This window comes from Pseudomonas sp. EggHat1 (assembly GCF_014892995.1).
In the GTDB taxonomy this organism is placed as follows: domain Bacteria; phylum Pseudomonadota; class Gammaproteobacteria; order Pseudomonadales; family Pseudomonadaceae; genus Aquipseudomonas; species Aquipseudomonas chaetocerotis.
The window spans coordinates 1-56,320 of sequence record NZ_JACKQK010000012.1 but is presented as its reverse complement, the minus strand read 5'-3'; the positions used below and the strand labels follow the sequence as shown (position 1 = coordinate 56,320).

Here is a 56,320-nt window from a genome sequence, read left to right as displayed (position 1 = left end):
TCCTGCACTACGATGTGGGTCTTGACCCGCTGCATCTGCGGGAATGCTTCGATGGCCGCGCGCACTTCGCTCAGGCGCGCCATGTTTGGCGCTTCGACCAGCACCAGCATGTCGGTCTCGCCGCTGATACCGCTGCAATGGCGGATTTCCGGGTATTCACGCATGCGCTCGACGTAATCCTGGCAACGGGCGTTCTGGTAGAACAGCTCGAGGAAGGCCTTGACCCCACCTTCGCCCGGCACCGCGACCTGGGCGTGATAGCCGCGAATCACCCCGCTCTCTTCCAGGTGACGAATCCGCTCACTGACTGCCGAACGTGACAGGTTGACCTCACGGGCGATCTGGCTGACGGAGGTACGCGCATCACTGCGCAGCAGGGCGAGGATCTGACGATCGAACTTGTCCACGGGGCTTCTCGGGGCGGCAATCAGGTTGACGTGGGAAACCGCCATTTCGTCGGCAAAAGGCGACACCCTGCAATCAGGCGGCGCTCTACCATGGCGGTATCTGCAAAGGCGTGAGCATACCCCATGAGTCGATTGAACAAGGAATTGGGCCTGCTGCAGGGCATCGCCCTGCTCAGCACCTCGCTGCTCGGCACCGGCATCTTCGTGGTGCCGGCCCTGGCGGCCACGGCGGCGGGCGAAGCGTCGTTATGGGCCTGGATGCTGCTGATCGTCCTGGTACTGCCAGTGGCGTTCACCTTCGCCCAGCTGGGCAAGCGCTTCCCTCATGCCGGCGGCGCGCCGCACCTGATCGGCCGCGCCTTCGGTCTGCGCATGGAAGGGGTCAGCGCCCTGCTGTTTCTCGCCGTGCTGCCGGTCGGTCTGCCGGCGGCTCTGCATATCGCCAGCGGCTTCTGGCTGGCGTTGTTCGATCTCGATCGCAGTGGCCTGTTGCTCATCGAACTGGCCACGCTGGGCGCCATTCTCCTGCTTGGCCAGCGTCCACCGAAAGCATCGGGCATGCTGCAGGGATTGATCGCCGCGGCCATCGTCACCAGCGTGGCGCTGATCTGGTGGGTCGGTGACCTGCCGCGCGCCAGCCAACCACTGCTGCCGGCGATGGAGGGCCAATGGCACCTGCTGCCGACGGCGCTGGGGGTGATGTTCTGGTGCTTCGTCGGTATCGAGGCCTTCACCCATCTGGGCGAGGAGTTCAAACACCCGGAGCGCGACTTTCCGCTGGCGCTGCTGCTCGGCGTGCTGCTGGCGGGCCTGGTGTACTGGGCCTGCTCGGTGGCGGTGCTGAGCTTTACCACCTACGGCGACGTGCACAGCGACACCACCGCCCTGCCCCGTCTGTTCGAACAACTGCTGGGCGAGCAGGCGCGCGTGCTGGTGGCGGTACTCGGTTACCTGGCCTGCTTCGCCTCGATGAACGTGTACATCCAGGGCTTCGCCCGGCTGATCTGGAGCCTGGCCGATGAAGGCCGCCTGCCGGCCAGACTGGCCGTTCGCAACCGCCAGGGCGTACCCGGCAGAGCCTTGCTGCTGGTGGTGATCTGTTGCGCGCTGTGCGCCATGCTCTCGGCCACCTTGAACCTGTCGGTAGACGATTTGATCCGCTATGCCAACGGCAACTTCGTGTTGATCTACCTGTTCAGCATGGCCGCCGGCTGGGTGCTGCTCAGTGGTATCTGGCGCCTGCTGGCCGGACTCAGCGGGCTGCTGTGTGCAGCGGTATTGATGATGCTCGGCAGCGATGCGCTGTATGCCGTTGGGCTGCTCGCCGCGCTGCTGCTGTTCAGTCACCTGCGTGGGAGGCACAAGGCGCTGGCGTAGGGCGGAGCACACCCCTGTGATCCACCGCGAGCCTGATGCTGGACAAAAGGGCGTCATCCACCCAACAGGTGACCGTGAGGCGCATGGGGTTCTATCCTTACCCTGATTTCGCCGAAAGGAAGCCTCATGCGCCGCGTACTCAACGACCTGAAAATCATGATCCTGGCCAACCTGTGGATCGTCCCGGTGGTGGCCGGCCTGGTCTGGGCGCTGTTCCAGTTCGTCGCACCGCCACCGCCGATGAGTGCCAGCATGGCCACCGGCGCCCAAGGCGGTGCCTACCAGCAGTTCGCCGAACGCCTGAAGGAAGAACTGGCCAAGGAAGGATTCGAGCTGAATCTGGTGCCGACCTCTGGCTCGCGCGACAACCTGCAGCGTCTGCTGGCCAAGGACCCGGAAGTGGATATCGCCCTGGTGCAGAGCGGCCTGGAGCGTCAACTGGCCCCCGAAGAACAGCGTCAGCTGGAAAGCCTGGGTGCGATCTATCAGGAGCCCCTGTGGCTGTTCTATCGACGTGACGTGGCGCTGGATCGCATTGCCGATCTGCTGCCACTGCGCCTCGGCCTGGGCGGCGAAGGCAGCGGCACCCGCGCAGCCAGCGATGCCATCCTCGGCGCCAATGCCATCGAGCCCGAACACTATCCCGAAAGCTGGCAGAGCATCGGGGGTGGCAAGGCCGCCCGCGCGCTGATGGCCGGTGAACTGGATGCAGCATTCTTCGTTGGCCCGGCAGAAAACGCCCTGGTGCAACAACTGGCGGCCAACCCGGACATCGCCCTGGCGCACTTTCGTCGCGCTGCCGCCTACGCAGCGCGCTTGCCGTTCTTCAATCAGGTGAAGGTCGGTGAAGGTCTGCTGGATCTGGCCAGCAATGCACCTGATCGCGACATCGTCACCCTTTCTCCGGTTGCCACCCTGGTGGTCAACGACAACTTCAACCCCGGCCTGGTGCCACTGTTTCTCGAGGCCAGTCGCGAAGTGATGCGCGACGGTACCCTGCTCGACGCCGCCGGCACCTTTCCCAGCGCCGAGCCCCGCACCTTCGAACTGCACAAGGATGCCGGACACTACTACGACAAGGGCCTGCCAATCCTGCAGCGCTACCTGCCGTTCCGTATCGCCTCGCTGGCCGACCGCTACATCATTCTGCTGATCCCCCTGATCGTGGTGATGATCCCGCTGTTCAAGGCCGTCGGACCGATCTACCAGTGGCGCATCCGTGCGCGTATCTACCGCTGGTACAAGCACCTGCGCGAAGTCGACCGCAAGCTGCACGCCGGCTCCCTGCCCGACGAGCTGGGCAGCGAGATCGAACGCCTGGAGCAGATGGAAGACGAGCTGGCAGCCGTGGAAGTGCCACTGTCGTACTCCAACGAGTTGTACGAACTGCACATGCATGTGCGCTACGTGATCGAGCGGCTGCGCGTGTTGCAGCAGCGACGGCATCCGTAGGGTGGATCACGCTTCATCGATCCACCACAGCGGTGGATGTAAGCAGCGACATCCACCCTACGTACTCCAACGAGTTATACGAGCTGCACATGCACGTGCGCTACGTGATCGAGCGGCTGCGCGTGTTGCAGCAGCGACGGCATCCGTAGGGTGGATCACGCTTCATCGATCCACCGCAGCGGTGGATGTAAACAGCGACATCCACCCTACGCGTTCCAACGAGTTATACGAGCTGCACATGCACGTACGCTACGTGATTGAGCGGCTGCGCGTGTTGCAGCAGCGGCGGCAGCCGTAGGGTGGATCACGCTTCATCGATCCACCACAGCGGTGGATGTAAACAGCGACATCCACCCTACGCGCTGTGGGAGTGGCGTTAGCCGCGACGTGCTGCATGACTTTCAACACCGCTCACGGATACATCCGCACCAGAATCCATCACCCGCTTCGGGTAAACTGCGCCCCTGTTTCATTTGCCCACGAGACCGCCATGCCGATCCGCCACTGCATCGTCCATCTGATCGACAAGAAGCCCGACGGCAGCCCCGCCGTGCTGCACGCTCGCGACAGCGAGCTGGCCACGTCGCAAGCCATGGAGAACCTGCTGGCCGACCTCAACGAGAGCTACAACGCCAAGCAGGGCAAGGCCTGGGGTCTGTTCCACGAAGAATCCGGCGCCTACCCGTTCAGCGGCTGGCTCAAGGCCTATCTCGATGGCGAGCAGGATTTCACCGCCTTCAGCCGTCAGGCCGTCGAACACCTGCAGAAGCTGATGGAGGAATCCAACCTCTCCACCGGCGGCCACGTGCTCTTGGCCCATTACCAGCAGGGCATGACCGACTACCTGGCCATCGCCCTGCTGCACCACAGTGAGGGCGTGGCGGTGACCGACGCGCTGGACGTGACCCCGGCCAAGCACCTGGACCTCGGCCAACTGCACCTGGCCGCACGCATCAACATCAGCGAGTGGCAGAACAACAAGCAATCCAAGCAGTACATCTCCTTCATCAAGGGCAAGAACGGCAAGAAGGTCTCGGACTACTTCCGCGACTTCATCGGCTGCCAGGAGGGCGTCGACGGCCCGGGCGAAACGCGCACCCTGCTCAAGGCCTTCAGCGACTTCGTCGAAAGCGAAGACCTGCCCGAAGAGCAGGCCCGCGAAAAGACCAAGACCCTGGTCGGCTACGCCACCAGCCAGGCCAAGCTCGGCGAGCCGATCACCCTCGACGAGCTCTCCGGCCTGATCGACGAAGAGCGCCCCAAGGCCTTTTATGAACACATCCGCAACAAGGATTACGGCATGGCGCCGGAATTTCCGGCGGACAAACGCACCCTGAGCCAGTTCCAGCGCTTTACCGGCCGTGCCGAGGGGCTGTCGATCAGTTTCGAGGCGCACCTGCTGGGCTCGAAGGTCGAGTATGACGAAGGCCGCGACATGCTGATCATTCGCCAGTTGCCGACCCAGTTGAAAGACCAGCTCAAGCGCCGCCAGGATTGATGCATTTGTAGGGTGGGCCGGGCGGCGATCCGCTCAAGTTTTGTAGGGTGGGCTTCAGCCCACCAAGGAACTCGTCCATGTGGGCGCCCGGCCTACCTTACAAGGCCAAGATCGTTTGGGTGGGCTGAAGCGGATCGCCGCCCGGCCCACCCTACGCCCACGCTACGAGCCACGGGTTGATATGGCAGCATGGCCCGGCGCGGTTTACGCTGACAGGACCGCGCCATCACACAAGGATGCGAAACCATGAAGACGATTCTGCTGATGCTCGCCGCTCTGGCCCTGTGGCAGAACTGGGACAGGGTCGAGCGCTGGATCGACCCGCCCCAGGCGCGTAACGCCAGCGGCGAGGTGGTGCTCTACGCCACGCAGTGGTGTGGCTACTGCGCCAAGACGCGCGAGCTGTTCGCCGAGGACGGCATCGCCTATCGCGAAGTGAATATCGAGACCGATGCCGCCGGTCGCGCTCAGTATCAGGCGCTCGGTGGCCGCGGCGTGCCGGTGATCGACCTGCGCGGGCAGGTCATCCACGGCTACGACGTACGAGCCATTCGCGCCGCCTACTGACAGGCGGCGCGAGAGGCCTCAGCGCGCCTCGATACGAAAGCCCAAGCGCGGGAAGTGCACATGCACGACGCCGGCGCGCTCATCTTCGCGACGCAGGATCAGCTCGTCGCGCCCGGCATGCAGCAACTCGCCCTGCACCGGGTCGACACCATAGTCCACGGCAGCGATGCTCACCGCCTGGCCAGCTTTGAAGCCATTGGGCTCGACAAAATCCTCTTCCGGCAGCGCTGCCGGAGTCGCCTCACGCGCCACCGTGATTGCCTGCTCACTGCTCATCTCGCTCAACGAGCCATGGCCGAAGCCGAGCACACGACCAAGCCAGGCAGCGACTTCCGGGTAGTCGTCGACCAGCGGCGAGGTAACCGGCGTGCCGCGCAGAAACCACAGGCAATGAGCCACGGAAAAATCGGCGAGCGACGGTTCACCGAAGAGGAAATCGCCCTGCTCGCGTTGCAACTGGCGCTGCAATGCGCCCATCAGTGCAGGCCAATTGTGCTTGGCCTGCTCCAGTGGCAGCCGAGTCGCCGTTCCCCCGGAAAACAGCGCGCCACGGTCGGCGGCGAAGGCCTTGGCGAACTCAGGCGGCACCTTGGCGAAGCGTAGCGCCATCGACTCCGGCTGGAAAACCAGCGCCACGGAATGCTGGAACAACACCGAGTCGGCCCACTGCGCCAGCAGGCTGACATTGAACTCCTGACCTTCGGGCAGCAGCGCCGGGGTGGCCTTCTCGGCTTCCAGGCGGCGAGCGATCAGCGCGGTATCGCAGTAGACATCGGCGCCAACCTGCAGCACCGGCGTCTTGCGGTAGCCGCCGGTCAGCGCGGTGAGATCGGGCTTGGGCATCAGTGGCGGGATCATCACCGAACGCCAGGACAGTTGCTTGAAGCCCAGCATCAGGCGGGCCTTCTCGGCGAACGGCGAGGTCGGGTAGTGATGAAGGATCAACTCATGCATGGCGCGCTCCGCGTCGGATCAAAAGTCCTCAGCTTACCCGCGCGCCACATGCGCGCAACCGTCTCAGGCTGATGAACCGCCATCAACGGCCAGAATGAGCGCCTCTTTGGCGCTTTTGCTCAGGCGCTTGATCGCACGCTCACGGCGCAACGCATCGCCCTTGCCGGCACAGGCTTCGACGTAGGCCAGGGCCAGCGCCGGGCTGGTATGGAAGAACCGGGCGCCCTTGCCACTCTGGTGCTGGGCGAAACGCCTTTGCGGGTCATCGCTGATGCCGCAATACAGCGCGCCATTGGCGGCGCGCACCAGATACACGAACCAGGCTTTTTCGACTGCTGCATTCATCCGCGCGCAGGAAACCACTCACGCGCCGAGCGCCACAGGCACATGCCGACGAAGTAGGCCGAAGCCAACCACCACAGCCCAAGCAGCCAGAACTGATTGACCGGGTACTGCAGGATCAGTAGCGCGCTGGAGAGCATCCAGACGAAAGTCACGAGGATGTTCAGCGGCATGAACTGGCGTACGCGGAACGGGTGCAGGAACTTCATCTTGGTCAGGGTCAGGCCGGCCAACAGGACGATCACGCCCAGGGTGATCCAGGGATGGACATCAAGGATGAAGAAATACAGCACCACTACGTTCCACGCTGCCGGGAAGCCGACGAAATAGTTGTCCTTGCTCTTCATGTTCAGGTTGCAGAAGCAGAACAGCGAGGACAGTAGAATCAGGCCCACAGCGAACAACGGCGTGTAATCCGGCAGCGGGATGAAGCGGTAGAGAAAGATCGCGGGAATGAATACGTAGGTGAGGTAGTCGATCACCAGGTCGAGGGTCGAACCGTCGAAATGCGGCAGCACGCCCTTGACGTCATAACGGCGCGCCAGCGAGCCGTCCAGACCATCGACCAGCAGCGCCAGGCCGAGCCACAACAGGCATTGCTTGGGTTGACCGTCGAGCACGGCCAGCAATGCCAGCAGGGCAAGGATCACGCCGCTGGCGGTAACAGCATGGACCCCCCAGGCTTTGGCCTGTTTTACGGCAACGATCAGTTCGGTCACGGCAGGTCTCGATTGGCAGTTGAGGTGCGGCACCCGGTGTGCGCACTCTTTATTGAAGGCTAAGACCGGCTAGCCTACCACTGCGTTCCTTCGCCCGCCTCAGCGCGTGCCGCGAAACTGGGCCAGCCCGCGTGCCGCCTGTCGACGAATGGCAGCCTGAACCGGTGGCGCCCACCCCAGCAGAAGCCCTTTGCCACCTAGCGCCTGACGTGCCCAGCGCCATAGATCGAAGTGATCGCGATGCTCGACGATCAGTCCGTCGCGAAACACGAAGCGCGCCTGAATATGGTTGACCACCTGACGACCGGTGGCGCTGAAACGGTAGCTGGCGACCCAGCGCGCGCTGCCGGCATGGTCGTCGGCGTGTACCGCGTCGAAGGTCAGCGAGAAGCCTTCGGCGCGACTGCACAGCATGCGCCACATATCGCCCGCCTCCGCACCGCGCAGGTCGACGAAGACCGGGTCGGAGAAGCGCACGTCCTCGGCGTAACAGCCAGCCATGGTCTCGGCATCGAGCTTTTGGAAGGCGCTGTAGAAACGCTGGATCAATTCGGCGTTGGCGTGGCTCATGGTTCGCTCCTGCGTGCGTTGTGGTTCGGGTTCACCCGCCAATGATGCGATGACATCGGTGCGCACAGCGCACCCTGCTGCGCGATGGTGAATGCAGCCTAGTCTGGGCGCAGAAGAAGGGTGTGGCGATTGGCTATAAAGACAACTTTGTGTCAATAATCGCCAACTCCATTCCAGGTCACCGTTATGCTGCGCATCGCCTTGTACGTCTGCCCGCAAACCATCTGCTCCAGCCTGAGCATGGCGCAGGACGCCTTCAGCCTGGCCAATCGTCTGGCAGGAGCACCCCGTTTTCAGCTGCAGCGTTTCAGTCTCGATGGCCAACCCGTGCACCTGGAATTCGCGCAGATTCTGGTCGATGGCGGCCTTGAGTTGGCCGAGCAAGCCGACCTGCTGATCGTTCCCGCCACCGGCAGCGTCATCACCCGCACGCTGGAGAGCAACGCCAAACTGCTGCCCTGGCTGGCCCAACGTGACCAGCAACAGGTGGCAAGTCTCTGCAGCAGCGCCTTCCTGCTGGCGGCTGCCGGCCTGCTCGATGGGCGCCAGGCGACCACCCACTGGGCTCTGGCTGATGCCTTCGCCCGGCACTTTCCCCAGGTGAACCTGCGCAGCGATCTGCTGTTGACCGAGGACGGTCCGCTGTTCTGCTCTGGCGGTGCCCAGGCCGGGCTCGACCTGTGCCTGCACCTGATAGCCCTGCATGCCGGCGAATGGCTGGCGCAACAGGTCGCCAGCGCCATGGTGATCGAGCGTCAGCGCGGTACGCAGACGCGTTTCGCCCCGCTGCTACCCAGCAGCGAAGACACATCCCTTGCCCCGCTGCTGACCTGGCTGCGCAAGCATCACGCCGAAGTGATCGATCTCAACCGTCTTGCGCAGCAGGCACACTGTTCGCCACGTACCTTGTTGCGGCGCTTCAAACAGGCCACCGGGCTGACTCCAGGCGATTACCTGCAGCGCCTGCGTATCAGTCTGGCGCAGCAGGCGCTGACCGATTCGGCGCAGTCGCTGGAGCAGGTCGCCAGCCAGGTGGGTTTTGCCGACCGCGCGACCTTCGCCAAGCGCTTCAAGCAGTTGTGCGGGGAAACGCCGGGCGCCTTCCGCAAGCGCATGCAGGGCCACGGAGCCGCGCCGCCGGGCCCGTAGGGTACGCCGTGCACACCAATCTGGGGCGCTGGGCATTCGAGAGGGCTTCGGGTCCGCGGTGCGCATGGCGCCCCCTAACTCAAGGCGCATCCCGTGGCCCATGAAAAAGGGAGCCCGAAGGCTCCCTGATCGATGGCGCGATGCAGGCTCAGTGCAGGATCTGGCTGAGGAACAGCTTGGTGCGTTCGTTCTGCGGGTTGGTGAAGAAGGCGTTCGGTTCGGCCTCCTCCACGATCTCGCCCTTGTCCATGAAGATCACGCGGTTGGCCACGGTGCGGGCAAAACCCATCTCGTGGGTCACGCAGAGCATGGTCATGCCGTCTTCGGCCAGGCCGATCATGGTGTCCAGAACCTCTTTCACCATCTCCGGGTCGAGGGCCGAGGTCGGCTCGTCGAACAGCATGATCTTCGGCTTCATGCACAGCGCGCGGGCAATCGCCACACGCTGTTGCTGACCGCCGGAGAGTTGCCCCGGAAACTTGTTGGCCTGCTCGGGAATACGCACGCGCTCGAGAAAGTGCATGGCAATTTCCTCGGCCTGACGCTTGGGCATCTTGCGTACCCACATCGGCGCCAGGGTGCAGTTCTGCAGCACGGTGAGATGCGGGAACAGGTTGAAGTGCTGGAATACCATGCCCACTTCGCGGCGAATCGCTTCGATGTGCTTGAGGTCGCTGGTCAGCTCGGTGCCATCGACCAGGATGCGCCCCTGCTGGTGTTCTTCCAGACGGTTGATGCAACGAATGGTGGTGGACTTGCCCGAACCGGACGGGCCGCACAGGACGATGCGCTCGCCCGGCTGCACGCTGAGATTGATGTCCTTGAGTACGTGGAACTGGCCGTACCACTTGTTCACACCCTGCAGCAGGATCATCGGCTCGGCGCTGGGTTGTTTGATTGCTTCACTCATAAATTCACTCCTCTCGAGGGGCTGATCCAGGGTTTAGCGAGCTAGAGCCAGGCAAGGCGAAAACAGGTGAGGAAGCGCAGCGTACGGTTGTACGTGAGCATTCCGAGAATGTTTTCAACGCCGCCTGGCCGACGCGCAGCAAATACTGATCAGCTCCTAACGCTTGTGGCCGGTATCCAGTTTTCGCTCCAGATGCAGCGAATAGCGGGACATGCCGAAACAGAAAATCCAGAAGACCAACGCGGCGAACACATAGCCTTCGGTGGCCATACCCAGCCATGCCGGGTCGGTGGTCGCCTGCTTGATACTGTTGAGCAGATCGAACAGGCCGATGATGATCACCAGACTGGTGTCCTTGAACAGGGCGATGAAAACGTTGACGATGCCCGGAATCACCAGCTTCAGCGCTTGCGGCAGGATCACCAGGCCCATCATCCGCCAGTAGCCCAGGCCCATGGCCGCGGCCGCCTCGTACTGACCTTTGGGAATGGCCTGCAGACCACCGCGCACCACCTCGGCGATGTAGGCGGACTGGAACAGGATCACCCCGATCAGCGCACGCATCAGCTTGTCGAAATGCATGCCTTCGGGCAGGAACAGCGGCAGCATCACCGAGGACATGAACAGCACGGTGATCAACGGCACACCGCGCCAGAACTCGATGAAGGTGACGCAGATGACCTTGATCGCCGGCAGGTTGGAACGTCGTCCCAGTGCCAGCAGAATACCCAGCGGCAAGGCGCCGGTGATGCCGACGGAGGCGATCACCAGAGTCAGCATCAGGCCGCCCCACTGGCTGGTGGATACCACGCTCAGGCCGAATACGCCGCCATGCAGCAGGCACCAGGCGATCACCGGATAGATCACCAGGAAGCCCAGGCCGTAGAACGCCTTGCGCGGCATCTGCGGCACGAACAGCGGCGCCGCACCGACGATGGCCAGCCACAGCGTGGCGTCCACGCGCCAGCGCAGTTCGCTGGGGTAGAAGCCGTACATGAACTGACCGAAACGCTGCTGGATGAACACCCAGCACGCGCCTTCCTTCGTGCAGTCGGCGCGGGTGCTGCCCACCCAATTGGCATCGATGATCGCCCACTGCAGCAGCGGTGGCACCACCAGCCAGATCAGATAAAGCGCGAAGAGGGTCAACAGGCTGTTGAACCAGTTGGAAAACAGGTTGGCCTTGAGCCAGCCCACCGCACCGACGCTCATGCGTGGCGGCGGCAGGTCCGGTTTGAATGTATGAGTCTGCATGGCTGCTCCTTACCGCTCAGTCAGCGCGATGCGCTTGTTGTACCAGTTCATCAGCAGGGAAATGCTGATACTGATGGCCAGATACACGCTCATGGTGATGGCGATCACCTCGATGGCCTGGCCGGTCTGGTTGAGCACGGTGCCGGCGAACAGTGAAACCATGTCCGGGTAGCCGATACCGGCGGCCAGGGACGAGTTCTTCGCCAGGTTGAGGTACTGACTGGTCAGTGGCGGAATGATCACGCGCAGTGCCTGCGGGATGATCACCAGGCGCAGGGTGACGCCCGGGCGCAACCCAAGCGAGCGTGCCGCTTCGGTCTGACCATGACTGACCGCCATGATCCCGGAGCGAACGTTCTCGGCGATGAAGGCTGCGGTGTAGATGGTCAGCGCCAAGGTCAGCGCCATCAGCTCGGGGATCATCACCCAGCCGCCACGGAAGTTGAAACCGGTCAACTCCGGCACGCTCCACACCAGCGGGTTGCCACCAATCAGCACGGTAAGACCGGGAATCACCACGATCAGCGCCAGCGAGGTCCACAGCAGCGGGAAGATCTGGCCAGTGGCCTCGCGGCGCTTCTTGGCCCAGCGTCCCAGGGCGATGATGCCGACGATAGTTGCCAGCAGGACCACCGCGAACAGCCCGAAACTCTCCGAAGGGCCAGGCGCCGGCATGTACAGACCGCGACTGTTGAGGAAGAAGATCTCACCAACACCCAGGCTCTGCCGAGGGCCAGGCAGGGCGAGAAATACCGCGAAATACCAGAAGAGGATCTGCAGCAGCGGCGGAATGTTGCGGAAAATCTCGATGTAAACGGTGGCCAGCTTGCTGATCAGCCAGTTGGGCGATAGCCGCGCCACACCCAGCAGAAAGCCGAGGATTGAGGCCAGCACGATACCGATGAAGGACACCAGCAGGGTATTGAGCAAGCCGACCAGGAACACACGACTGTAGCTGTCGCTTTCCGTGTAGTCGATCAGGTGCTGGGCAATACCGAAGCCGGCGCTGTTATTGAGAAATGCGAAGCCGGAAATGATCCCGCGCTTCTCCAGGTTGGCCTGGGTGTTCTGGAAGAGAAACCAGCCGAGCGCCACAACGGCGATAACGGCAATGATCTGGAAAGCCCAAGCACGCACCTGCGGATCGTTCAGAAGCGATCCTCGCGGGCGCGGGGCATTAGCAGTCGTGTGCATGACAACCCTCATGGAAGCACCGGCCGCACGCAAGCCGGCCGGAGTTCACGTAAATCGGAAACGACAGCGGCAGGCCGTAGGCCTGCCGCTGTGGACGGTCAACGCACCGGCGGTGCGTACTGCAGACCACCCTTGTTCCACAGGGCGTTGAGGCCACGCTCGATCTTCAGCTCGCTGCCGGCACCGACGTTACGGTCGAAGGTCTCACCGTAGTTACCGACTTGCTTGACGATCTGTACTGCCCAGTCCTTCGGCAGCTTGAGGTCTTTGCCGAACTCACCTTCAGTACCCAGCAGACGGGCTACGTCCGGGTTCTTGGTGTCTTTGGCAGTCGCTTCGACGTTGGCCGAGGTCACACCCAGTTCTTCGGCGTTGACCATGGCGAACAGGGTCCAGCGCACGATGTCGAACCACTCTTCGTCACCCTGGCGCACGACCGGGCCCAGAGGCTCCTTGGAGATGACTTCCGGCAGCACGACATAGTCGTCCGGGTTGGCCAGTTTGATGCGCTGTGCATACAGCTGCGACTGGTCGGAGGTCAGCACGTCGCAACGACCAGCTTCGACCGACTTGGCGCTCTCGTCGGAGGTATCGTAGGTGATGGGGGTGTACTTCATGCCGTTGGCACGGAAGTAGTCGGAGAGGTTCAGCTCAGTGGTGGTACCGGCCTGGATGCAGACGGTAGCTCCGTCCAGTTCCTTGGCGCTGGAAACGCCCAACTTCTTGTTCACCAGAAAGCCCTGGCCGTCATAGTAGTTGGTGCCAGTGAAGTTCAGACCCAGTGCGGCGTCGCGCGAGCTGGTCCAGGTGGTGTTACGCGACAGGATGTCGACTTCGCCGGACTGCAGCGCGGTGAAGCGCTCCTTGGCGGTCAGCGGGCTGTACTTGACCTTGGTCGCGTCGCCGAAAACCGCAGCTGCAACAGCACGGCAGACGTCAACGTCGAGACCCAGGTAGTTGCCTTTTTCATCGGCATAGGAGAAGCCAGGCAGACCGTCACTGATACCGCACTGCACGAAGCCTTTCTTCTGCACTGCATCCAGGGTGGCGCCTGCCTGAGCAAAGCCACTGACACCGAGCACAGCTGCGGTGGTCAGCACAGCCAGGGTGGATTTCACCATCTTCATCAAAAACCTCCAGTTGCTCTTGTTGTGTTGGAGTCTCCGTCCGCCTTCCCCACCCTTTTGAGGCACGCGATCCGCTGGCAGCAACGGTATCGACGAGAAGTTCGAACGTCAGGCAGGAGTCTAGTCGGCTTTACCCTCTGCTGGCCAACTGCCCCCACCCAGCCCATTGATTGAACGGGCCAGAGACGGATCGTCATCCATCTGGGCGATCAACCGCCCCGACGGTCTATTAGGAACCCCACACAGCAGATTCCTGCCTGTTGAGCGGTGCGCAGTGGCACAGTGTTACCGTTAGCGCACCGCGTCGTCAGTTCGAGTGAGACTTAGCAAGCCCCGTACCAGCACATGGCAAATGGCCGGATATGAGAGGGTCAAGGGCAAAAGATTCACCCGTGCGACAACTTCTTCACAGATTAGCCAAGCCTTGAACAGGGCGCCGCCCCAAATTAAGGCGCCCGCACCACACTGGAGCTACCAATGACCGCACCCATGATTTTGCAGCCCCCACAATCCGCCGATTCCAGCGTGATCTGGCTGCATGGGCTGGGGGCTGACCGCTACGATTTCCTGCCGGTCGCCGAGATGCTGCAGGAACGCCTGCCCAGCACACGTTTCATCCTGCCGCAGGCGCCAACCCGCCCGGTCACCATCAACGGCGGCTGGAGCATGCCGAGCTGGTACGACATCCTCGCCATGAGTCCGGCACGTGCCATCGACCAGGCGCAACTGGAGGAGTCCGCCGACCAGGTGATCGCCCTGATCGAAGCCGAGCGCGAAAGCGCCATCGCCCCTGAACGCATCGTCCTGGCGGGCTTCTCCCAGGGCGGTGCTGTGGTGCTGCACACTGCCTTTGTGCGCTACCCAGAGGTCCTCGGCGGGGTACTGGCACTCTCGACCTACGCCCCGACCTTCAGCGACGACATGCCGCTGGCGGATACAAAAAGACAACTGCCGGTGCTTTGTTTGCATGGCAGATTCGACGATGTGGTGACACCCGATATGGGGCGTGCCGCGTATGACCGCCTGCACGCCTGTGGGGTGCCGGTGCAATGGCGCGACTATCCGATGGCGCACGAGGTGCTGCCGGAAGAGATTCGCGATATCGCCCAATGGTTGGGCCAACTGCTGGCCGACTGACCGACCCGAGAGATGCACGATAAATGAGCACAGCGCCCCTCATTCGCACACTGCAGGATATCGAACGGATCGAGCGCACCGCGCTGAGTGATCGCGATCTGCCCAGCAGCACCTTCGAGCTGATTCGCCGCACGGCGCAGGCCAGTCCCGATGCAGCGGCGCTGTCGTTCATTGCCCAGGGTACGGGTGAGGAAACCCCGCTGCGCCTGAACTATGCCGAACTGCTCGGCAAGATCACCCAGACCGCCAACGCCTTCCACCGCCTGGGCCTGCGTCCTGGCAAGGCGGTATCCTTCCTGCTGCCCAACGTGCCGCAGACCCACTACACCATCTGGGGTGGCGAGGCGGCCGGCATCGTCAATGCGATCAACCCGCTGCTCGATCCCGAGCACATCGCCGAGCTGATCCACGCGTCGGACTCCGAGCTGCTGGTGACCCTGGCGCCCTTCCCCGGCACCGAGCTGTGGGACAAGGTCGATGCCCTGCGCGATCAGTTGCCAGAGCTGAAAGCGATTCTCTGCGTGGACATGGCCAACCTGTTGCCCGAGCCACAACGCAGCGCGATCAAGGCCCAGCGCGGCCCGCTGCCTGAGGGCGTGCTGGATTTCGATGAAACCATCGCCGCGTGCCCCGCCGACCACCTGGAAAGCGGCCGTGTGATCGCCGCCGACGACATCGCCAGCTACTTCCACACCGGCGGCACCACCGGCACACCGAAACTGGCGCCGCACAGCCACGGCAACGAAGTGGCGATGGCCTACAGCATGAACCTGGTGACCCGCTTCGGCGTCGGCGACGTGACGCTCTGCGGCCTGCCGCTGTTCCACGTCAACGGCGTGATCGTCACCGGGCTTACGGCCTTCATCGGCGGCGCGGAAGTGCTGCTGGCCACACCGCAGGGTTATCGCAATACCACGCTGATCAGCAACTTCTGGAAAGTGATCGCGCGCCACAAGGTCAGCTTCTTCAGTGGCGTACCGACCATCTACGCCGGCTTGCTGCAGATTCCCAGCGAGGGTCATGACCTGTCCTCGCTGAAATACGCCCTGTGCGGCGCCGCGCCGATGCCGGTGGAACTGATCCGCCAGTTCGAGGCCAAGACCGGCCTGACTCTGCTCGAAGGCTACGGCCTGACCGAGGGCACTTGCGGCAGCTGCGCCAACCCGCCAGCGGGCGAACGCCGCCCCGGCTCCATCGGCCTGCCCATGCCGTACTGCGAAGTGCGCATCAAGGTACTCGACGAGCAGGGACGCTATCTCCGGGAGGCCGAGCAGGATGAGATCGGCAACCTGTGCATCCGTGGCGCTACGGTGTTCAAGGGCTATCTGCAGGCGAGCAAGAACGCCGGCATCTGGGTCGATGGCGACTGGTTCAACACCGGCGATCTGGGTCGCGTCGATGCCGACGGCTATATCTGGCTGACCGGGCGCAGCAAGGATCTGATCATCCGTGGCGGTCACAACATCGACCCGCAGATGATCGAGGACGCCCTGCACAAGCATCCCGCCGTCGCCATGGCCGCTGCTGTGGGCAAGCCAGACGAAAAGGCCGGCGAATTGCCGGTGGTCTACGTGCAGCTCAAGCCGGGCGCGCAGGTCAGCGAAATCGAGCTGCTGGAACATGCCGCCACCCATATTCCCGAACGCGCTGCGGTGCCCAAGGACGCCTGGATCATCGATGCCATTCCGCTCACCGCGGTGGGCAAGACCTTCAAACCAGCGCTGCGCTTCGATGCCATCGCCCGTGTTTACCAGGCTGCTGTCGATGAGTTGCACCCGGCTGTTCGGGTCGAAGTGCTGAACGATGACAAGGCCGGTCAATTGGCCCACATCCACCTGCCGAATCAGGATCAGGCATTGGCTGCCACCATTGGCGAGCGGCTGTCCGGCTACGCGGTAGGCCATCGCATCCACTTCGCTGCGTGATCCAGAGCGCGCAAGGACGCGCACCAGTTAACAGCTTTGCATTTTCGTGCAACCGCTGGTCGGCAGAGCTTCAGGCAAGCATTGCCACGCCTGAAGCCCGGGAATAATGTCGAACGCTATTCGTAGACACGACAGGGAGCGTTGGTGGTGCCTCGGGCTTTTCGCCCGGTCAGGCCCGACGAGATTGTAATGAAACCGGCGCACTGGCAGGCAGACCTGCAACAAGTTCAACAGCTGCGACTATTTCATAATGTCGCCACCAGCAGCCTGGACCAGTTGCTGCGGGAATTTCGCGCCTGCGAGCTGGAAGCCGGCGAAGTGCTGCTCTCCCCCTTCAATCGCAACCAGCACCTCTATCTGCTGATCGAGGGCCAGTTGCGCGTCTACCTGGGATCACTGGACAACCAGGCCGTCAGCACCCTCGAAGTCGGCGACTGCGCCGGTGAAATCAGCTTCATCGACAACGAACATCCCTCCGCCTACGTGGTGGCCGAGCGCCCCTCCATCGTCCTGCGCCTGCATCGCGAGTCCCTGGTGGCGCTGTTCCAGCAATCCCCGCAGATGATGCAGAACCTGCTGGAGCTGCTCTGCGATCGTGTACGCCAAGGCAACCGGCAGATTCTCGACAGTGAGCAGAACGCCAACGTCGACACCCTCACCGGTTGCTTCAACCGGCGCTGGCTGGAGCACGTGTTCGAGCGCGAGAGCACCCGCTGCGCCTTCAACGATGAACCCATGTCGCTGCTGATGCTCGATGTCGACCACTTCAAGGCCTATAACGACCAGCACGGCCACCTGGCCGGCGACTACGCCCTGTGCCTGGTGGCGCATACCCTGAGCAGCCAGCTGAGGGCCAAGGACAGCCTGATACGTTTCGGTGGCGAGGAGTTCGTCATTCTCCTGCCGGAGATCGCCGATGAGGCTGCACGCGGTATCGGTGAGCGCCTGCGTATCAGCCTGGAGCAGATCGCCTCCTTCTACTCGCCGGTCGGCGTGCTGCCCGGCGTCACCATTTCCATCGGCCTCGCGCAGATGCGCCATCAGGACAGCCTGCAAAGCCTTATTGCACGTGCCGATACGGCGCTGTACCAAGCCAAGCAACAGGGGCGTAACTGCCTCTGCGGCTGAGCCTTGATCGCCTTGGTGCGCTAGGCTTTGTGGGAGGGGCTTTAGCCGCGACCGAATCGCCGCTGAAGCGCCTCCCACAGAGCTGCCGCGCACCGCCGCCCCTTCCCTTGCTACAGTGCCGAGCATAACGACAAGCCTGGATGGCCACCCTTTATGCGCAAACTGCTGATCGCCCTGCTTCTGCTCGTTCCCCTCTCCGCCCTCGCCGTACTGGGCCTGCCCCGAGTCATCGACGCGCAGATGAACAGCGTCGCCAGCCCGCCACCCTATCCAGCCAGCGCCAGCGCGCAGAAGCTGCACCAGGGGCTGTTCGTCGCCGACCTGCACGACGACGCCCTGCTCTGGGAGCGCGATCTGCTCAAACGCTACGACTACGGTCACTCCGACCTGCCGCGCATGCTCGAAGGTCGCCTCGGCCTGCAGGTGTTCTCCACCGTGACCAAGACGCCACGCGGGCTGAACATGGAGAGCAACGCCGCCGACAGCGACAACATCACCCTGCTGGCCATGGCCCAGCGCTGGCCCCGGGAAACCTGGAACAGCCTGCTGCAGCGCGCGCTGTACCAGGCGCAGAAGCTGCAGGATGCGGCGCACGCCAGCGAAGGTCGCCTGGTGCTGATTCGCAGCCGCGCAGACCTGGCCCGTTTCATCGAGGCCTGGGACAAAGACCCGCAACGAGTGGCAGGCCTGCTCGCCACCGAAGGCCTGCAGCCTATCGAGAACCAACTGGAGAACGTCGATACGCTCTTTGATGCAGGCTTTCGTATCGCCGGCCTGACCCACTTCTTCGATAACGAAGTGGGCGGTTCAGCCCACGGCCTGGCAAAGGGCGGCCTGACCCCGCTGGGGCGCCAGGTGATCGCGCGCCTGGAAGAAAAATCCATGCTGGTAGACCTGGCCCACGCCTCGCGCCCGCTGATCGACGATGTGCTGGCCATGGCCACGCGCCCGGTGCTGGTCTCGCACACCGGCGTCGAGGGCACCTGCCCCGGCACGCGCAATCTCAGCGACAAGCACCTGCAGGCCATCGCCGCCACGGGCGGGGTGATCGGTATCGGCTACTGGAGCACCGCCGTTTGCGACACCTCGGTCGCCGCCATCGTCAAAGCCATCCGCTATACGGCGGACAAGGTCGGCGTCGAGCACGTCGCCCTGGGCTCGGACTTCAACGGCACCGTGCATACGCCGTTCGACGTCACCGGCCTGGCGCAAATTACCGAGGGACTGCAAACCGCCGGCTTCGACAATGACGCCATTGCCGCGATCATGGGCGGCAATGTACAGCGCCTGCTGCTGGCCAGCCTGCCGGAGAAATGAGGCCCTGAGCGCACGGTCCTCTTGACAGACGCGAGCGAAGCACTTCGCCACGCCCGCGTCTTGCATTACACTGGCGGGCGTTCACTCCTTAACCAGTCGATGAGAAGCCCGTGCTCAAAGCACTCAAGAAAATGTTCGGCAAAGCCGAAGACGAGCAGCCACAACCAGCGCCGTCACCCGTAACAGCGCCCGCCCAGAGCGGTGACGCAGAGCACAAGCGTCCCCGCAAGAACAAGCCCGCCCGCACCACCAGCGAGACCGCAGGCGATAGCCCGGCGCAGCAACAGCCCCGCCCGCCAAAGGCTGACAAGCCGCGCCGCGAGCGCCCAGCCAAACCGGTGGATACCTGGAAGCTGGAAGACTTCGTGGTCGAGCCTGCCGAAGGCAAGACGCGCTTCCATGACTTCAAGCTCGCCCCCGAGCTGATGCACGCCATTCATGACCTGGGTTTCCCCTACTGCACGCCGATCCAGGCTGGCGTACTGGGCTACACCCTCAAGGGCCAGGACGCCATTGGCCGCGCCCAGACCGGCACCGGCAAGACCGCAGCCTTCCTGATCTCGATCATCACTCAGTTGCTGCAAACCCCACCGCCGAAAGAGCGCTACATGGGCGAGCCACGCGCGCTGATCATCGCGCCGACCCGCGAACTGGTGGTGCAGATTGCCAAGGACGCTGCCGAGCTGACCAAGTACACCGGCCTGAATGTCATGCAGTTCGTCGGCGGCATGGACTTCGACAAGCAGCTCAAGCAGCTGGAATCGCGCTTCTGCGACATCCTCGTGGCCACACCGGGCCGCCTGCTGGACTTCAACCAGCGCGGCGAAGTGCACCTGGACATGGTCGAGGTGATGGTGCTGGACGAAGCCGACCGCATGCTCGACATGGGCTTCATCCCACAGGTACGCCAGATCATCCGCCAGACGCCGATGAAGGGCGACCGCCAGACCCTGCTGTTCTCCGCCACCTTCACCGACGACGTGATGAACCTGGCCAAGCAGTGGACGGTCAACCCGGCCATCGTCGAGATCGAGCCAGAGAACGTCGCCAGCGACACCGTCGAGCAGCACGTTTACGCCGTGGCCTCGGCCGATAAATACAAGTTGCTGTACAACCTGATCAGCCAGAATGACTGGACGCGGGTCATGGTCTTCGCCAACCGCAAGGACGAAGTGCGGCGCATCGAAGAGCGCCTGACCCGCGACGGCATCAGTGCCGTGCAGATGTCCGGCGACATTCCCCAGCACAAGCGCATTCGCGCCCTGGAAGGCTTCCGCGAAGGCAAGATCCGCGTGATGGTCGCCACTGACGTTGCCGGTCGCGGCATCCACGTCGATGCCATCAGCCACGTGATCAACTTCACCTTGCCGGAAGACCCGGACGACTACGTGCACCGCATCGGCCGTACCGGCCGCGCCGGCAGCAGCGGCACCTCGATCAGCTTCGCCGGCGAAGACGATGCCTTCGCACTGCCGCCGATCGAAACGCTGATCGGCCGCAAGATCCAGTGTGAAATGCCGCCGGACGAGTTGCTCAAGCCGGTGCCACGCAAGCACTGAGCCAGCGCAGGTAGAACCAAGGCGAAGCCGCGAGGCTTCGCCTTTTTCATACCTGAGCCTCAGTCACCCAAACCCAGCGCCCTAGCCACCCCCGCACCATAAGCGGGATCAGCCTTGCTGCAGTTGCCGATATGGCGCCGTTTGATCTCAACGGATGCGTCGCCCATCGCCCTGGCCGTGTTCTCGAACAACACCTGCCGCTGCGCCGGACTCATCAGGCGGAACAGATCCCCCGGCTGCTGAAAGTGGTCATCGTCGACGCGGTGATCCCAATGGGTCGCGCTCCCCTCCAGTGGCAACGGTGGCTCGCGCAGTCCCTGCTGATCCTCCCATTCGCCCTGACTGTTGGGGTAATGGGCGATGGTCGACCCCTGATTGCCGTCGGTGCGCATCTGACCGTCCCGGTGGTAGCTGTGATACGGGCAGCGCGGCGCATTGACCGGGATCAGGTTGAAGTTGACACCCAGCCGATACCGCTGGGCATCACCGTAGGAGAACAGACGCGCCTGCAACATCTTGTCCGGTGAAAAGCCAATGCCAGGTACGACATTGGCAGGCGAGAACGCGGCCTGCTCTACCTCGGCGAAATGGTTGTCCGGATTGCGCTTGAGCTCCAGCACGCCCACCTCGATCAGCGGGTAATTGGCATGCGACCACACCTTGGTCAGATCGAAGGGGTTGTGCGGATGGCGACCGGCCTGCTCCTCGGTCATCACCTGAATACATAACGTCCAGCGCGGATAGTCGCCCCGCTCGATGCTCTGGTAAAGATCACGCAGATGGCTTTCACGGTCGGCGCCGATCACGCTGGCCGCCTCGGCGTCGCTGAGGTTTTCGATGCCCTGCTGGCAGCGCAGGTGAAATTTGACCCAGAACCGCTGATTGTCCGCATTGACCAGGCTGAAGGTGTGGCTGCCGAACCCGTGCATGTGCCGGTAGCTGCGTGGTATACCGCGTTCACTCATGGTGATGGTGACCTGGTGCAACGCCTCGGGCAGCAGACTCCAGAAATCCCAGTTGTTGCTGGCACTGCGCAGGCCGCTACGCGGATCGCGCTTGACCGCGTGATTGAGATCGGGAAAACGCATCGGGTCGCGGAAGAAGAACACCGGGGTGTTGTTGCCGACCAGATCCCAATTGCCTTCATCGGTGTAGAACTTCACGGCGAAACCACGGATATCACGCTCGGCATCGGCGGCGCCACGTTCCCCAGCCACCGTGGAAAAACGCACGAACACCGGTGTCTGCTTGCCTACCGAGGCGAACAGACTGGCGCGACTGAAACGGCTGATGTTGCCCGTCACGGTGAAGGTGCCATAGGCACCTGCGCCCTTGGCATGCATGCGCCGCTCGGCAATTACCTCGCGGTCGAAATGGGCGAGTTTCTCGATCAGCCAGATGTCCTGTAGCAGCGCCGGCCCACGCGGCCCTGCAGTCTGAATATTGAGGTTGTCCACCACTGGCGCACCGGTGGCATGGGTCAGCTTCTGTTTGGACATGACAGGTACTCCTCAAGCGAATATGCCGAACGCCAGGCGAACGCCAGCCGCCAGCGGAATCGATGGCGGCCGACAACTGCACGCGATGATTTAGTCCGAGGTCTTCCAGGTCGCAGGCAAGGACAGATCGCCGGAGGCCACATCCCAAACGCTGGAGACGCACAACAGCGGGTTATGCAGATCGGCATTGATCTGCAGCGCAGCAGTGACACCGTCGTAGTTGAATGTTGCCGGGAACCCCACAGCCGCCAGCGGAACGCGAATCTGCGCCGCGTCGTTCTTCACACTCAGGTCATAGCCTGGCGAGTCGATGTACAGCGGCACGCCAGGCCAGGTGGCGGGCAATTTGGGTTTGGCGCCCTCTGGAATGTCCCGCACCTTCAGGCCGCTGGGCCCACAGCTGGGCTCCTTGGTCAGCACCACCCAGTGCGAGTGCCACAGGCCACCGTCGTTGGCCTTGTCACCGTCGCCGTTTTCATCGAGCTGCGGCGTATCGTCGAAGTCCGGGTGCGAGGTCAGCGCCAGGGCAAGAATGCCCGACTCCTGCTCGAATCCCACCGAGCCGCTGTCCAGACTGGTCGGCCAGACGTAACTGTAGACCTCTGCACCGGCAAAGCTGCCTTTGGCGCTGGGCAGACGACTACCGGCCTGACCATCGACCAGTTGCTCGAAGACCAGATCGCTGCCCTCCTTGAACACCCGGGTATGCACCAGATCGAAAGCCGCCTCGACCTGCCCGCCCTTTTCGCTGTGGATGCCTTCCGGGCCGTGGGCCCAGGCCGGGCTTGCCAGCATGGCCAGCCACGCACTTAGCGTCACCGTGTTCATAAGCGTCCCTAGCCTTTTGCAAGATATTCAGCAGTGGAAATCACGGGTGCGTAGCCGAAGCTGAGCGCCGCCATGAATGCCGCATGCACGTGCTCGGCCGGCACCGTTACACCGTTGAATTGCAGATCGAGCGTGGCACAGGCGTCATGCAGCACCGTGGTGTCGTAGCCGAAATCCACCGCGGCTCGGGTGATGCCATCAACGCACATATGACTCATGTTGCCGACGATCACCACGGCGTCGATGGCGTGCCGATCGAGTACCGCCTTGAGTTCGGTTTCGCGAAACGAGTTGATGTAATGCTTGAGCACCACCGGCTCGTCGCCCTGATTGATGACGCTGGGATGGATATGCGCCCCCTCGCTGCCGGGTCGAAAGAACGGCGCATCGGCGCTGGTGAACTCATGACGGATGTGCACCACCAGATCGCCGCGCTCACGAAAAACGGCGATCACCTGTGCCGCCTTCGCGGCGGCGGCCTCGACCTTGCTCAGCGTCCATAGGCCGCCTGGAAAGTAATCGTTCTGGATGTCCACGACGATCAGGGCTGTCTTGCTACTCATGGGTCAGTCCTCGAAATGACATTGAATGGCCGTTGATGGTCGATCAGCTACGCAGGAAGGCCAGCATGTCCGCGCCCAGTTGTTCCTTGTGGGTATCGGTGATGCCATGCGGCGCTCCGGGGTAGATGACCAGTTTGGCGTGTGGCACCAACTTGGCCGAAGCTCTGGCAGCGGCGTCCACGGGCACGATCTGGTCGTCATCGCCATGCAGGATCAGCGTAGGTACATCGAACTTCTTCAGGTCGTCGCTGAAGTCGGTTTCGGAGAAAGCCTTGATGCAGTCATAGGCATTCTTGTGACCCGCCATCATGCCCTGCATCCAGAACGCGTCGATCACTCCCTGCGAGGGTTTGGCACCGGGGCGGTTGTAGCCAAAGAACGGCCCGCTGGCGACGTCGCGGTACAGCTGCGAACGATCGGCGAGCGATGCCGCGCGGATGCCATCGAATACCGAGAGTGGCAGACCACCCGGATTGGCCTCGGTCTGCACCATCAACGGCGGAACAGCTGCGATCAGCCCCGCCTTGGCCACCCGGGCGGTGCCATGCCGCCCGATGTAGCGCGCCACCTCGCCACCACCAGTGGAAAAACCGAACAGCGAAGCGCCACGCACATCCAGGTGATCGAGCAGTGCAGCCAGATCATCGGCGTAGGTGTTCATCTCGTTGCCATTCCAGGGCTGGCTGGAGCGTCCATGACCACGCCGGTCATGAGCGATCACCCGATAGCCGTTGCTGGCCAGGAACATCATCTGCGCCTCCCAGCTATCGGAATTCAGTGGCCAGCCATGGCTTAGCACCACGACCGGGCCGCTGCCCCAGTCCTTGTAGTAGATCTGTGTCCCGTCGCGTGTGGTGATGGTGCCCATGGTTCTACGCCCTCCATTCTCGGTTTGCGGATGGGCGGTGCCGGGGCCTGCGCCCCGCACGCAACCGCCCAGGGGTAACAACATCACCGTTGCCAGCGCGGCAGAGCCGAGCAGCAATTGGCGACGTCCGTTATTCAAAGGTTGTTCAGGGGTTTGCGACATGAGTTGCCCCTCCCTCGGCCGAAGATCGCGGCAGACGCAGCCGCACCAGATTCCAGGTACGCACCTGCTCTTCCCACTCGTCGCCTTCGGCGGGGGTCAATGGCAACGCCAGATTGCTGATCACCATCCAGTCGCCCTGCACCACGCTGCTGGCAGGGAACAGCAAGCCCAACGGGGCTCCGCTGGCACTGAGGCCCTGGAAACCACCGGCACGTATACGGATAAGCCCCTGTTCATCGAGCCCCAAAAGCTGGTCGACCTGATTGGCCAGCAGCCACAGCAGACCGTCGTGAAACAGCAAACCATCGGCTCCGGGCAGGCTTTCAGCCACCACCTGCAACTTGCCACCAGGCAGCGGCATGCGCAGCAGGCGGCCATCACCCGCGTTGTTGATATAGAGATGGCGCTCGCCATCATCGAGGGCTAGTCCATTGGCGCCAAAGGGCAGGAAACCCGCCGTCGCGAGGAGCGGATCACGCGACAGCACTTCAAGCGAACAGGGTTTGCAGTGCGTGGCGTCGGCGATTCGATACAGTGCGCCCTGGAAGGAGTCGGACACATAAAGATCACCATTGCCGGCGAATACCAGGCCGTTGGGAGCAGGCATGCCACTGGCAGCGAACTCGATCCGATCCTGGCTACCGTCCGGGTTGTCCACCATGCGAGCCACCGGAGCTGGCGGTGCGAGCCGGGGGAAATCGAGCACATCCTCCACCGGGGTGTCCGCCGTGAAGTCGGCCAGGATGCGTTGCAGCTTGCCGGCACCGAAATTGAGGATGTAGAGCTGGCCGTCGGCATAACCCAACCCGGTAAGCGGCATGCCGGCGAATGATCGCTGCGCCAGCAGGCCGCCATCGGCTGCGTAGCGAAGCAGTTGATTGTTGCGCTCGGAGGCGGGCTGACGCATATCGAACGTGCCGACGTAGATTTCGCCGTTGTGCGGGTTGGTTGCCAGACCTTCGGGGTAGCGTACCCCTAACGGCAACTCGACGAATGGCTCGACCTCGAGCACTTGGGGCCCGAGCGGCTGCGCCTGGCTGGCGGCAAACGCACCGGCCAGTACCAGACATATGCCCAAGCTGCACGTCGACGGACTCATATAGCCTCCCCTCGCGCCGATTCACATCGAACGCTTCTGAAGGCTCGTCAGCTCGAACGGCGACTGGCGAGCGTTGAGTCGATGTTCGCCGTAGTGCGTGCTCGCCCACTACGTAAAATCGGCAAATCTCACTGCCCGGCGATTTGCCTGTTTTACGTAGCGACCACCGTTGCACGCGTGCAGCCTGAGGGCTCCCCTCCGGCCAGGACGCCGCCATGCAACCGCGAATGACGCCACGCCAGCGCGCCCGCCAGGCCGCCCATGAGCAATTGCTGCAGCAGGTGCTGGAGCTGCTACCGCTGGCCGGTGGGCGCACGCCACGTCTGACCGAGCTATGTCGAATGGTAGGCGTCAGTGAGCGGACCTTGCGCAGCGCCTTCGTGCATACGCTGGGCATGGCGCCGGCACGTTATCTGCGCCTGCGACGCCTGCACCTGCTGCGCGCCGCACTGGCCATAGCCGATGGGCAACAGAGCAGCGTCGCGGCGATTGCACAGCGTTTCGGTTATACCGACTGCGGACGTATGGCCGCGGAGTACTACGGAGTTTTCGGCGAGTATCCCAGTACCACCTTGCAGCGACCGCTCAACGCGGGTTGAGCGGCCCGGTGAGCAAGCGGCGACTGCGCAGTGATTGCGACGGCAACTCACCGAAATAGAGCCGGTACAACCCTGCGAAGCGACCGAAATCCCAGACCCCGAAACGGGCACAGATCTCGGTAATGGTCTCATTGGCTTGCGCGTGCACAATGGCCCGGCGGATCGCATGAAGACGGTGCTGCATGAGATAGCGGTGCGGGCTCATGCCCAGGTAGCGGGTGAACAGATTGCGTAATGTGCGCTCCGAGGTGCTGCACGCCTGACACAGATCGGACATATGCAGCGGCGCATCCGGTGTCGCATCCAGCAACTCCAGGGCACGGCGGAGAATCTGCTGGTGCCCGTCGTGATCTCGCGGAGCTGGCGTCACCGGCAACAGGCTGCGAAACACCAGCGCCATCAACTCTGCCTGCGCAGCATGCTCGGCCGCCGGAACATGCAGGTCCTGCGGCGCACGATGGTCGATACGTAACAGACGTAGCGCCAGCCATACCAATGGCGCCAGGTCCTGCTGAGCCACACAGACCAGGTTGCGGTAAAGAATCGACAGATCGAACTCGTCTTCATGCTGCTGCGCCCAACGCAGTACCAGCTCGCACGACATGGCCACCGTCATCCAGCTCGCTGGCTGGCTGGCATCGATGTGGAACATGGCTTCAGGCACCATCCAGCCGATCAAGCGACGGTCGAGGCGCGTGCCGCCCAGTACCGTGCAATCGTGCCGGCTCAGCGGCAGGAAGATATTGAAGAAGCCCGGCAGACCGACGCCACTGTAGACAGTGCCCGCCCCCTCGCGACCGAACATCAGCGCCACGCCATCGAGCTCGACGACACGTAAACGCCAGTCGCGCTGCTGCCGTGAACGCAGCAGATAACGGCCCTCGACCCCGTACAAGGCCTCCTCGAACTCATCAAAGTCGGCGCAGATCAACCTGCTCATCCTGCCCCCACAGCAAACGCTAGGCGCTTGGTATAGAACCACCTGGAATCAATAAGAGAAACCAGTGTAGAAGCACTCTCATCCGTTTGCCGTTCTGCTCGCTACTGAATGACGTCTGTGCCTTGCAGCCGAGGCGCCCAGTCCTCGACCTCGGCTTTTTCCAGGCGTCGCTCCAGGGTTCTGCGCCAGGACGGCACCAGCGGCAGGGCCAGGCATTCACGCAACAGCTCGGGCTCCACGCGCTTGTCGAACAACACCGCAGAAAGACGGCTGAGCGGCCAATCGACATGAGTGCGCTCCACCACCTGCAGCCGGTCTCCCACGCCAACGACGCCTTCCTGCAGAACCCGGTAATACCAACCGGTACGGCCGGACTGCTGCACCCGCAGCGCCAGGTTGGCAACGCCGAAGCGATCGCTCAGTTTCCAGCACGGCATGCGCCCCTGGGAAACCTGCAGCAGGGCCGACCCCGCACGTATGAGGTCGCCCAAACAGACGTCATCCTCGGTCCAGCCCGTGGTGCTGAAGTTTTCGCCGAAAGCACCGGGCTGCGTCAGCAGTGGATGCTCGCCCAACTCGGCCAGCCAGGCGGCGTAATGTTCGCGCGGATAGTGATGAATGGCCTTTTCCAGGCCGCCATGCACCCGCAGGTCGCCCTGCTCGTCTCCGGCCAGCCCCAGCGTGGTCACCGCCAGTGCTTCCTGGCGTGGCGCCTTGGCAATGCCGCTGCGCGAGCCAGGCCGGGTGAAAGGCTGGGCACGGCCGGTCAGCAATGCATCGAGTTGCAGGCTGTTCATGCGGCCTCCGGGGGTTGATGTTCGCGGCAGATCAATTTGGCATCACTTGACTGCAGCGGCTCCTGGGTCAGACCGCAGAACGGCTGGCCATCGACCTGCTGGTGAAAACGGCAGCTACCACAGAGACCGAAGCCCGGCACATCGGTGTCGCGCTGAATTTCCCGCAGAAGATCGGTCAGCAGGGTTTTCAATTGCCCTGCCTGAGCCCCCAGGCGCGCTTCGCCAGCAGCAAGGAAATCCGGCGGCAGCAGCGTCTGCAGCAACGCCCAGGCCGGGTCGGTGAGCGCCAGGTGCACGCTGCGCTTATCGCGTGCGTCCTGCGTCTTGATGATCAGCCCCTTGCCTTCCAGCGCCTTGAGCGACTGCGACACCGTGCCCTTGGTCAGGCCGAGGTAATCGGTCACCCCCAGCGGTGTATTCGAATAGTGGTTGCAGCGCGCCAGGTACATCAGCGCACTGAGCTGGATGGGCTGCAACTCGGCCAGCAGCGGGTGCTGGCGAAACCAGATACGGGTCAGGCTGGAAAGTCTTTCGAGCAGATCGAAGAGAGTCGTGTCGGTCATGTATCACTCCTGTCGAAACATAGTATCGACTAAACACCATGTTGACAAAGATCGATTTGAGCGTAGCCTGTGATTCAGTATCGATTCGATACCAAACTAACGAACAGGAGATTGACCATGACTCAAGCACGCTTCTATCACGCCGGTTGCCCCGTCTGCGTATCGGCCGAACAGACCCTGTTGAACCTGCTGGCTCCGGAGGTGAAGGTGGAGATCGTTCACCTCGGCGAACAGGCCACCCGCGTGGCGGAAGCCGAACAGGCCGGGGTCAAGTCGGTCCCCGCACTGGTGGTCGAAGGCCAGGTACTACACCTGAACTTCGGCGCTTCCATCGACGACCTGAAGTAATCCAGAGCGCGCGAGACGCCCTGCGGCGTCTCGCTCCCCGGCGAGGAGAAACGATATGAAGGTGAATGTTTTCGATACCCACGTACGCACGCGTGACGGCCGCTACTTGCACTTCGATGTACTGATCGAGGGTAACGACCAGGGGCGAGCCAACCAGTTCGCCCAGGACTGGATGGCCGAACGCGGCCTGCAAGGCGACGATATCGAACAAAGCCGCTGCCAGTTCTGCCACAGCGAGCCCGCACACCCCGAAGTCGCTGCGGCCATCAGCAGCAAAGGCTATTTCATCATTCCTCTGCAAGGCTGCTAGGAGACACCCCATGAACGCCTATCGTCCCTTGAACTGCGATCTGCACGACTACCTGGAAATTGCCTGCATGCATGGCTATCGCTTGCTGATCGAACGGCTCGAAGGTCCGAGCTTCGAGGCCAGGGCGCTGACCACGCGCACGACAGCCAGCAAGGAGGAGTTTCTGGTGGTGCAAGGCGACACCGGCCAGCAGGAGCTGCGCCTGGATCGGTTGCTGGCCATCACCCCGCTCAACACCGGCGCCAGCTTCGGCAGGATCGTGCTGGCTGACAGTTACTGCGCCGTCTGAACGCCTCTCGTCTGCCTGAAACCAGGTCGCATTGCATCCGAGGATGAATCACCCATGCCCATCTTCCGCCTCACCATCCGCCATGACGATCAATTGCTCGGCCATTTCGAGTCCGATCTGCCTGCGGCACTGCAGGCCATCCGGAAAATCGCTGCCAGCCTGAGCGCGTCAGGGTACAGTCTCGACCTGCTCGTGGCGCACAGCGAACGGCGCCTACTGGAAAGTGGCCCTGACGGCGTGCGCATGATCAGCCGGGAGCCACTGTTCGCCCCTGAACCTCTCGAGCAGTACCTGGACAGCGCCCCCTGACGAAATCACCTTGCACAGTGGATAGACGCGGCATGCAGCATTGCGATTACCTGATCATCGGCGCCGGCATTGCCGGCGCGTCCACCGGCTACTTCCTCGCCAGCCACGGCAGGACGCTGCTGCTCGAGCGCGAGGCGCAGCCCGGTTATCACGCCACCGGCCGCTCGGCCGCGCTTTACACCGTGGCCTACGGCACGCCGCAGGTCCGCGCACTGACGGCCGCGAGCCGCGCCTTTTATGACGCACCACCAGCCGGTTTCGCCGAACATCCCTTGCTGACGCCGCGCGGCGAGCTGATGGTGGATTTCAGCGGTGACGCCGCCGAGTTGCAGCGCCAGTACGCGCAAGCCCGCGAGCATGTCACCGAGGCTCGCCTGCTCGGCGCTGACGAGGCTTGCGCGCTGGTGCCTGTGCTGCGCCGTGAGCGCGTGCATGGCGCACTGCTGGACCCCAGCGCCGCCGATATCGATACTGCAGCGCTGCACCAGGGTTACCTGCGTGGCATCCGCCAGCAAGGTGGGGAGATTCACTGCAACCGCGATGTGCTGGCGATCATGCGCCACGCTGGCGGCTGGCAGGTGGATTGCGCCGGGCAAAGCTACCGCGCGACTGTGCTGATCAATGCGGCCGGTGCCTGGTGCGATGAGATCGCGCACCTGGCCGGGCTGCCCGGCATCGGCCTGCAGCCCAAACGCCGTGCGGCCTTCACCTTTGAAGGTCCGACGGGCGTCGATTGCCAGGCCTGGCCTGCGCTGGTGAGCCTGGATGAGTCCTTCTACTTCAAACCCGATGCCGGCCTGCTGCTGGGCTCACCCGCCAATGCCGACCCGGTGGTGCCGCATGACGTACAGCCGGAAGAGCTCGATATCGCACTGGGTATCCATCAGATAGAGGCACACACCACCTTGCAGATTCGCCGCCCGGCGCATACCTGGGCCGGCCTGCGCAGCTTCGTCGCCGACGGCGATCTGGTCGGCGGCTTCGACACTCACGCCGATGACTTCTTCTGGGTAGCAGCACAGGGCGGCTACGGCATCCAGACCAGCGCGGCCATGGGCCAGGCCTGTGCGGCGCTGATCCGTCGGCAGTCGCTGCCGGAACACCTGGTAAAAGCCGGCCTTGACGAGGCGATACTCAGCCCGCGGCGCCTGCTGGGCTGAGCAGTTGGCAGAGTCTTAGCCACCAGCGGCCTTGGTTTTTGCGGGCACCTGCCGCTCTCGGCACACTCGACTCCAACCCCGATCCAGCCCTCAGTGATCAGGTAGCGGCCATTCTGCTACCGCCGGACAGCAGGGACCGGCGCGGCAGCAGCCAGCAGTGAGTTTCAGCACACGCAGGGGCAGGTCCTTGGTTACAGACTCGCAAAGTGTTCGTAGAGTATCGTCGCGCCGACGAGCACCAGCACAACGCCACCGACGATCTCGGCACGCTTGCCGACCAGTTGCCCCAGCATGCGCCCCAGCAACATGCCCAATGTCACCATCAGGGTGGTGGCCAGACCGATACCAATCGCAGCGACCACGATGTTCACCTCGACGAAGGCCAGGCTCACGCCAACGGCCAGCGCGTCGATGCTGGTGGCCACGGCAGTGACGAACAAGACCCAGAAGGAATGGCGCGAGGGTTTGTCTTCAGGCGCGTCGTCATCGGCGCCTAGACCGGCATGGATCATGTGCAGACCAAGTCCGACCAGCAGTACGAAGGCGATCCAGTGATTCCATTCAAGAACGAAACGACTGGCCGCCTGGCCGATCAGCCAACCGATGATTGGCGTGAGGGCCTCAATGCAGCCGAAGATCACACCGGCGCGCAGGGCTTCAGCAAAGCGGGGTTTATGCAGACCCGAGCCCTTGCCGATGGCTGCAGCGAAGGCATCCGTCGACATGGCGAAAGACAGAAGAACTAGCGAAAGAGGATTCAAGGGAAACTCCAACCGGGCATGAGTCAACGACAAGTCACTGCGCGCCCGACCAGGCACAGGACAGTCGTTGGTCTCACCAATCCCAGCGGATGCATTGGCCACGGCAGGTTGCCGAGAATGTTGACCAATGCGCCGACGCTAGCGCGACGGCAGGCTACTCCCCAAAGAAGAGCGCAGGGTAATCCCATATGCCCCGAGAAGGAAGTGGCGGCGCGCCAAATTGCTCAGCAGTAGCCGATGCCGCCAGCCAGAAATCAGGTCTCCACACCCTGCTCGAGGGGTTTCTCGGACTCCTCCTGCTGCGCCTCGGCGTCTTGCTCCTTCTCGTCCTTACCCAAGGCGCGATTGGTGGACTCCTGCAGAGAGTCCACCTGGCGGTTGACCTCATCGACCACTTCGCCGACCGAGTCGTTGATCAGCGCCTGCGCTTCCTTCTTCGCCTCCTCCGCGAGTTTCTGCGCTGACTGTTCGGCCGCATCGCAGCCAACCAGAGTTATCAACGCCAGGCCCAGTGCGGCAGGCGCAAGTCGGTTTTTCCAGTGTTTGTGCATCATGCTTCTCCAGTTTCGAGGGCCCGGCCAGACGTTGTACATAGCCGGGCTAGAGTCTGTGATCAAATCTGCGCGGGCGGCTGGCCGCGAGTCTTGTACAGCGACAGCAGCACGCCACCGATCAGCAGGCCCAGGGTCACGCTCAGGGACACCACCGCCGGGATCTTGCCGATGATGCCGACCAGGAAGATCTTCGCGCCGATGAACACCAGCACCAGCGCCAGCGCGTACTTGAGGTAGGCGAAGCGATGGATCAGCGCGGCCAGGGCGAAATACAAGGCACGCAGGCCGAGGATGGCGAAGATGTTCGAGGTGTAGACGATGAACGGATCCTGAGTGATGGCGAAGATCGCCGGCACGCTGTCGATGGCGAACACCAGGTCCGCGCACTCGATCAGGATCAGCGCCAGGAACAGCGGTGTTACCCACAGCACGCTGCGGCCCTGGCCATCGTCCTGGCGGACGAAGAAGCGCTGGCCATGCAGATTCTCGGTCACACGCAGATGCTTGCGCAGGAACTTCACCAGGACGTTGTTCTGCAGATCAGGCGCATCGTCGAGCTTGGAGAACAGCATCTTCACACCGGTGAAGAACAGGAAGGCGCCAAACACGTAGAGGATCCAGGCGAACTCGTGGATCAGCGCGGCGCCCAGGCCGATCATGATCGCCCGCAGCACCAGCACGCCCATGATTCCCCAGAACAGCACCTTGTGCTGGTACTGCCGTGGAATGGCGAGAAAGCTGAAGATCATGGCCATGAGAAACACGTTGTCCATCGACAGCGATTTCTCGATCAGAAAGCCGGTGAGGTAATCCATGCTGGCGTCGCCGCCCTTCTGGAAGAACACCCAGACACCGAACAGCAGACCTGCGGTGATGTAGCCACCCGACAGCAACAGGCTCTCGCGCACGCCGATTTCGCGGTTATCGCGATGCAGCACGCCAAGGTCGAAGGCCAGCAGGGAGATGACGACAGCGATGAAGACCAGCCACAACCAGGTGGCCGTGCCGAGGAAGTCGGCGAAGAGAAACGGTTCTAGGGCAGTCATGAGCCCCTCCTACAGTCAGATTGAACAGACTGTGATCCGACATCGCGGGGTTAACCGCCAGAGGGGCCCGGTATCACGGGCGCCAATATATTCAGGCTGCGAACGCCACTCAACGGGGCGAATTTTACAAAGTATTTCCGGTTCTACGCCGCTATAGCGCCTGCTGCCGTCTTGTAGGAGCCAGCTTGCTGGGATCAGCCGCCGGCACCAGGATCGCCCGCAAGCGGGCTCCTACGGGATTCGCTGTTTATCCGAAGGTTTCAGAACAGCCCGAGCTGCCCATCCACCAGCCGCTCGAACTCGCCGCCAACGAACGGCAGGATGGCATCGGCCACAGGCTTCAACTGGCGGCTGATGTAGTGCTCGTAGTCCACTGGCGCCAGCAGACGCTCCAGCGGTTGCGGCCCGCCCGTGGTGATCAGGTAGCTGATCCAGCCGCCGCGCTGGTACTGCAAGGGCCGGCCAAGATGCTGGTTGTGCTCGTCGGCCAGGCGCGCAGCACGCACGTGTGGCGGTACGTTGCGCTGATAGTCATCGAGGCGCCGACGCAGACGCTTGCGATAGACCAGCAGCTCGTCCAGCTCGCCAGCCAGGGTGCGTTTGACGTAGTCACGCACGTAGTCCTCATAGGCCTGGCCGGCGAACACCAGACGGTACAGCTCCTGCTGGAAGCGCTGGGCCAGCGGCGACCAGTCGGTGCGCACTGTCTCCAGGCCCTTGAATACCATGCGCTCGCTGCCATCGGCGCCGAGCACCAGACCGGCGTAGCGCTTCTTGCTGCCCTCTTCGGTGCCGCGGATGGTGGGCATGAGAAAGCGTCGATAGTGGGTTTCGTACTGCAACTCCAGCGCGCTGGTCAGGCCGTATTCCTGCTGCAGATGCTCACGCCACCAGGCGTTGACCTTGCTCACCAACCCACGACCGATCCGCGCGGCATCTTCCTCGCCATGCGCACGACCGAGCCAGACGAAGGTCGAGTCGGTATCGCCATAGATCACCGCATGCCCCTCGGCTTCGATCAGTTCGCGCGTGCGCTTCATGATCTGGTGCCCACGCAGGGTGATCGACGACGCCAGGCGCGGATCGAAGAAGCGGCAGCCGCTGGAGCCGAGCACGCCATAGAACGCGTTCATGATGATTTTCAGGGCCTGCGACAAGGCGGCATTGCCGTCACGCTTGGCCACCTCTCGGCCCTGCCAGACACGCTCGACGATGGCCGGCAGACAATGCCGGGTACGCGAGAAGCGCGCGCCGCGAAAGCCCTCCACCGAGTGTTCGTCATCCGGCTGGTGCAAGCCTTCGACCAGCCCCAGTGGGTCGATCAAAAAGCTGCGGATGATCGACGGATACAGGCTCTTGTAGTCCAGTACCAGCACCGAGTCGTACAGACCAGGGCGCGAATCCATGACGAAGCCACCGGGGCTGTTCTCGCCGCGAATGTCGCCGAGGTTCGGCGCGACGAAACCCAGGCGATGCATGGGCGGCAGGTACAGGTGGGTGAAGGCGGCCACCGAACCGCCACTACGGTCGGCCGCCAGGCCGGTGACGCTGGAGCGTTCCAGCAGGAAGGCGAGCAGGTCGGTATGGGCGAAGATGCGCGTCACCAGCTCGCAGTCCTTGAGGTTATAGAGAGCCAGCGCCGGCTTGTCCTCGTCGAACATGCGCTGGATCTCGTCCATCCGTGCATAGGGCGTGTCGATGGCCTTGCCCTCGCCAAGCAGCGTCTGTGCCACCGATTCCAGGCTGAACGACGAGAAGCTCCAGGTCGCCGAGCGCAGGGCTTCGATACCGTCGATGATCAGCCGCCCGGCCGCCTCGGCAAAGTAATGCTGGCTGCTGTTGTGCTGGCGCCAGCCCATCACGTCGCCGCCTCGCCCCAGAATCAGCGGTACCTTGAGCTGCTCGGCGTGATCGCGTAGCACGCGCAGGTCGAACTGCACCAGGTTCCAGCCGATGATGGCGTCCGGATCGTGCCGCTGCAGCCAGTCATTCAGGCGTTCGAGCAGCGCCTTGCGGCTGTCGCAGTACTCCAGGTCGAAGTCGACGATGCTGGCGTCACCATTGGCTGGGCCGAGCATGTACACCTGGCGCTGACCACAACCTTCCAGGGCGATGGAGTACAGCTCGCCGCGGGCGCTGGTCTCGATGTCCAGCGACACCAGGCGCAGCGCCGGGCGGTAATCAACGGCGGGCTTGAGCGACTTGCAGAGCAGACTGCCGTCTTCCTGCAAAGCGCCCTCGAAGCTGACGGAGGCGGTGATGAAGCGCTCCATCAGGTAGCGATCCGGCGGACGGATATCGGCCTCGTAAACGTCCACACCGACCTGACGCAGCTTCTTCTCCAGCTGCAGCAACTGGCGGTATTGGCGGCAATACAAACCCAGCACCGGGCGGCGCTTGAAGTCGCGCAAGGTCAGCTCGCGTAGCTCGACGCCTTTCTCATTACGCAATAGCGGCTCGGCCCAGGCACGCTGCTCGGCGGGGATGAAAGCCACCGTCTCCTGGCACGGCAGGCGCACCTGGCGCGGGCCGGCATCGGTGGCCAGCCAGAAGGCCACCTCGGTGCCCTCCGGCGTGTCGCGCCAATGGCGGCTGAGCACGAAGCCTTGCTGGGGTTGCGTCATTGGGATTGGGCTACGGATTCAAACTCGATGCTTACGGGCTACTTGTGGGAGGGGCTTTAGCCGCGACAGTCGCCGCTAAAGCGCCTCCCACAGGGGCGTGTGCCTCAAACTGGCAAGCCATTCTACGCGAGCAGTTACAATGGCGCCTTTTCTGCGGAACCACGCGATGAGCGACACACCTCCCTACGGCACCGGCGATGCGTCCTACCAGGCCGCTGGCGGCATCGACGGTCTGCGCCGACTGGTCGACGACTTCTACCGCCTGATGGACGAACGCCCCGAGGCCGCTTCCCTGCGCGCCCTGCATCCGGCCGACCTGAGCGCCCCGCGCGACAAGCTGGCATGCTTTCTCAGCGGCTGGCTGGGTGGGCCGCGTCTGTTCGCCGAGAAGTACGGCAGCATCAGCATTCCCGCCTTCCATGCCCAGTGGCCAATCGATCAAGCGCTGGCCGAAAGCTGGTTGAGCTGCATGGCCGGCGCCATCGCTCTACAGAACTATGAGCCGGCGTTCGCCGACTACCTGCTGACCCAACTGCGCGTACCCGCCGAGCGCTCGGTACAGGCCAGCCAAAACCGTCACCGCAAGGAAACCTGACATGACTGACCAACTGATCATCGAAGACCTGCAACCCGGCGACGGCAAGGCCGTGGTCAAGGGCGCCCTGATCACCACCCAGTACCGTGGCTGGCTGGAGGGCGGCAGCGAGTTCGACTCCTCCTGGTCGCGCGGCAAACCGTTCCAGTGCGTGATCGGCACCGGCCGGGTGATCAAGGGCTGGGACCAGGGCCTGATGGGCATGCGGGTTGGCGGCAAGCGCAAGCTGCAGGTGCCCGCGCACCTGGGTTATGGCGAGCGCAGCATGGGCGCGATTCCGCCCAACTCCAACCTGATCTTCGAGATCGAGCTGCTGGAAGTACTGACCCGCGATGACTGATGCAGCCCTCACCACCCTGCGCAATCATCTGCTGCAGGCACTGGAAAACCACCCCGGCTCGGAAACTCGCCGCCTGTTCCATGGCCGTGGTCGCTGCTGGCCTGGACTGGAGCAGATCACCGTCGACTGGCTGTCAGGCATCGTGCTGGTGATGCTGTTTCGCGAACCCGAAGCGGAGCACCTTGCCGCCCTGTATGAACTGCTGGACGAGCTGACTCGCTCACCGCAGTGGCAGCACAGCGGTGCACGCGGCCTGCTGCTGCAACATCGTCACCGCGAAGGCAGCGAAAGCGAGTGGCTGGCCGGCGAACCGCAGACACAGTGGCAGATCACCGAGCATGGCCTGCATTACCTGCTCGACCTGGGCAGCAAGCAGAACAGCGGGCTGTTCCTCGATATGCGCCTCGGACGGCAATGGGTACGGGAAGAAGTACGCGGCAAGCGCGTGCTCAACCTGTTCGCCTATACCTGCGGTTTCTCCGTCGCGGCCATCGCAGGCGGCGCAGAGCGAGTGGTCAACCTGGACATGGCACGTGCCGCGCTATCACGCGGGCGCGACAACCATCGCCTGAACGAGCACGACCTGAGTCGGGTGGAGTTTCTCGGCCACGAGCTGTTCAAATCCTGGGGCAAGGTGCGCAAGAGCGGGCCCTATGACCTGGTGATCATCGATCCGCCGACCTTCCAGAAAGGCAGCTTCGCCCTCACCCAGGACTACCGCAAGATCCTGCGTCGTCTGCCCGAGCTACTCACCGAGCGCGGCACGGTGCTGGCCTGCGTCAATTCACCGGATATCGGCCCATCATTCCTGATCGACAGCATGGCCGAGGAAGCGCCGCAACTGCACTTCGAACGGCGCCTGGACAACCCGCCGGAGTTTGCGGATATCGATCCGAACAGTGACCTGAAGGCACTGGTGTTCCGACTGTAGCCCGGATGAAATCCGGGAATTGCTGGCCCCGGATTACATCCGGGCTACGGGCAGATGCCGATAATGTGGGAGGGGCTTTAGCCGCGACGTGAACAGATCGCGGCTAAAGCCCCTCCCACCATCCTGCTACCGAATCCCCAGGCGCTTGGCCAAACGGCTGAGGTTGGCACGATCCACGCCCAGCTCACGCGCCGCATCGGCCCATTTGCCCTGATGGCGCGCCAGGCACTGCTCGATCAGCTGGCGCTGGAAAATATCCACCGCCGTACGCAGTTCCAGGCCTGCCGGGGGCAGATCCATGGGCGCCAGGACGTCGTCGATGGCAGCCGTCGCCTGGGCCGCCGGCAAATCCAGGTCCTGCACGTCCAGACTGAGAATGCGCGGGCGCTCGCCGTGGCGCGCCAGTGCCTTGATCGCCGCACGGCCAATCAGGTGTTCCAGTTCACGCACGTTGCCCGGCCAATCATGACCGAGCAGCGCCTTCTGCGCCTCAGAACTCAGGCGCAAGCTGCGCAGCCCCAGGCGCGCGCGGTTCTCTTCGAGGAAGTAGCCGGCCAGCAACAGCACATCGCGACCACGCTCGCGCAGCGGCGGCACCGGCAACGGGTAAACGCTCAGGCGGTGATACAGGTCGGCACGAAATCGTCCGGCACGCACCTCAGCCGCCAGGTCGCGGTTGGTGGCGGCGATCACCCGCACGTCGACGCGGTGTTCGCGATCCGAACCGACCCGCTGCAACTGCCCACTCTGCAGCACGCGCAACAGCTTGGCCTGCATCGCCAGCGGCAGCTCGCCCACCTCGTCGAGAAACAGGCTGCCGCCATCGGCCAACTCGAACTTGCCGCTGCGCTCGCTCATGGCCCCGGAAAAGGCGCCACGCACATGACCGAACAGCTCGCTCTCCACCAGTGCATCGGGCAACGCCGCACAGTTGATGCTGACCAGCGGGCGCTGCGCACGTGGCGAAGCCGCGTGGATAGCCTCGGCCACCAACTCCTTGCCAACCCCGGTCTCGCCAGTGATCAACACGGTGAGCGGGCTGTCACCGACCAGGCGAATCTCGTCCAGCAGCTTGCGCAACGCCGCGCTCTGCCCGACCAGCTCGCGCGGTTGCTGCCGCGCCTGTTTGTACAGCTCGGTGAGCTGGCGCTCGGCCTCGACCCGCTGCGCCAGGCCGCTGATGCGCTGGCTGACCTTGACCGTAGCCGCGGCCAGGCTGGCGAACGCATCGAGGCTGTCCAGATCGAGTCGACCAAAGCTGGCTGGGTCGAGAGAGTCAAGGGTCAGCAGGCCCCAGAGCTGCTCGTCCAGATACAACGGGCAGCCCAGGCAATCGTGCACTTCCAGGTGGCCATGCAGCCCCTCCACCAGACCGTCGTAGGGATCAGGCAGACCGCAGTCAGCGGCAAAACGCGTCGGCCCCGCGTGTTCCAGCAACGCAGCCAGACGCGGATGCTCGCTGACCCTGAAGCGTCGCCCCAGGGTATCGGGACTCAGCCCCTCGACCGCCAGAGGGACAAGAATTTCGCCGTCGAGTCGCAGCAGCGCCACGGCATCGCAAGGGAACAACTGGCGCAAGGCAGCGAGCAGGCGGCGATAACGCTCGCCGTCATCCAGCTCGCGAGACAGATCGGCGACCAGGGGAATAAGCGTTTCCAGCAGAGGATTAGCGGTCATTTCGACTACTCAAAGTCTTTATGACTCACACGCGAAGCGAGTCATTAACACAACAAAATAAGTAAGCCGCTGATATTTAAGGATTATTTAATTGGCACGCTTACTGATAGGTATCTATCGCTAACGCTAGCACGCCACAACTGGCCATACGAGCCACACCGGCGCCTTTATTTGCCTTGCGGAGATACCCCCATGCTGACCAATGCTCAACGCGACCTGATCAAAGCCACCGTGCCCCTGCTGGAAAGCGGCGGCGAGGCGCTGACCACGCACTTCTATCGGATGATGCTCAGCGAACACCCAGAGGTACGCCCGCTGTTCAACCAGGCCCACCAGGCCAGCGGCGACCAGCCGCGCGCACTGGCAGGCGGGGTGCTGATGTACGCCCGCCATATCGACCGCCTCGAAGCCCTCGGCCCGCTGGTACGTCAGGTGGTGAACAAACACGTGGCCCTGCAGATTCTCCCCGAGCACTACCCCATCGTTGGCGGCTGCCTGCTGCGCGCGATCCGTGAGGTGCTGGGTGCCGAGATCGCTACCGACGCGGTGATCGATGCCTGGGCCGTGGCTTACCAGCAACTGGCCGATATTTTCATCGGCGCCGAAGAGCAGCTCTATACCGAGAATGCAGCGGCGCCGGGCGGCTGGCGCGGCGCACGTAGCTTCCGCGTGGCGCGCAAGGTGGTAGAGAGCGCCGAGATCACCTCTTTCCACCTGGTGCCGGTCGACGGCGGCGCCCTGCTCGACCATCAACCCGGCCAGTACATCGGCATGCGCCTGCTGCTGGATGGCGAAGAAGTGCGCCGTAACTACTCGCTGTCGGCCCTGGCCAACGGTCGCGAATACCGCATCAGCGTCAAGCGCGAGGTTGGCGGCCGTGTCTCCAATCACCTGCACGATGACGTTCAGGTCGGCGACGAACTCGAACTGTTCCCGCCGTCTGGCGAGTTCACCCTGAGCGCCTCGGACAAACCGCTGGCCCTGATCAGTGCCGGCGTCGGTATCACCCCGGCGCTGGCCATGCTCGACGCGGCGCGGCACAGCGGCCGTCCCATCCACTTCATCCACTGCGCGCGCAATGCCGAGGTGCACGCTTTCCGCGATTGGGTCGATGCCCATGCCGCCGAACACCCACAGATCCGTCACTACGTTTGCTACAGCGAACCGCGGGACGGCGACCAGGCCGATGCTAGCGGTTTTCTGAGCCGCGATCTGCTGGAGCAATGGCTGCCGGCCGAGCGCGATCTGGACGCCTACTTCCTCGGCCCGAAACCCTTCATGGCTCAGGTCAAGCGTCATCTGCAGGCACTGGGCGTTCCCGCCGAGCAAAGCCGCTACGAATTCTTCGGCCCGGCTTCGGCACTGGATAGCTGATCAATCAGGAGGTAAACCATGTATCCGCTCAATCTTCCAGCTGCGCACATTCTTCATCTGTCCAGCCAACTGCTCTGGGGTGGCCTGATTCTGCTGCTCGTCGGGCTGGTCGCGGCCTACGGCCTGGAGAAGCACCTGAATGTGCCGACACTGGTATTGGCCCACAGCCTGACACTGATCGGCCCCAGCATACTGAAGATCGGCTACGTGCTACGTCTGATCGCTCAGGAGCGCCTGAACGACAGGGCATGTGCTCATGCAGTTGCTTGATCGCCAGCAGGCCCTGGCCATTGCGCCGCTCTGGCGCCTGGGCTTTCGGCCGTTCTTCCTCGCCGGCGCCCTGTTCGCCCTGCTCGCCGTCGCCCTCTGGGCGGCGGCGCTGCACGGTCTGACAAACCTTGCGGTGCCCGGCGGCATGTTGGCCTGGCATCGCCACGAAATGCCCTTCGGCTTCGGTCTGGCGATTATCGCCGGCTTCCTGCTCACTGCCGTACAGATCTGGACGGGCCGCCCCGGCCTCAGCGGGCGGCCGTTGATCGCGCTGTTCGGTTTTTGGCTGGCGGCGCGCCTGGCCTGGTTCGCACCCGTGCCGTTGCCGGTACTGATCATCCTGCAACTGGCCTTTATCGGCCTGTTCATCGCGCAGATGGCGCACCAGTTGATTGCCGCAAAACAGCGCAACAACTATCCGATTCTGCTGGTCCTGAGTCTGCTCGCGCTGTATCAGTCCCTCACTCTCGCTGGCCTGGCAATCGGAGATGGCGACCTGCAACGCCGAGGGGCACTGGCTGCACTGTGGCTGATTGCAGTCATGCTGGGCCTGATCGGTGGACGGGTGATCCCCTTCTTCACTCAACGCGGCCTGGGGCGGGTCGAGGCCTTCGCCGCCCATCCCTGGCTGGACCGTCTACTGCTGGCCTGCGGCGTGCTGGTCGCGGCACTGTTTGCCAGCGGACATAACCTGCAGGCCCGGTCCTGGTTGGCCGTGCCCTTTATCGTGCTGAGCCTGCTGCACGGCCTGCGCCTGTGGCGCTGGTACCTGCCGGGCATCTGGCGCGTGCCGCTGCTGTGGTCGCTGCATCTGGCCTACACCTGGCTGCTGGTCGCCAGCCTCGGCATGGCCGCCTGGCACCTGGGCTGGCTGGCGCAACCCAGCCAGGCCAGCCATGCATTGGCGGTGGGTGCGATGGGCGGGCTGATCCTGGCGATGATGGCCCGGGTCAGCCTCGGCCACACCGGACGCACCCTGCAACCACCTGGTGTGATGGCCTGGGCCTTCGGCCTGCTCAATCTGGGCGCTTTGATCCGGGTCTCGGCCGGTGGCGGGTGGCTATGGCTGGCAGCGCTTTGCTGGGGCGTGGCCTTCGCCCTGTTCGCCTGGCATTACGCGCCGATGTTGTGTCGGGCGCGGGTGGATGGGCATCCGGGGTGAAACGCCTGGTGCGATCAAACGGCCAGACCGCAGCCCGGATGCAATCCGGGGCAACGATTTCCCGGATTGCATCCGGGCTACGCTTTTAATCAATCGACCAGCGTGCAGGCCATCACCAGCGCATCTTCGCGCCCACCCACTGCCGGGTAGTAATCACGCCGACGTCCCACTTCGTTGAAGCCGAAGCGCTCGTACAGGCGATAGGCACTCTGGTTGCTGGCGCGCACTTCGAGGAAACACTCGCGCCCGCCCAGCTCGTAGGCCTCTTTCATCAAGTGTTCGAGCAGACGCAAACCAAGGCCACGCCCCTGGCTTTCTGGCTTGACGGTGATATTGAGCAGGTGCGCTTCGTCAAGAATCAGGTTGATCACGCCGTGGCCGACCTGCTGATTGCCCTCGAACATCAGCCAGCAGTTATAGGACTTGAGGCTGTCGGTGAAGATGCCGCGCGTCCAGGGATGGCTGAAGGCGGCGTATTCAATTTTCAGCACGGCATCGAGATCCGCCTCGGTCATCGGGCGGAAGGAAATCGCATCGCTCATTGGGCGTAACTCAGGCACAAAGACGGGGGTTCTCAGGAGTGAGCAGGGGCTGACCAACGCTGGCGAACGCGCCGCATGGCCTGCCAGAGTTCGCGCTTGCGCGCTGGTTCTTCCATCAGCAGTTCCAGGCCCGGCAAGGCCCAGCAGGCGCCGAGGCCTTCGACCTGCAGTTCGCGGTTGTAGCTGTGTTCGTCGCCTTCGCCGGCAAAACGAATGGCCGGCAGACCCACCAGCCACAGGCAGGCGCTCGGCTGTTCCTCCAGACGCGCTGCCACGAAGCTCTGCACGAATTCCAGCGCCGCTTGCGGGCCCTGATCCATATTGCCGCGCACCAGCAGCGGCCAGCGCACCGGCTCACCGAGTAGCTGCGGGCTGTCCGGCAGGCCCGCGGCGCGCAGCAGATCCTTCAGCAGGATGTAGGCCGGATCGCGGCTCTGGAACGGCTGGCCAGTGGGCAGTTCCACCAACAGGGCGCAATCGCCGGCACGCAGCAACTGCAGGGAAAAACGCGGCGGTGGAGCACTGACGCGAGCAGGTTTTTCTTCGACCGGCTCCGGCTCCGCCGCTGGCACTTCGGCCACCACCTGGCGCGGCTGGGCACCTGGGCGAGGGATCTCGATCTTCGGCCGCTCGACCGGCGCCTCACGCACGGGCACCGGGGTGACAACAACAGGCTCTGGCACAGGCTCGAACGACTCCTCCTGCTGCGGCTCGAGCAGCTCCAGGCGCGACGCCGCCGCGAAGGGCAGTTCGGTACGCGGCAGCCAGGTGGCCACCTGCATGGCGTCGAGGTAGGCGCGACGGCGCTGTTCAGGAATCACAGGCGCTCCAGAGAGAGAATTTTCAACAGGGGCGGATTGTCGCGTGAAATGGCCGGAGCGGGAAGCGTCGCAACGGGATTGCGAGCAAACAACGTCTGCCCCATAAAACAAAAGCCCCGCTGTTCGCGCAGCGGGGCTTTCGGGGTTCACCTGGGCTTACTGATCCCAGGGACGATCACCGTGCTCGTCCTTGATGCGGGTAGGCAGGCCCATCACATCAAGAAGCTTGAGGAACGGCTCGGCCGGCAGCTCCTCGACGTTGACCATACGCTTGGCATCCCATTCGCCACGCGCGACCAGCAGCGCGGCGGCTACTGGCGGCACACCGGCGGTGTAGGAGATACCCTGACTGTCGGTCTCGGCGAAGGCGTCTTCGTGGTCGGCCACGTTATAGATGAACAGCTCGCGCGGCTGGCCATCCTTGGTGCCCTTGACCAGGTCGCCGATGCAGGTCTTGCCGGTATAGCCCGGCGCCAGCGAGGCAGGGTCAGGCAGCACGGCCTTGACCACCTTGAGCGGCACCACTTCGAGGCCTTCGGCGGTCTTGACCGGCTGCTCGGAGAGCAGGCCAAGGTTCTTCAGCACGGTGAACACGTTGATGTAGTGGTCGCCGAAGCTCATCCAGAAGCGGACGTTCGGTACGTCGAGGTGCTTGGACAGCGAGTGCACCTCGTCATGGCCGGTCAGGTACAGGTTCTGTTCGCCCACCACCGGCAGATCGTCGGTGCGTTTGACTTCGAACATGCTGTTGCTGGTCCACTGGCTGTTTTGCCAGCTGTAGACCGTACCGGTGAATTCGCGGAAATTGATTTCCGGGTCGAAATTGGTGGCGAAGTACTTGCCGTGCGAACCGGCGTTGACGTCGAGGATGTCGATCGACTCGATCGTGTCGAAGTACTGTTGTTGCGCCAGAGCGGCATAGGAGTTGACCACGCCCGGGTCAAAGCCGACACCGAGGATGGCGGTCACGCCCTTGTCCTGGCATTCGGCCAGGTGCTTCCACTCGTAGTTGCCGTACCACGGCGGGGTTTCACAGATCTTGCTCGGATCTTCGTGGATGGCGGTGTCCAGATAGGCGACGCCGGTGTCGATACAGGCGCGCAGTACGGACATGTTGAGAAACGCCGAGCCGACGTTGATGACGATCTGCGATTCGGTTTCGCGGATCAGTGCCTTGGTCGCTTCCACGTCCAGGGCGTTCAGCGCATAGGCCTTGATCTCGCCGGGCTGCTTGAGACCGCCCTTGGCCTGCACGCTGTCGATGATGGCCTGGCATTTGGAGATGTTGCGCGACGCTATTGCAATGCGACCTAACTCGTCATTGTGTTGCGCGCACTTATGGGCCACCACCTTGGCAACACCTCCTGCACCAATGATCAGAACATTCTTCTTCAATTGTTTCACCTCCTGGGTACTGCGTTTTGGACAATTCTTACGTTGGAAATCGTAGGGTGGACGACGCTTCATCCGTCCACCGAACACCTGCGCCATGGTGGATGGGAAAAGCGTCATCCACCCTACGACAAGATCACGACAGACTGGAAAGGTAATCGTCGAACTCGAACTGGCGCGCCACCTCGACACTACCGTCGAGGTGTTTCACCACGATGGACGGCATTTTCAGACCGTTGAACCAGTTCTTCTTGACCATGGTGTAACCCGCCGCGTCGATGAACGACAGGCGATCACCGATCTGCAGCGGCTTGTCGAACTGGTACTCGCCGAAGATATCGCCGGCCAGGCAGGATTTGCCGCACACCATATAGGTGTGTTCGCCGTCATTCGGCGCCATCTTGGCGTTGAGGCGGTAGATCAGCAGGTCGAGCATGTGCGCTTCGATGGAGCTGTCGACTACGGCCAAGTGCTTGCCGTTGTAAAGGGTGTCGAGCACGGTGACTTCCAGTGAGGCGCTGAGGGTGATCGCCGCTTCGCCCGGCTCCAGATATACCTGCACGCCGTATTTCTCGGAGAAGGCTTTAAGGCGCGCGCAGAAGGCATCGATCGGATAGCCCTCGCCAGTGAAGTGAATGCCGCCACCGAGGCTGACCCACTCGACCTGAGCGATCAGGTGACCGAAGCGCTCCTCGATGGTGGTGAGCATCTTGTCGAACAGCTCGAAGCTGCCGTTCTCGCAGTTGTTGTGGAACATGAAGCCGGAAATCTGGCCCATGACCTGCTCGATCTTCACCGGGTCCCACTCACCCAGGCGGCTGAACGGACGCGCCGGGTCGGCCAGCAGGTAATCGGAGCTGCTCACCTGCGGGTTGACGCGCAGGCCGCGGATGGTGCCCTCGGTACGCTCGGCGAAACGCTCCAGTTGGCCGATGGAGTTGAAGATGATCTTGTCGCAGTTGGCGACCATCTCTTCGATCTCGTCGTCGGCCCAGGCCACGCTGTAGGCGTGGGTTTCGCCGGCGAACTTCTGCCGACCGAGCTTCAACTCGTAGAGGGACGACGAGGTCGTACCGTCCATATACTGCTGCATCAGGTCGAACACCGACCAGGTGGCGAAGCATTTCAGCGCCAGCAGCGCCTTGGCACCGGAGTTCTCGCGCACGTAGGCGATCTTCTCCAGGTTGACCAGCAGCTTCTGTTTGTCGATGAGGTAGTACGGCGTCTGGATCATCTCGTCGCCCCAGCAAGGTCAATCAATGGAGGTCTTTCGGGCACCTTAAAAAACTACCTGCGTTGCCATCGCTGCGTTAAAAACAGGCTCAAAATACTCATTTACTACTCGTAAAGTCGAACGCGACTCCGACCGTTTTTCGCCTGTTTTTGCCTTGCGCTGAAGGCCTCGCCTACGTTTTTAAAGGTGCCCTTTCAGCCCCCGGGAAAAAGTGGACGCGAATTGTGCCGATAACCGGCAAATATCGAAAGGGCATTGGAGATTTTTTGTACAACCGGTGATGACCGGAGTCTGGCCTGGCTGAGCGGAGACCCTACGGCCGAGCGGTTACAGTGATATGACCGGGCAAGGCCTGTCCATCACCTGCGCCTCCCCAGAGCGGACAAGACTGGTGCGGATCACATTGGCGCAACATCCGCAGCGCTCACTGTTGGCGAAACAGGCTCAGCAGATGCTCGGCGATGGCGCCGCGGATGGTGTCGATGCTCAAGCGCGAGCAGTGAGCGAGTTTGGCGGGATTGATGCGGTGCAAATGCAGTGATGGCATCCGCGCTTCGTACTCACGCAGATCGCCTTTCACCAGCACGGGCAGAAAATGTTCGCCGCGCGCTCGATAGCGCTCGATCAGTAGACGCAAGCCGGCCTGGAACGGCAATTCGCGCGAGGCAATCAGGCGCGACTCACCTGGCACCTTCATATATAGGCCGTCGAACCCCACCGCTTCACCAGGCAGGATATGCACGCCGGTGGGCTCCACCGCATCGGCGGGAATATCGTGAAAGGTGTCATGCCAGGCCATCTCGTCCGGCAGGATGGTGATACCGCCCTGCTCGTCGTGCGGTACCACGAAGCTGTAGTTGCTGTAGAGCTTCTCGACATAGCTGGAGTAAATGCACAGGCGGTTTTCGAAACGCCGCAGGAAAGCGATGGCCTGGGCACGGTCGGTAATGGCGTGCAGGTCCCAGTTCAGATCGCGCTGGTGCTGCAGCTCATGCCAACGGGCATCGACATTCAAGGCAAGGGCAGACATCAGGGGCTCCACAAACAGGTTCACGGCTAACCACGGCAGAAAGCGTGCCACCTCTCCAACCCAGGTTTTCTCGGCTTTTCAAACACTTGCCAGCGTTTCCCACGCACAGCCCGTCCCAATGTGCCGAATAGCGTCACCTGCCTCTGATCGATTCGGACTCAAACCCGGCATCCACCTTGCAGTACAATCGCTGCTTTTAACTTGCCTGGAACCGGCGCCTCGATGATCGATCCCAAGCGCGTATTGCGCGCCCTCGCCGAACACTGGACGTTGCTCGAACCGCTCTGCGAGCGTTTCGACGCCGGCACCCTGAGCCTGGTGGAGCTGCGCGGCCAGCTCACCGCGCAACTGCCCGACGCCACGCCCAGCGACACCACTGCGTTGCTCGACACCTGGATTCGTCTGGACATCCTGGTGCCGGTGGCCAAGAGCCCCAACCGTTTCGAGCTCAACGCGCAGATCCACGACTTTCTCGCGTACCTGCGCCGCGAGCACCGCCTGGGCCTGTGCCTGGAGATCGAAGCCTACCTGCGCCATCTGGAGCGCCTGGCCGGCTATATCAAGGACGCTTTCGAGGTGCGCGATGCCAACGACCTGGCGCGCCAGTTGCGCCTGCTCGACATGCGTGTGCGCGACGTATTGAAGAAACTGGCCAACGACGAACAGGCGCTGGTCAGCGTGGCCGACCGCGCCAAGACCTCGGATCGGCAGATTCCCCTGCGCCAGCGCTACGCCGAGGTGCTGGCCACCTGGGACGAATACGTCGAGCCGATGATCCAGCTGGTCGCCGCCGACGGTGCCTTCGAGCAGGGCGTGCGCCGCGTCGAACAGGTGCTGCTGCGCCTGCTCGGCGACCAGCAGCGCCTCGGCCAGTTGGTCGACGATGACCTGCTGCTGCGCACCCACGCGCGCATCCTGGAAATGCAGACCACCGCCCAGCTGACCCTGCGCAAGGCTCGCGAGCTGCTGCTGCCGCTACGCGAGGAAGCGCGCCGTCACAACGCCGTGACACGTGGCGCGGCACTGGCGCTGTCAGTGATCCGCAAGAAGGGCATCGACGCTGTGCCACAGGCCGCCATGCCGCTGTTCACTCGACCGCAGAGCAACTTCCTGGGCAGTGCCAGCCAGGTCGAAGCCTACGTCTATGCCCTGGCGCGTTTCGAAGCCAAGCCGGCGCATTTCCCCAAGGCCAGCGGCAGCCGCAAGGGCGGCGCGCCCAAGGCGCCGAAAACCGCGCGGGAAATGATCGAGCGCTGCGAACAGGCGCTGCCGCTGCCGGACCTGATGGCCTGGCTGCTGGAACAGGAGCCGGAAGGCGCTACCGACGAGCTGCTCTACTGGTTCTCGCGCCTGTCGCGCGAGTCACGCTTCCAGCGTGAACGCCTGGAGCGCCGCCCGTACCTGACCCGCGAACACGAGGTCAGCCTCAGCTCCTATGCCCTGCTCAAGACTCCGTAGGGTGCGCCGTGCGCACCATAACCGACGACCCGGTGCGCACGGCGCACCCTACTCGGCTCCACTAGCCAACGGATTGCCATGAACATCGATCTAAAAGAAATGACCCAGCTCGCGGCCGCCTTCCGCGACCTGTTCAAGGGCTACCACATCTCGCGCAGCGAGCCGGAGTGCTACGCCCAGCTGTCCAGCATGCAGGACCAGTACCGCGCGCTGTTCCGCGCCCTCGGTTTCGAGCTGGTGTGCGACCCGCGCGGTTTCTACTACTTCGTCCCCGAGCAGGTCGCGCCACAGGTGAACAAGACCGCCCAACGCCTGGCGCTGTTCACCTTCATTCTTGTGGAACATCTCGCTGACCAGGGCCGCGACCCGCTTTCCGTGCTCGACGGCGGCAGCATCGGCCGTGACGAGCTGCCGGCGCTGCTGGAGAAGTACCGCGACCTGTTCCTGCAGGCCGAGGTAACCACTTTCGAGGAGCTGGAAGACAAGATCATCCGCCGCCTCATCCAGCTCGGCTTCGCTGAGGACAGCAACGGCGTGTACCGCTTCCTGCCGCCGATGCACCGCTTCCTCGACGTCTGCCTGTCGGTGCAGCACGACCGCGACCTGGCCGCCAGCCTGCACAGCAGTGACCTGCCGCTGCCGGCGCCGGTACTGCTCGACGATGACGGCGATGCCGACACGACCGCGGCCATCGATATCGAGGAATCCGAGGAAGATGCCCTGGCCCGCGCCATGGCCGACGAACGCGCTGCACAGGAGATGGACGCATGAGCCAGGAACGCTACGGCATCCGCCGCTTCGCCCTGCTGAACACCGCCGGCTACAGCCTCGGCCTGTTCCCGCTGGAAAACCCGCTGTCAGTCTACGGCGCCAACAACCTGGGCAAGTCCGCCTCGATCAACGCCCTGCAGTTCCCGATCCTGGCGCGCATGTCGGACATGAGCTTCGGCAAGTACAGCCTGGAAGCCTCGCGCAAGTTCTACTTCGCCAGCGACACCAGCTACATCCTCGTCGAAGTCGCCCTGCCCCATGGCCCGCACGTGATCGGCGTGGCCGGTCGCGGCCCAGGTGGTGGCTTCGGTCACCAGTTCTTCGCCTACGCCGGCGAGCTGGATCTGGAGCACTATCAGCACAACGGCACCTGCCTGCGTCAGCGCGAACTGTTCAAGAACCTCGGCCAGGCCGGCATCACCGCCTACGAACTCAAGCCCGACGAACTGCGACGCCTGCTGGTCGGCGGCCACACCAGCATCCCGTTGGACCTGACCCTGATCCCGCTGCGCTCGACCAGCGAGCAGAGCCTAAAGACCTTCCGCGCGCTGTTCATCAACCTGCTGCACATGCGCGAGATCACTGCGGCGAAACTCAAGCAACTGTTCCTGGATGCCTTCGAGCACAGCCTGCGCTCCGGCAGCGTCGACTACATCGCCGCCACCGAAGAAGCCTTCCGCGATGTACGCCGTATGGAACAGGACTACCAGGCCCTGGTCACCGCCGGCCCGCTGATCGAGGCACTAGCCTCGGGCGTCACTCAGCGCGAGACGTTGCGTGGCAAGCTGCACCGCCTCTCGCCACTGCTCGACAACCTGCTGGGTACCTGGCACGACTACGCCGATGCGCGCAAGGAAGAGCTGGTGATCCAGGCCGAGCATTACCGCAACGAGCAGGACGGCCTGCAGAACGAACAGCGTGGCGGTACCAGTGAGCTGATGCGCCTGGAACGCGAGATCAGCGAGATCCAGCGCTGGCTCGGCGAGCTTTCAGTGCTGAAGAACCGCTTCGCCCTGGTGGACGATGCCAAGGTACTGGAAGAGCAACTGCTCGCCGCCAAGGACGCCCACGACGAACTGGCCGGCGCCCTGGCGCAATCACGCCAGTTCTCCAGCGAAGACCTGGACGAACGCCTGCGCGATCTGGAAAAACGCCTCAAGTCGGTCAAGCAGCAGCTCGATCACGCCGACAACAACAGCTACTCGCGCCTGCGCGAGGAATTCAGCCAGGCCGATGTCGACCGCCTGATGCGCCTGTTCAACGGCCAGTTGTTCAGCCTGCCGCTCGGCGAGAAAGGCATCCAGGCCGAAGGCGACGACTGGGTCAAGGCCGTCGAAGCGGTGCTCGATCGCTTCAAGGGCGATACCTTCGCCGTGCCGGGCCTGTCCATCGACCTCAGCCATATCGAGCCCCCGGCACTGCAGGCCCTGGCCGACCGCGCCGCCCTGCGTGACCAGAAGGATCGCCTGGAGCGCGAACTCAAGCAGCTCAAGACCCAGCAGTCGGTCGCCGCCGACCGCGCCGCCAGCAAGGCCCAGGCCGAAACCCTGTACCAGGCCGTGCTGGATGCACAGAAAGCCCTGGAAGACTTCCGCAAGAGTCAGACCCTGGCCGCCGAAGAGCCGCAGAAACTGGAGCGCCTGGCCGAGCTGGAAGGCGCCCAGGACGAACTCAAGCGCGCCAGCGACGCCTTCGCCGAGCGCGTGCAGCAGCTCTCCGCCAAGCTGCAGCTGGTCGGCCGTCAACTGGCCGACCTGGAAGCCAAGGAGCGTACCCTGGAAGACGCCCTGCGCCGTCGCCAGTTGCTGCCGGCCGACCTGCCCTTTGGTACGCCATTCATGGAGCCCGTCGACGACAGCCTGGACAACCTGCTGCCGCTGCTCAACGACTACCAGGATACCTGGCAGGCGCTGCAGCGCATCGACAACCAGATCGAGGCGCTTTACGCCCAGGTTCGCCTGAAAGGCGTGGCCAAGTTCGACAGCGAAGACGACGTCGAGCGGCGCCTGCAACTGCTGGTCAACGCCTATGCCCACCGCCAGGACGAAGCGCTGACGCTGGCCAAGGCGCGCCGTGCGGCGGTCACCGACATCGCCCGTACCTTGCGCAATATCCGCAGCGACTACGACAACCTGGAACACCAACTGGCGCTGTTCAACCGCGAGATCAACAAGCGCCAGGTCTCCAACCTGCAGAGCTTCCGCATCGTCCTGGCGCCGAACAAGGAAGCCCTGCGCCATATCGACCAGATCATCCACAGTGCCGGCCAGTACGAGGAAGGCGAGACCCTGTCAGTGTTCGACCTGTCGCAATCGGCCGATCAGGACGCGAAGAACGAGGAAGCCAAGGATTACCTGTCGCGCCTGGTGGCGGCCAACGGCAACCAGTTGGGCCTGAAGGACCTGTTCGAGCTGGCCTTCGAGATCACCAAGGTGCACGGCCAGCCGATCATCCATACCGACATTGATGGCGCCGCATCCAACGGCACCACCATGACCATCAAGGCGCTGACCAACATGTACCTGTTGCTGCACCTGATGGATCGCGAGCAGGCCGGGCGCGTGCGCCTGCCCTACTACCTCGACGAGGCCGCGGACATCGACGAACGCAACCAGCAGGCGCTGATCGAGACCAGCCTGCAGCTCGGCTTCGTACCGATCCTGGCCTCGGTCAAGCCACAGGTCTCGGCCCACGTGGCCATCGACCTGGAAGGCGGCAGCGGCCCCAACGGCATCTATATCGACGAAGCGGACTGGAAGTTCATCAAGCCGCGCGAAAGTGCCAAGGTCGAGGTGCCTCAGCAGGCCGAAGCGGTCGAACCAGCCTGACGGCCTGTCGCGGCTAAAGCCCCTCCCACGGTTCACACACCCGTAGGAGCGGTTTCAGCCGCGAGATTTTAAGAACCAGAAATGAAAGGGCCGCTCAATGCGGCCCCTTTCATTTCCATGGTTTGCAGTCCGTAGGGTGGATGTGGCTTTTCACATCCACCCTGACGGGCAGTGCATCGACCAAGCGCGCCCCTACTCCAGTACGATCTTCGGTGCCCACTGCATCCAGACATCCTGCGGCTCGTCGAACAGTGCAAACGTCTGCCCCGGCTGCGCCGGCCCACCCATCTCAGGATTGTTCGGCGTGGCGAAGGCGACGCCGCCCTCGAGCAGCGCCTCCAGCGATTCGGTGCGCACCTTCACGCCCTTGAACAGCCCAGCATCGACACCGATGCCACTGGCATTCCAGAAGCGGCTGCCCGAACGGACCAGCGGCGCATAACGCGGTTCGATCAGCACATGAATCAACACGCGATCCGAAGTCGGCCCCAGTTCGAAATCCACCACCTTGCCCACCGGCACCTCGCGGTAGCTGACGATCACCCCTGGTTTGATCGAACCACGCCGCGGCGCGCTCAGCACCAGGCGCAAGCCTTCCTCGCGCACGGCCTGATTAGGCGGACTGGCCAGTGCGGTGAATTCGGTACGGCGCGCGCCCTTCTGTGCCGAGGGCTGCACTTCAAGATACTGACCGCTGACCAGGGTGCCGAGATTCGCTGCGCGTGTCAGGCTCAGTTCCGGCTTCACCACCCAGAACTGCGTGCCTTCGCGAACGATACGCTCGGCCGCCTGGGTAATTCGCGCCCCCAGCACCACGCCCTGCAGATCGTCGGTTAGGCTCATGCTCTCCACCGTGCCAACCTCCAGGCCTTTATAGCGAATCGCCGTACCAGGCTGCAGACCGTCGCCGTTGCTGACCCGAATGCTGATCTGCTGCCCCGATTGCAGCGCACTCTCGCGATTGGCGTAAAGGGTAAAACGCTGCACCCGCCGATCGCTCCTGGCCGCTTGCGGCTGCGGCGTCTCGAAGGCGATGCCACCGGCCAGCAGGGTCTGCAGCGACTCGCTTTTCACCTCCACCCCCGACAGCCCGCCCTTGAGGGTAATGCCACTGGCATTCCAGAAACGGCTCGACGTGTTGACCAGATGGCTGTACTCCGGCTCGATATGCACGCCCAGTACCACCTGGCTGTCATCACGCGACAACTGAAAGCTCTGTACCGAGCCCACCTTGACCTGCCGGTAAAGGATCGGGCTCCCCACCTCCATCGACCCGAGTGCATCGCTGAACAGCACCAGATGCAAGCCCGGCGCCCCCAGATCCAGCGGCGGCGCCTTGGCCCGGGCCTCGAACTCGCGGCGCGGCGGATTGCCACTCTCGCCAGGGCGAATGGCGATGTAGTTGCCCTTGACCAGCGCCTCCAGACCGGTGATGCCGGCCAGCGAGATGGATGGTCTGACCACCCAGAAGTCAGTGCCTTCGACCAAGTAGTCCTCGGTACGCGGATCGAGCATCAGCTCCACCTGAGCGCCGCCCAGATCGGCATCGACCTTGAACGTCTTCATATGGCCGACCTGAATGCCCTTGTACATCACCGGCGTGCGTCCCGGCTCCAGCCCCTCGAAGTCGTGAAGCTTCAGCGAGACGCGGATACCCGCCTGTGCGGCGTCATAGTCCTCGTAGAGGCGGAAGGAAATGCTCGGGTCGGTGGCCGGGCTGTCCTTGCGGTGCTCAGGCGTGGCAAAGGCAATACCCCCGGCAACGATGCTGGCCAGCGACTCGGTACGCACCTTGACCCCAGACAGCCCGGCATCGATCGAAACGCCACTGGCGTTCCAGAAACGTGTGTGCTTACGCACCAGGCTCGCATATTGCGGCTCGATGAACAGCTTTATCTCAACCGTGCTCTGATCTTCGCCCAACACGTAGCTCTTCACCCGGCCGACCTGAATCTGCTTGTAGAACACCGGGCTATCCCTGCTCAACGAGCCCAGTCGCTCGGCCTTGAGCGTCAGATGCAGACCGGGCACGTCGTCTGCCAGCGGCGGCGCCTCGGGTAATGCCGTGTACTTCCGGGTCGGCTCGCCCTCACCCGGGCTAACCGCGATGTAGTTGCCGGATACCAGTGTTTCCAAACCGGTAATGCCAGCCAGGGTCACGCTCGGCTTGACCAGCCAGAAGCGCGTACCACTGAGCAGATGAGGCTCAGTCTCCTTGTCCATCTCCAGCGTGGCGATCACCCCACGTCGCTCTCCGCTGCGATCGAGCGTCAGCTCGGTGACCTTACCGATCGCGATCCCCTTGAAGATCACCTCGGTCTTGCCGACCTGGATGCCGGAGCCGTTCGCGAACAGCACCTGAATTTCAATGCCGGCCTGGGAATAGGCACGCCAGCCTAACCAACCCCCTATCGCCAGCGCGAGCAAGGGCAACACCCAAATGGCTGACCAGTTCGAAGCAGGACGCGTCTTGGCCAGAGGAAGGTCAGTCATGATCGGTTTCCGTGTTATCCCAGATAAGGCGAGGGTCGAAAGTCAGTGCTGCCAGCATGGTCAGTATCACCACACTGGCAAAAGCTGCGGCGCCGGCTCCAGCTTCGATGCTGGCCAGACTGCCAAAATTCACCACCGCCACCAGAATGGCGATGACGAAAATATCGAGCATCGACCAGCGGCCAATCCACTCGATGAAGCGGTACATGAGGATGCGCTGGCGCGCTGACATCGGCTGATGACGCTGCACCGAGTACAACAACAGCGCAATCCCCACCAACTTGAAAGTCGGTACCAGAATGCTGGCGATAAAGACCACCGCCGCAATAGGCAGCATGCCAAAGTGAATGAGCTCCAGTACGCCGCCCATGATAGTCGCAGGCGAACCCTTGCCAAGACTGTTGACTGTCATGATAGGCAGCAGATTAGCTGGGATGTAGAGAATCGCCGACGTCAGCAGCAAGGCCCAGGTTCTGATCAGGCTATTGGGCCGGCGGGCATGAATCTGGCCACCACAGCGGCTGCAGTACTGATGCTTGGCATCAACGTCGGCAGGATTGAGCTGATGGCACTCGTGACAGACCAGCAATCCAGCCTCAATCGCCCGCATGGATATCCTCCCCGGACAAGGCTTCCCAGATCTGATGCGGTGACATGGTCACCTCCAGCCAGACTTGCACCAGCAGCAGCGCGATAAAACAGAACAACCCCAGACCGAGGCTCAAGTCAGCCAGGTCCATCAACTTCACCATCGCCACCAGGATGCCCATCAGGTAGACCTCGAGCATTCCCCACTCACGCATGTCATGGTAGACCCGGTAGAGCAACAGACCGTAGCTACGACCGAAATCCATACGAATACTCAGCAGCACCAGCAGTTGGCAAAGCAACTTGAGCAGCGGAACGGCCATGCTGCTCAGGAACACCACAACAGCGATACCTTGCATGCCACTTTCATACAGGCCAATCACACCGCTCCAGACGGTGTCCTGCGAGGTCTGACCCAGCAGGTTGAGTTGCATGATTGGTAGGAAGTTAGCCGGGATATAGAGCAGCAGAGCAGTCAGTACCAGTGCCAGGCTACGCCGCACGACATGGTGACGATGGCTGAAAAGCTCATAACCGCAGCGAGGGCACTCGGCACTTTCCCCGTCCCGCAACATCGGCTTGCGCATCAACAGATCGCACTCATGACAGGCGACCAACTGCTCGATCGGCAAGGATGACAAGGAAGGATCGGGCGGCGAGTCAGACATGAAAGTCCCCTGCAGAATTCGCGCATTCTAACCGAGCGGAGCCAAACGCCGACATACCGTAGGGTGCGCCGTGTGTTCAGCCGGGGGACATGGTAAACACCTGTCGGGGGACATGGGTAACAGGTTGATGATCATGTTGCCCGTTGCCTCAGGTCTATCTGACGTAGCGTTTTACGGATGAAAACCACATCGTACGGATGAAAACCACATCGTAGACGCCATCTTCGGCGGTAGGGCGGAT

General features: G+C 62.9%; 55 protein-coding genes and 1 riboswitch (1 of these 56 cut by a window edge). Of the genes, 25 read left to right on the top strand and 30 right to left on the bottom strand.

Annotated features, from left to right (window positions below; genetic code table 11):
* Positions 1-407, bottom strand: partial view of an Lrp/AsnC family transcriptional regulator gene (locus tag INS93_RS18380; protein WP_192984700.1) — the 5' portion only. Its footprint begins 13 nt before the window's first position; only the first 407 of its 420 coding nucleotides appear in the window; its start codon is at positions 405-407; its stop codon lies beyond the left edge, outside the window.
* A 123-nt stretch (positions 408-530) separates the two neighbouring features.
* On the opposite strand from INS93_RS18380, the gene yjeH reads away from it, so the two are divergent.
* The 4 genes from yjeH (at position 531) to INS93_RS18360 (ending at position 5,301) form a co-directional block, all read left to right on the top strand.
* Entirely contained in the window at positions 531-1,784 is a 1,254-nt protein-coding gene (gene yjeH, locus INS93_RS18375; protein WP_192984698.1) for an L-methionine/branched-chain amino acid transporter, read from the top strand.
* A gap of 126 nt (positions 1,785-1,910) precedes the next feature.
* Positions 1,911-3,236 (top strand): TAXI family TRAP transporter solute-binding subunit, encoded by a 1,326-nt coding sequence (locus INS93_RS18370; protein WP_192984696.1) that lies wholly within the window; start codon positions 1,911-1,913, stop codon positions 3,234-3,236.
* 490 nt (positions 3,237-3,726) lie between these two features.
* Complete coding sequence (gene yejK, locus INS93_RS18365) at positions 3,727-4,734, top strand: nucleoid-associated protein YejK (protein ID WP_192984694.1); 1,008 nt, start codon at positions 3,727-3,729, stop codon at positions 4,732-4,734.
* Between the two features lie 246 nt (positions 4,735-4,980).
* A complete protein-coding gene (locus tag INS93_RS18360) occupies positions 4,981-5,301 on the top strand; it encodes a glutaredoxin family protein (RefSeq protein ID WP_192984692.1) in 321 nt (106 codons plus the stop codon).
* Positions 5,302-5,319: 18 nt separating this feature from the next.
* On the opposite strand, the gene INS93_RS18355 is transcribed toward INS93_RS18360, so the two are convergent.
* The 4 genes from INS93_RS18355 to INS93_RS18340 all read right to left on the bottom strand — a co-directional run bounded on the left by INS93_RS18355 (position 5,320) and on the right by INS93_RS18340 (position 7,886).
* Positions 5,320-6,255: a glutathione S-transferase family protein gene (locus INS93_RS18355; RefSeq protein WP_192984690.1), complete on the bottom strand. Its 936-nt coding sequence runs from the start codon at positions 6,253-6,255 to the stop codon at positions 5,320-5,322.
* 63 nt (positions 6,256-6,318) lie between these two features.
* Complete coding sequence (locus INS93_RS18350; protein ID WP_013716902.1) at positions 6,319-6,600, bottom strand: GIY-YIG nuclease family protein; 282 nt, start codon at positions 6,598-6,600, stop codon at positions 6,319-6,321.
* Positions 6,597-7,316, bottom strand: a complete 720-nt coding sequence (pcsA, locus tag INS93_RS18345; RefSeq protein ID WP_192984688.1) for a phosphatidylcholine synthase — start codon at positions 7,314-7,316, stop codon at positions 6,597-6,599. The genes INS93_RS18350 and pcsA overlap by 4 nt, the downstream gene beginning before the upstream one ends.
* A gap of 99 nt (positions 7,317-7,415) precedes the next feature.
* Positions 7,416-7,886 carry a nuclear transport factor 2 family protein gene (locus tag INS93_RS18340; RefSeq protein WP_192984686.1) on the bottom strand — a complete coding sequence of 157 codons (471 nt, stop codon included), beginning with the start codon at positions 7,884-7,886 and terminating at the stop codon, positions 7,416-7,418.
* Positions 7,887-8,072: 186 nt separating this feature from the next.
* On the opposite strand from INS93_RS18340, the gene INS93_RS18335 reads away from it, so the two are divergent.
* The gene (locus INS93_RS18335; protein ID WP_192984684.1) at positions 8,073-9,035 is read left to right on the top strand and encodes a GlxA family transcriptional regulator; all 963 of its coding nucleotides are present in this window, start codon (positions 8,073-8,075) and stop codon (positions 9,033-9,035) included.
* Positions 9,036-9,183: 148 nt separating this feature from the next.
* Here INS93_RS18335 and INS93_RS18330 read toward each other — a convergent pair whose 3' ends face one another.
* The 4 genes from INS93_RS18330 to INS93_RS18315 all read right to left on the bottom strand — a co-directional run bounded on the left by INS93_RS18330 (position 9,184) and on the right by INS93_RS18315 (position 13,520).
* Positions 9,184-9,945 (bottom strand): amino acid ABC transporter ATP-binding protein, encoded by a 762-nt coding sequence (locus INS93_RS18330; protein WP_192984682.1) that lies wholly within the window; start codon positions 9,943-9,945, stop codon positions 9,184-9,186.
* 156 nt (positions 9,946-10,101) lie between these two features.
* Positions 10,102-11,199: an amino acid ABC transporter permease gene (locus tag INS93_RS18325; protein ID WP_192984680.1), complete on the bottom strand. Its 1,098-nt coding sequence runs from the start codon at positions 11,197-11,199 to the stop codon at positions 10,102-10,104.
* A gap of 9 nt (positions 11,200-11,208) precedes the next feature.
* Positions 11,209-12,393, bottom strand: coding sequence for an amino acid ABC transporter permease (locus tag INS93_RS18320; RefSeq protein ID WP_192984679.1), 1,185 nt, complete (start codon positions 12,391-12,393; stop codon positions 11,209-11,211).
* A 98-nt stretch (positions 12,394-12,491) separates the two neighbouring features.
* Complete coding sequence (locus INS93_RS18315) at positions 12,492-13,520, bottom strand: amino acid ABC transporter substrate-binding protein (RefSeq protein ID WP_160019861.1); 1,029 nt, start codon at positions 13,518-13,520, stop codon at positions 12,492-12,494.
* A 477-nt stretch (positions 13,521-13,997) separates the two neighbouring features.
* Between INS93_RS18315 and INS93_RS18310 the strand changes: the two genes are divergently transcribed.
* The 5 genes from INS93_RS18310 (at position 13,998) to rhlB (ending at position 20,586) form a co-directional block, all read left to right on the top strand.
* Positions 13,998-14,657, top strand: coding sequence for an alpha/beta hydrolase (locus INS93_RS18310; RefSeq protein ID WP_192984677.1), 660 nt, complete (start codon positions 13,998-14,000; stop codon positions 14,655-14,657).
* Between the two features lie 23 nt (positions 14,658-14,680).
* Positions 14,681-16,582: an acyl-CoA synthetase gene (locus tag INS93_RS18305; RefSeq protein ID WP_192984675.1), complete on the top strand. Its 1,902-nt coding sequence runs from the start codon at positions 14,681-14,683 to the stop codon at positions 16,580-16,582.
* A 189-nt stretch (positions 16,583-16,771) separates the two neighbouring features.
* Entirely contained in the window at positions 16,772-17,710 is a 939-nt protein-coding gene (locus tag INS93_RS18300; protein WP_192984673.1) for a GGDEF domain-containing protein, read from the top strand.
* A gap of 153 nt (positions 17,711-17,863) precedes the next feature.
* A complete protein-coding gene (locus INS93_RS18295) occupies positions 17,864-19,027 on the top strand; it encodes a dipeptidase (RefSeq protein WP_192984671.1) in 1,164 nt (387 codons plus the stop codon).
* A 110-nt stretch (positions 19,028-19,137) separates the two neighbouring features.
* Positions 19,138-20,586 carry an ATP-dependent RNA helicase RhlB gene (gene rhlB, locus INS93_RS18290; protein ID WP_192984669.1) on the top strand — a complete coding sequence of 483 codons (1,449 nt, stop codon included), beginning with the start codon at positions 19,138-19,140 and terminating at the stop codon, positions 20,584-20,586.
* A 59-nt stretch (positions 20,587-20,645) separates the two neighbouring features.
* Here rhlB and INS93_RS18285 read toward each other — a convergent pair whose 3' ends face one another.
* The 5 genes from INS93_RS18285 to INS93_RS18265 form a co-directional block, all read right to left on the bottom strand.
* On the bottom strand, positions 20,646-22,085 hold the full coding sequence (locus tag INS93_RS18285) for a catalase (RefSeq protein WP_192984667.1): 1,440 nt from the start codon (positions 22,083-22,085) through the stop codon (positions 20,646-20,648).
* A 90-nt stretch (positions 22,086-22,175) separates the two neighbouring features.
* Positions 22,176-22,913, bottom strand: coding sequence for a hypothetical protein (locus INS93_RS18280; protein ID WP_192984665.1), 738 nt, complete (start codon positions 22,911-22,913; stop codon positions 22,176-22,178).
* A gap of 8 nt (positions 22,914-22,921) precedes the next feature.
* Positions 22,922-23,476 carry a cysteine hydrolase family protein gene (locus INS93_RS18275; protein ID WP_192984662.1) on the bottom strand — a complete coding sequence of 185 codons (555 nt, stop codon included), beginning with the start codon at positions 23,474-23,476 and terminating at the stop codon, positions 22,922-22,924.
* Positions 23,477-23,519: 43 nt separating this feature from the next.
* Positions 23,520-24,344: an alpha/beta fold hydrolase gene (locus INS93_RS18270; RefSeq protein ID WP_017675254.1), complete on the bottom strand. Its 825-nt coding sequence runs from the start codon at positions 24,342-24,344 to the stop codon at positions 23,520-23,522.
* A 145-nt stretch (positions 24,345-24,489) separates the two neighbouring features.
* Positions 24,490-25,605: an SMP-30/gluconolactonase/LRE family protein gene (locus INS93_RS18265; protein WP_192984660.1), complete on the bottom strand. Its 1,116-nt coding sequence runs from the start codon at positions 25,603-25,605 to the stop codon at positions 24,490-24,492.
* A 215-nt stretch (positions 25,606-25,820) separates the two neighbouring features.
* Between INS93_RS18265 and INS93_RS18260 the strand changes: the two genes are divergently transcribed.
* A complete protein-coding gene (locus INS93_RS18260; protein WP_192984659.1) occupies positions 25,821-26,204 on the top strand; it encodes a helix-turn-helix domain-containing protein in 384 nt (127 codons plus the stop codon).
* Here the strand turns inward: INS93_RS18260 and INS93_RS18255 are convergent.
* From INS93_RS18255 to INS93_RS18245, 3 genes are all read right to left on the bottom strand, one after another.
* The gene (locus INS93_RS18255) at positions 26,191-27,144 is read right to left on the bottom strand and encodes a helix-turn-helix transcriptional regulator (RefSeq protein WP_192984656.1); all 954 of its coding nucleotides are present in this window, start codon (positions 27,142-27,144) and stop codon (positions 26,191-26,193) included. The two genes, INS93_RS18260 and INS93_RS18255, sit on opposite strands and share 14 nt — an antisense overlap.
* A 101-nt stretch (positions 27,145-27,245) precedes the next feature.
* Positions 27,246-27,941, bottom strand: coding sequence for an MOSC domain-containing protein (locus INS93_RS18250; RefSeq protein WP_192984654.1), 696 nt, complete (start codon positions 27,939-27,941; stop codon positions 27,246-27,248).
* Positions 27,938-28,504: a MarR family winged helix-turn-helix transcriptional regulator gene (locus tag INS93_RS18245; protein ID WP_192984652.1), complete on the bottom strand. Its 567-nt coding sequence runs from the start codon at positions 28,502-28,504 to the stop codon at positions 27,938-27,940. The genes INS93_RS18250 and INS93_RS18245 overlap by 4 nt, the downstream gene beginning before the upstream one ends.
* Positions 28,505-28,621: 117 nt before the next feature.
* Here INS93_RS18245 and INS93_RS18240 point away from each other — a divergent pair, with 117 nt between their 5' ends.
* From INS93_RS18240 to INS93_RS18220, 5 genes are read left to right on the top strand one after another with little or no spacing between them, the layout of a single operon-like run.
* On the top strand, positions 28,622-28,852 hold the full coding sequence (locus tag INS93_RS18240; protein WP_192984650.1) for a thioredoxin family protein: 231 nt from the start codon (positions 28,622-28,624) through the stop codon (positions 28,850-28,852).
* A 55-nt stretch (positions 28,853-28,907) separates the two neighbouring features.
* Positions 28,908-29,162: a DUF2024 family protein gene (locus INS93_RS18235; protein ID WP_017675261.1), complete on the top strand. Its 255-nt coding sequence runs from the start codon at positions 28,908-28,910 to the stop codon at positions 29,160-29,162.
* Between the two features lie 10 nt (positions 29,163-29,172).
* Entirely contained in the window at positions 29,173-29,451 is a 279-nt protein-coding gene (locus INS93_RS18230; RefSeq protein WP_064495652.1) for a Rho-binding antiterminator, read from the top strand.
* 54 nt (positions 29,452-29,505) lie between these two features.
* On the top strand, positions 29,506-29,760 hold the full coding sequence (locus INS93_RS18225; protein WP_192984648.1) for a cytoplasmic protein: 255 nt from the start codon (positions 29,506-29,508) through the stop codon (positions 29,758-29,760).
* Positions 29,761-29,792: 32 nt separating this feature from the next.
* Positions 29,793-30,920, top strand: a complete 1,128-nt coding sequence (locus tag INS93_RS18220; RefSeq protein ID WP_192984646.1) for an NAD(P)/FAD-dependent oxidoreductase — start codon at positions 29,793-29,795, stop codon at positions 30,918-30,920.
* A 191-nt stretch (positions 30,921-31,111) separates the two neighbouring features.
* On the opposite strand, the gene mntP is transcribed toward INS93_RS18220, so the two are convergent.
* From mntP to INS93_RS18200, 4 genes are all read right to left on the bottom strand, one after another.
* Complete coding sequence (mntP, locus tag INS93_RS18215) at positions 31,112-31,681, bottom strand: manganese efflux pump MntP (protein ID WP_192984644.1); 570 nt, start codon at positions 31,679-31,681, stop codon at positions 31,112-31,114.
* 6 nt (positions 31,682-31,687) lie between these two features.
* Positions 31,688-31,859, bottom strand: a riboswitch (yybP-ykoY riboswitch).
* Between the two features lie 76 nt (positions 31,860-31,935).
* Positions 31,936-32,232 carry a hypothetical protein gene (locus INS93_RS18210; RefSeq protein WP_192984641.1) on the bottom strand — a complete coding sequence of 99 codons (297 nt, stop codon included), beginning with the start codon at positions 32,230-32,232 and terminating at the stop codon, positions 31,936-31,938.
* Between the two features lie 62 nt (positions 32,233-32,294).
* Positions 32,295-33,281 carry a TerC family protein gene (locus tag INS93_RS18205; protein ID WP_192984638.1) on the bottom strand — a complete coding sequence of 329 codons (987 nt, stop codon included), beginning with the start codon at positions 33,279-33,281 and terminating at the stop codon, positions 32,295-32,297.
* Between the two features lie 260 nt (positions 33,282-33,541).
* Positions 33,542-35,905 (bottom strand): DNA polymerase II, encoded by a 2,364-nt coding sequence (locus tag INS93_RS18200; protein ID WP_192984635.1) that lies wholly within the window; start codon positions 35,903-35,905, stop codon positions 33,542-33,544.
* Between the two features lie 166 nt (positions 35,906-36,071).
* On the opposite strand from INS93_RS18200, the gene INS93_RS18195 reads away from it, so the two are divergent.
* The 3 genes from INS93_RS18195 to INS93_RS18185 are packed head-to-tail and all read left to right on the top strand — an operon-like array spanning position 36,072 to position 37,771.
* Positions 36,072-36,500: a group II truncated hemoglobin gene (locus INS93_RS18195; protein WP_192984632.1), complete on the top strand. Its 429-nt coding sequence runs from the start codon at positions 36,072-36,074 to the stop codon at positions 36,498-36,500.
* A 1-nt stretch (position 36,501) separates the two neighbouring features.
* Complete coding sequence (locus tag INS93_RS18190) at positions 36,502-36,840, top strand: FKBP-type peptidyl-prolyl cis-trans isomerase (protein ID WP_192984629.1); 339 nt, start codon at positions 36,502-36,504, stop codon at positions 36,838-36,840.
* Positions 36,833-37,771 (top strand): class I SAM-dependent methyltransferase, encoded by a 939-nt coding sequence (locus tag INS93_RS18185; RefSeq protein ID WP_192984626.1) that lies wholly within the window; start codon positions 36,833-36,835, stop codon positions 37,769-37,771. The genes INS93_RS18190 and INS93_RS18185 overlap by 8 nt, the downstream gene beginning before the upstream one ends.
* 126 nt (positions 37,772-37,897) lie before the next feature.
* On the opposite strand, the gene norR is transcribed toward INS93_RS18185, so the two are convergent.
* Positions 37,898-39,448: a nitric oxide reductase transcriptional regulator NorR gene (norR, locus tag INS93_RS18180; RefSeq protein ID WP_192984623.1), complete on the bottom strand. Its 1,551-nt coding sequence runs from the start codon at positions 39,446-39,448 to the stop codon at positions 37,898-37,900.
* 192 nt (positions 39,449-39,640) lie between these two features.
* Between norR and hmpA the strand changes: the two genes are divergently transcribed.
* The 3 genes from hmpA to INS93_RS18165 are packed head-to-tail and all read left to right on the top strand — an operon-like array spanning position 39,641 to position 42,254.
* Positions 39,641-40,822, top strand: a complete 1,182-nt coding sequence (gene hmpA / locus INS93_RS18175; protein WP_192984621.1) for an NO-inducible flavohemoprotein — start codon at positions 39,641-39,643, stop codon at positions 40,820-40,822.
* Positions 40,823-40,840: 18 nt separating this feature from the next.
* Positions 40,841-41,092 (top strand): transmembrane sensor/regulator PpyR, encoded by a 252-nt coding sequence (locus INS93_RS18170; protein WP_192984619.1) that lies wholly within the window; start codon positions 40,841-40,843, stop codon positions 41,090-41,092.
* Positions 41,079-42,254 (top strand): NnrS family protein, encoded by a 1,176-nt coding sequence (locus tag INS93_RS18165; protein WP_192984617.1) that lies wholly within the window; start codon positions 41,079-41,081, stop codon positions 42,252-42,254. Before INS93_RS18170 ends, INS93_RS18165 begins: the two co-directional genes overlap by 14 nt.
* 89 nt (positions 42,255-42,343) lie before the next feature.
* On the opposite strand, the gene rimI is transcribed toward INS93_RS18165, so the two are convergent.
* From rimI to INS93_RS18140, 5 genes are all read right to left on the bottom strand, one after another.
* A complete protein-coding gene (gene rimI / locus INS93_RS18160; RefSeq protein WP_021488733.1) occupies positions 42,344-42,796 on the bottom strand; it encodes a ribosomal protein S18-alanine N-acetyltransferase in 453 nt (150 codons plus the stop codon).
* Positions 42,797-42,828: 32 nt separating this feature from the next.
* Positions 42,829-43,617, bottom strand: coding sequence for an energy transducer TonB (locus INS93_RS18155; RefSeq protein WP_160019886.1), 789 nt, complete (start codon positions 43,615-43,617; stop codon positions 42,829-42,831).
* 156 nt (positions 43,618-43,773) lie between these two features.
* A complete protein-coding gene (locus tag INS93_RS18150) occupies positions 43,774-45,012 on the bottom strand; it encodes a saccharopine dehydrogenase family protein (protein ID WP_160019887.1) in 1,239 nt (412 codons plus the stop codon).
* 133 nt (positions 45,013-45,145) lie between these two features.
* Positions 45,146-46,243: a carboxynorspermidine decarboxylase gene (locus tag INS93_RS18145; RefSeq protein ID WP_192984615.1), complete on the bottom strand. Its 1,098-nt coding sequence runs from the start codon at positions 46,241-46,243 to the stop codon at positions 45,146-45,148.
* Positions 46,244-46,667: 424 nt separating this feature from the next.
* Entirely contained in the window at positions 46,668-47,273 is a 606-nt protein-coding gene (locus INS93_RS18140) for a hypothetical protein (protein ID WP_160019888.1), read from the bottom strand.
* Between the two features lie 222 nt (positions 47,274-47,495).
* Between INS93_RS18140 and mksB the strand changes: the two genes are divergently transcribed.
* The 3 genes from mksB to mksF all read left to right on the top strand — a co-directional run bounded on the left by mksB (position 47,496) and on the right by mksF (position 52,330).
* A complete protein-coding gene (mksB, locus tag INS93_RS18135) occupies positions 47,496-48,731 on the top strand; it encodes an Mks condensin complex protein MksB (RefSeq protein ID WP_192984613.1) in 1,236 nt (411 codons plus the stop codon).
* 78 nt (positions 48,732-48,809) lie between these two features.
* The gene (mksE, locus tag INS93_RS18130) at positions 48,810-49,502 is read left to right on the top strand and encodes an Mks condensin complex protein MksE (RefSeq protein ID WP_192984611.1); all 693 of its coding nucleotides are present in this window, start codon (positions 48,810-48,812) and stop codon (positions 49,500-49,502) included.
* Positions 49,499-52,330 (top strand): Mks condensin complex protein MksF, encoded by a 2,832-nt coding sequence (gene mksF, locus INS93_RS18125; protein WP_192984608.1) that lies wholly within the window; start codon positions 49,499-49,501, stop codon positions 52,328-52,330. Before mksE ends, mksF begins: the two co-directional genes overlap by 4 nt.
* Positions 52,331-52,522: 192 nt before the next feature.
* Here the strand turns inward: mksF and INS93_RS18120 are convergent, their stop codons facing one another.
* Genes INS93_RS18120 through INS93_RS18110 form a run of 3 tightly spaced genes read right to left on the bottom strand, consistent with a single transcriptional unit; the run spans position 52,523 to position 56,079 of the window.
* Complete coding sequence (locus INS93_RS18120) at positions 52,523-54,823, bottom strand: PqiB family protein (RefSeq protein WP_192984604.1); 2,301 nt, start codon at positions 54,821-54,823, stop codon at positions 52,523-52,525.
* Positions 54,816-55,433, bottom strand: a complete 618-nt coding sequence (locus INS93_RS18115) for a paraquat-inducible protein A (RefSeq protein ID WP_192984601.1) — start codon at positions 55,431-55,433, stop codon at positions 54,816-54,818. Before INS93_RS18115 ends, INS93_RS18120 begins: the two co-directional genes overlap by 8 nt.
* Positions 55,420-56,079: a paraquat-inducible protein A gene (locus INS93_RS18110; protein WP_192984598.1), complete on the bottom strand. Its 660-nt coding sequence runs from the start codon at positions 56,077-56,079 to the stop codon at positions 55,420-55,422. The genes INS93_RS18115 and INS93_RS18110 overlap by 14 nt, the downstream gene beginning before the upstream one ends.
* Between the last annotated feature and the right edge of the window lie 241 nt (positions 56,080-56,320).

Excerpts from the sequence above, each read along its gene's own strand:
- INS93_RS18360 (WP_192984692.1), top strand. The coding sequence starts at position 4,981 with ATGAAGACGATTCTGCTGATGCTCGCCGCTCTGGCCCTGTGGCAGAAC.
- INS93_RS18325 (WP_192984680.1), bottom strand. The coding sequence starts at position 11,199 with ATGCAGACTCATACATTCAAACCGGACCTGCCGCCGCCACGCATGAGC.
- INS93_RS18110 (WP_192984598.1), bottom strand. The coding sequence starts at position 56,079 with ATGTCTGACTCGCCGCCCGATCCTTCCTTGTCATCCTTGCCGATCGAG.
- mksF (WP_192984608.1), top strand. The coding sequence starts at position 49,499 with ATGAGCCAGGAACGCTACGGCATCCGCCGCTTCGCCCTGCTGAACACC.
- mksB (WP_192984613.1), top strand. The coding sequence starts at position 47,496 with ATGATCGATCCCAAGCGCGTATTGCGCGCCCTCGCCGAACACTGGACG.
- INS93_RS18260 (WP_192984659.1), top strand. The coding sequence starts at position 25,821 with ATGCAACCGCGAATGACGCCACGCCAGCGCGCCCGCCAGGCCGCCCAT.
- INS93_RS18245 (WP_192984652.1), bottom strand. The coding sequence starts at position 28,504 with ATGACCGACACGACTCTCTTCGATCTGCTCGAAAGACTTTCCAGCCTG.
- yejK (WP_192984694.1), top strand. The coding sequence starts at position 3,727 with ATGCCGATCCGCCACTGCATCGTCCATCTGATCGACAAGAAGCCCGAC.
- INS93_RS18165 (WP_192984617.1), top strand. The coding sequence starts at position 41,079 with ATGCAGTTGCTTGATCGCCAGCAGGCCCTGGCCATTGCGCCGCTCTGG.
- INS93_RS18340 (WP_192984686.1), bottom strand. The coding sequence starts at position 7,886 with ATGAGCCACGCCAACGCCGAATTGATCCAGCGTTTCTACAGCGCCTTC.
- INS93_RS18240 (WP_192984650.1), top strand. The coding sequence starts at position 28,622 with ATGACTCAAGCACGCTTCTATCACGCCGGTTGCCCCGTCTGCGTATCG.
- INS93_RS18190 (WP_192984629.1), top strand. The coding sequence starts at position 36,502 with ATGACTGACCAACTGATCATCGAAGACCTGCAACCCGGCGACGGCAAG.
- INS93_RS18115 (WP_192984601.1), bottom strand. The coding sequence starts at position 55,433 with ATGCGGGCGATTGAGGCTGGATTGCTGGTCTGTCACGAGTGCCATCAG.
- INS93_RS18250 (WP_192984654.1), bottom strand. The coding sequence starts at position 27,941 with ATGAACAGCCTGCAACTCGATGCATTGCTGACCGGCCGTGCCCAGCCT.
- INS93_RS18310 (WP_192984677.1), top strand. The coding sequence starts at position 13,998 with ATGACCGCACCCATGATTTTGCAGCCCCCACAATCCGCCGATTCCAGC.
- INS93_RS18265 (WP_192984660.1), bottom strand. The coding sequence starts at position 25,605 with ATGAGTCCGTCGACGTGCAGCTTGGGCATATGTCTGGTACTGGCCGGT.
- INS93_RS18335 (WP_192984684.1), top strand. The coding sequence starts at position 8,073 with ATGCTGCGCATCGCCTTGTACGTCTGCCCGCAAACCATCTGCTCCAGC.
- INS93_RS18350 (WP_013716902.1), bottom strand. The coding sequence starts at position 6,600 with ATGAATGCAGCAGTCGAAAAAGCCTGGTTCGTGTATCTGGTGCGCGCC.
- INS93_RS18210 (WP_192984641.1), bottom strand. The coding sequence starts at position 32,232 with ATGCACAAACACTGGAAAAACCGACTTGCGCCTGCCGCACTGGGCCTG.
- INS93_RS18170 (WP_192984619.1), top strand. The coding sequence starts at position 40,841 with ATGTATCCGCTCAATCTTCCAGCTGCGCACATTCTTCATCTGTCCAGC.
- INS93_RS18300 (WP_192984673.1), top strand. The coding sequence starts at position 16,772 with ATGAAACCGGCGCACTGGCAGGCAGACCTGCAACAAGTTCAACAGCTG.
- INS93_RS18230 (WP_064495652.1), top strand. The coding sequence starts at position 29,173 with ATGAACGCCTATCGTCCCTTGAACTGCGATCTGCACGACTACCTGGAA.
- INS93_RS18315 (WP_160019861.1), bottom strand. The coding sequence starts at position 13,520 with ATGAAGATGGTGAAATCCACCCTGGCTGTGCTGACCACCGCAGCTGTG.
- yjeH (WP_192984698.1), top strand. The coding sequence starts at position 531 with ATGAGTCGATTGAACAAGGAATTGGGCCTGCTGCAGGGCATCGCCCTG.
- INS93_RS18195 (WP_192984632.1), top strand. The coding sequence starts at position 36,072 with ATGAGCGACACACCTCCCTACGGCACCGGCGATGCGTCCTACCAGGCC.
- norR (WP_192984623.1), bottom strand. The coding sequence starts at position 39,448 with ATGACCGCTAATCCTCTGCTGGAAACGCTTATTCCCCTGGTCGCCGAT.
- hmpA (WP_192984621.1), top strand. The coding sequence starts at position 39,641 with ATGCTGACCAATGCTCAACGCGACCTGATCAAAGCCACCGTGCCCCTG.
- INS93_RS18220 (WP_192984646.1), top strand. The coding sequence starts at position 29,793 with ATGCAGCATTGCGATTACCTGATCATCGGCGCCGGCATTGCCGGCGCG.
- INS93_RS18225 (WP_192984648.1), top strand. The coding sequence starts at position 29,506 with ATGCCCATCTTCCGCCTCACCATCCGCCATGACGATCAATTGCTCGGC.
- INS93_RS18275 (WP_192984662.1), bottom strand. The coding sequence starts at position 23,476 with ATGAGTAGCAAGACAGCCCTGATCGTCGTGGACATCCAGAACGATTAC.
- INS93_RS18320 (WP_192984679.1), bottom strand. The coding sequence starts at position 12,393 with ATGCACACGACTGCTAATGCCCCGCGCCCGCGAGGATCGCTTCTGAAC.
- INS93_RS18370 (WP_192984696.1), top strand. The coding sequence starts at position 1,911 with ATGCGCCGCGTACTCAACGACCTGAAAATCATGATCCTGGCCAACCTG.
- INS93_RS18205 (WP_192984638.1), bottom strand. The coding sequence starts at position 33,281 with ATGACTGCCCTAGAACCGTTTCTCTTCGCCGACTTCCTCGGCACGGCC.
- INS93_RS18235 (WP_017675261.1), top strand. The coding sequence starts at position 28,908 with ATGAAGGTGAATGTTTTCGATACCCACGTACGCACGCGTGACGGCCGC.
- mksE (WP_192984611.1), top strand. The coding sequence starts at position 48,810 with ATGAACATCGATCTAAAAGAAATGACCCAGCTCGCGGCCGCCTTCCGC.
- INS93_RS18255 (WP_192984656.1), bottom strand. The coding sequence starts at position 27,144 with ATGAGCAGGTTGATCTGCGCCGACTTTGATGAGTTCGAGGAGGCCTTG.
- INS93_RS18295 (WP_192984671.1), top strand. The coding sequence starts at position 17,864 with ATGCGCAAACTGCTGATCGCCCTGCTTCTGCTCGTTCCCCTCTCCGCC.
- rimI (WP_021488733.1), bottom strand. The coding sequence starts at position 42,796 with ATGAGCGATGCGATTTCCTTCCGCCCGATGACCGAGGCGGATCTCGAT.
- INS93_RS18330 (WP_192984682.1), bottom strand. The coding sequence starts at position 9,945 with ATGAGTGAAGCAATCAAACAACCCAGCGCCGAGCCGATGATCCTGCTG.
- INS93_RS18140 (WP_160019888.1), bottom strand. The coding sequence starts at position 47,273 with ATGTCTGCCCTTGCCTTGAATGTCGATGCCCGTTGGCATGAGCTGCAG.
- INS93_RS18285 (WP_192984667.1), bottom strand. The coding sequence starts at position 22,085 with ATGTCCAAACAGAAGCTGACCCATGCCACCGGTGCGCCAGTGGTGGAC.
- INS93_RS18355 (WP_192984690.1), bottom strand. The coding sequence starts at position 6,255 with ATGCATGAGTTGATCCTTCATCACTACCCGACCTCGCCGTTCGCCGAG.
- INS93_RS18280 (WP_192984665.1), bottom strand. The coding sequence starts at position 22,913 with ATGAACACGGTGACGCTAAGTGCGTGGCTGGCCATGCTGGCAAGCCCG.
- INS93_RS18200 (WP_192984635.1), bottom strand. The coding sequence starts at position 35,905 with ATGACGCAACCCCAGCAAGGCTTCGTGCTCAGCCGCCATTGGCGCGAC.
- INS93_RS18120 (WP_192984604.1), bottom strand. The coding sequence starts at position 54,823 with ATGACTGACCTTCCTCTGGCCAAGACGCGTCCTGCTTCGAACTGGTCA.
- INS93_RS18270 (WP_017675254.1), bottom strand. The coding sequence starts at position 24,344 with ATGGGCACCATCACCACACGCGACGGGACACAGATCTACTACAAGGAC.
- INS93_RS18145 (WP_192984615.1), bottom strand. The coding sequence starts at position 46,243 with ATGATCCAGACGCCGTACTACCTCATCGACAAACAGAAGCTGCTGGTC.
- INS93_RS18305 (WP_192984675.1), top strand. The coding sequence starts at position 14,681 with ATGAGCACAGCGCCCCTCATTCGCACACTGCAGGATATCGAACGGATC.
- INS93_RS18185 (WP_192984626.1), top strand. The coding sequence starts at position 36,833 with ATGACTGATGCAGCCCTCACCACCCTGCGCAATCATCTGCTGCAGGCA.